The following is a 55,997-nucleotide window of genomic DNA, read 5'->3' as shown; positions in this document are numbered from 1 at the left end:
CGGCATTACCCAAACGGGCCTCTTTTTTATTGCGCCAGGTGTTACTCCGGCGTGCCGTCGACCACACCAGCGGTGTTATCGATCAGGCTTTTGGTTGCCGTCTGCAGGAAGGCTTCCAGTTTCTGCTTCATCTCGGCGGTGCCCGGGGCATCCGGCACGATCTCGGCACGTGGATTGGCGCCCAGTTGGTACTGGTACATTTTCGGCGCCATGTCCTTCTCCTTCGGCAACACCAGGATCTGGTCCTGGGTGATGATCGCCGTGGTCTGCTCGCTACCCGAAGGTTTGATCACACCGAAGCCGGTGTCGCCCTGCGGCAGGTTGAGCAGGTCACGCCCCCAGCACTGGTGACGCACTTCGCCACCCAGGCGACCCATGATGGTCGGCACGATGTCGACCTGAGTCCCCACGGTGTGGTTCAGGGTACCGAACTTCTCCTGGATACCTGGCGCGATCATCAGCATCGGCACGTTGAAGCGGCCCAGGTCCATTTCGGTGATCTGGCGCTCGTTGCCAAATCCATGGTCGCCAACGATGACAAACAGGGTTTCCTTGAAGTACGGCTCCTTGCGGGCCTTCTCGAAGAACTGCCCCAGCGCCCAGTCGGAGTAGCGCATGGCGGTCAAGTGTTCGTTGAGGCTGCCACGACCGGTGACCGGCTCCACCGGCAACGGGGTCGGCAAGGCGTACGGGGTGTGGTTGGACAGGGTTTGCAGCAAGGCATAGAACGGCTTGCCGTTTTCACGCGCCTTGAGCTCCACCAGGCCACGGTCGAACATGTCCTGGTCGGACACGCCCCAGGTCGGGTCGGAGAACACTGGGTTGACGAAGTCGTTGCGGCCGACAAAGTTGGTCATGCCCTGGTTGCTGAAGAAGCCCGACTGGTTATCCCAGGCAAAGTCACCGTTGTAGACATACACGTCATCGAACTTGCGCGCACTGAGCAACTGCGGCAGGCCCGACAGCTTGTGGCTGCCTTCCGGGGTCTGCATCAGGTATTCGAAGCCCGGCAGGTTGGGGAAGCACGCCATGGTGGCGAACATGCCTTGGTGGGTGTGGGTGCCGTTGGAGAAGAAGCGGTCGAACAGCAGGCCTTCCTGGGACAGTTTGTCCAGGTACGGCGTGATGTTGCCCGGCGCGCCCAGCGCACCGACCGAGTGACCGGCCATGCTTTCCATCAGGATCACGACGACGTTCTTGATCGGCAGGGTCTTGTCGGCAGGCGGCAGGAAATCCCGGCGCACGGCAGCGCTGTCGGCATCCACCAGCTTCTCGTCCGGCATTACCAGCATGTCGCGCACGATCTGCTGCGCCTCAGGCTGCGGCAGGGTGGCTTTCCAGATGTTGTCACGGTCTTCGGACATACGGCTTTTCGCCGCAGCGACCAGTTGCAGGGTGCCGTTGAGGCCCAACTGGTTGGCGAAGTTGGAGTCGGTGGTGTACACGTCGCCCCAGCGCATTGGCGGGCCCTGACGCAGAGTGCCACGGGCCGCCGCGACACAGATCAGCAGGCAGACCATGAACACCGCGGTGCGGGTGTACCACGGCGCCACCTGACGGGTGCCGACGTTGCCGCCGCTGAACGGGCCGCGCGGACGGGTGGCACGGTCAGCACCCTTGAACGCCAGGCTCAGCAGCCAGGTGCCGACAACCCACGCCAGCAGGTAGCGCACCACCGGGAACCCGTACCAGAGCATGCTCATCACGGTCTTCGGGTCTTCCTTCACGTACTGGAAGACCAGGCCGTTGAGGCGCTGGTGGAACTCGCGGTAGAAGTCCATCTCCATCAGGCCGAGGAACAGCGCGATGCTCGAGACCACCGTCAGCCACAACCGGAACAGGCCACGGGCCGCCATCGCCCGTACGCTGAACAGCGACAGCAACAGCGGGATGCTGAGGTAGATCACCAGACGCAGGTCGAAACGCAGGCCATTGGCGAAAGCTTCGAGGAACGTCGAAGCCGGTGTGTCAAGAATCATCTCCCGGTTGTACACCAGCAACGCCAGGCGCAGCAGGGAGAGCATCACCATCATGACCAGGGCGCAGAGTAGCGTGTACGCCAGATGGGATTTGACGGTCGGTTGCAGCAAGCGATTCGAAGCTCGCTGCTGATTCAGGGCGTCCGTGTTTGCCATGTCGTTTTAGGACCCATTGGAAGTTGAAGTTACAAGAAGTAGCGGCGCCCAGGTCTTCTTATTGCCATGCCTTGCGGAAAATGGCCGGGACCCTGCGCGGAGCACAAATGTTGCACGATCACCCACGGCATTGCCATTGATTACTCGCAAGCACAGGCGGGACGAGAGCCGGGGATGAAAATCAAGCGGGCGAATTGTCTTGGAGCGGTTGTGAAAATTTCGTGCAAAGCATATCTGGAAACACAAAATAGGTACTACGAGCTAACCTGGTCCTGCAGCAGCTGCCGAAGGCTGCGTTGGGTTGCGCAGCCTTCGGCGGTAGTGCCAAGTTGAATGAACGTCCTGCGGCCGTTGACGCCGCCTCGCGCTGCTCGACAGTTGCTACGGTCGTTGAGGGGGGCTATAGGCGCACGTTGCCCCGGGGGCCGGCGATGGCCCAGATGATCAGGCCCAGTACCGGCAGCAGCAGGATCAGCAGTATCCAGACGATTTTCATCCCGGTTTGCGCGCCGCTCTTGAGCACGTTGATGATCGCCCAGATATCCAGCGCCAGGATAATCAGGCCAACCAGGCCGTTAAAGGTGGAACCCATGGTGTTGCTCCCAATAGAAGGCATTCCCCCCTTAGGATAGCCGGCTCCCGGGAGGGTTCCGTTTTATTGCTGCGAGTTAGACGTGCACGGCTACCTTCAGTGCTTCCAGGGACGGCGCCGCATTGATCCCGACCTCGGCACACAACTCCAGGACCCGCGCCACGTCGTTGCCGTACACCAGCACGAGCTGGATCTCATCGTCGAGCAATTGGCTGAAGTTGAGCAGCGTGTAACCGCCGTTCTCCGGGTTCATGCTGCCCATCTGGATCTGGATCCGGTTGAGCGCGGTCAGCGCCTCGGTCTTGGCCAGTTGCTTGGGCTTGATGTTGAACGCCACGCCGGGGCCGAACGAGGCAACGATCTGCTCGAACAGGTCCATGTAAGTGTCGGCCTGGAACAGCACGGTGTCCGGCAGGCTGCCGACCACCACCCACTCACCCAACGCAATCGGGAACGTGTCGTCGTAGTTGATGTCCGGGTTGGCCGCCAGGAAGGCCTCGGGGTCGGCGTACGCCTGCGCCGCCTCATCGGCGATCTGCACGATTTGCGCGTCGCTCATGCAGCCGGAGCTGATTTTACTGATGAGTTCGATGAGTGCGGCTTTCATGGCAGATCCTGTAGCGAGGGAGATTTTCGGCCGCGAAGGATAGCGTATTTACCGGTAATTATTCAGCGAAGCTTGCGACCCCACCCCGTTATCAAGCGAGGATCTTCTCCAACTGCGCCGTAGTATCCGCCGCGCCCATGGTCTTGGCCGCGTCCAGCGCGGTGATGCCATTGGCGTCCTTGGCCTTGGGATCGGCGCCCTTGCCAATCAGGTAGTCGACGATGGCTGTGCGGTTGAACATCGCGGCCATCATCAACGCGGTCCGGCCATCAAAGGACGAACCTTCGATCTGCGCCCCGCCGTCGACCAGTGCCGTCACCACCGCCAGGTCACCCTTGAACGCCGCCCCGGCAATCGGGCTTTGGCCGTTGTCGTTGCGAATCTGCGGATCGGCCTTATGTTCCAGCAGCACTTTCACCGCATCGACATGCCCGTGGTAAGCCGCCAGCATCAACAGGGTATCGCCCTTGTGATTGCGCAGATTCGGCGGCAAGCCCTTGCTCAACAGCGCCGCGAGCATGGCTGCATCGCCTTCACGGGCCTTGTTGAAAACCTGCTCGGCAAAGTCCGCGGCTTCTTCCGGGGTCATCTGGCGGGGTTGGTCTGACATTGGTGACTCCACATTCGGTCAATCGATAAGCCGCTAGTGTCCGCAAGCGGCCTGCCCCCTGTCACCCCTTTTTTCTCTCACGCCACCATAGCCACAATCAATAACGGAACTTGCCGCCGTGGATATCCGCCAGTACCTGCTCGGTGATCTGCACGTAGGTGTCGGAACCCGGCAGCCAGGCGTAGATCGGATCGTCGCCGGTCTTGCCGGGGTCGAAGGCTTCGTCCTTGAGGCGGGTCTTCTGGTACTTGAAGGTCCCGGTGGTTTCCATTTTGACTTTTACCCGCAGGAACAGCGGCACCGCGTAGGCCGGCATCTGCTCGCGGGCAAAACTCAGCAGCTCAGTGAAATCCAGGGTCGCCAGGGATTCGGCCGGGGTGATCGCCGCCATGCCTGCACGCCCGTTGGTGTTGCTGATCTCCACGCCATAGGCCACCGCCTCGGCGATATGCGGGTGCTGCAGCAGGATGTTCTCGACCTCGGTGGTGGAGACGTTCTCGCCCTTCCAGCGATAGGTGTCGCCCAGCCGGTCAACGAACTGGGCGTGACCAAAACCGATATTGCGCAGCAAGTCACCGGTATTGAAGTAACGGTCACCCTTTTCGAACACATCGTGCAGCACCACTTTTTCGGTCTTTTGCGGGTCGGTGTAGCCGTCCAGCGGTGCCTTGTCGTCGATCTTCGCCAGTAACAGGCCTTGCCGGCCCTTGCCGACTTTCTGCATGAAGCCGGCGCTGTTGCGTAGCGGCGCTCCACTGTCATGGGCGTACTCGACCAGTTCCCAGGACATCAACGAAAAACCGATGGTGTTGTCGAAGTTGAGGATGTTGCTGAAACCTATGTTGCCGTCACTGGCGGCGTACAGCTCACAGATATGGTTGACCGCAAAACGCTCCTTGAACTCGCTCCACACGCCGGGACGCAAACCGTTGCCAATCATCTTCACGACCGCTTGATCCCGGTCGTTGGTGGCCGGCGGCTGGTCGATCAGGTAGCGGCACAACTCGCCCACGTAACCGATGGTCGTGGCCTGGTACTTGCGCACATCGTTCCAGAACTGGCTGGCGCTGAACTTGCGTCTGATGGCGAACCCCGAGGCACCGCAGATGGCTGAGCCCCAGCACACACACAGCCCCGTGGCGTGGTACAGCGGCAAGGTGCAATAGACGACGTCGTCCGGGCTCATATCCAGGGCGATCATGCCGAAGCTGGCGCTGCTGCGCATCCAGCGCCCGTGCTTGAAGACCCCGGCCTTGGGCAACCCGGTGGTGCCGGAGGTATAGATGTAAAAGCACGGGTCGTCGAGAAACACCTGCTGGCTGCTGGGCGGGTTGTCACTGGCGCAATCGACACACTCGGCCATCAGGTTGCGCAAGCCCTCTGGCGCCTCACCGCTTTGCCGCGAGCAATCCTGGTCGGCCACCCACCAGGTGCGGGTTTCGTCGATGGCCACCTGCTGGCGAATCGCCGAATAGGCCTGGACCAACTCCCCGCCGACGACGATGGCCGCCGGCTTCACCAGGTTGACACTGTGCAACAGCGCTTGCTGGGTTTGCGAAGTATTGAGCATGGCGCTGATGGCGCCGACCTTGGCCACCGCCAGCACCGTCACCAGCAGTTCCGGACGGTTCTCGATGAACACCCCGACCACGTCGCCCTTGCCGATGCCCTGGGCCAACAGGTGATGAGCGATACGGTTGGCCCACTGGTTGACCTGTGCATAAGTCAACGACACGCTGCCGTGCAGCAAGGCGGGGCCATCAGGGTTACGAACTGTCGCCTGTTCGAAGGTGAACGCCAGGCCACAAGGCTGGTCCGGCTGTTTGACATTGGCTAGCTTGAGGCCCTTGGCCACCCGGGGCAGGGCTTTGATGATCGACGGCAACTTACGGAGCATCATGCTCCAGGTAATCGTGTCGTGGTGCGTGCTGCTCATGGTTGCTCCCGTTCGGCCCTCTGCGGCGGGCCGGTATTGTTATTGTCGGGCGAACATGCAATCGAGGTGTTCGGGCAACTTCATCCCTGTATGAGACACAACGGAAAACCTCTGCTTAACGGCAAAAAAGTACGCCAGGGGTTCTGTCGCTGTACACGCGGTTTTTGAAATGTTTTGTATCCGGCCCTCGCCCACTGCCGGGGCCGCCCAGCGCGCTCGCCCACGGCGGCACACTCTCGCAAAATGCAGGATGCACGATGGCCATTCATGCAGAATGCACGAATCCGAAAAATTCACTTTATCGTATGTGCTTGATTTATAAGTGATTTTTAAAAAAACAATACTGGCACAATCGCTGCAACTACCCCTCCATGCTTGCCATTCATGTGCACACGGAGCTGATAGACATGAGCCTGATCCAAGAAAAATTCACTTCCTTGTTCTCCAACTTCGACGTCACCACCCAGGCACGCCCGGATGGCGGCATTCTGCTGACCTTGCGCAGCAGCGAAGGCAAAGTCTTCAAGCGCTCGATTTCCTACGCCCAATTGCATGCTGGCGATCAACTGTCCTGGGTGATCAGCGCAATTCGTCGCGACCTGGCAGAACAGGCCAGTGAGTTGCCACAAATTTCCATGCTGCAGAGCCAACAACGCTTTGCCCTGCCGACCTATCACTCAATGTGATCGAGCGGGTTCGTTGCCAGACATCCCTGGGCCACCTGACACACCGTCAGGTGGCCCTTTTTTTCAGCGCAACATGCCGCGTTTGGCCGCCTCCCCCACCGCTTGCGCACGATTGCTGACCTGCAGCTTGGCGTAGATATTGGCCAGGTGATATTTCACCGTGGCCTGGGAAATCGAGCGGATCACACTGATTTCCCACACGGTCTTGCCGCGCTTGGCCCAGTGCAGGATCTCCAACTCCTTCTCGCTCAGCGGCTTGCCTGCCCGATCCGGACGCCGGCGCTTGACTGGCTTGCTCCCCGGCCCGGCGTCGCCCGTTGCACTGTCCATTACCTTTCTCCTGGTGATCGTCCATGCCCTGCGCTCGGACGGCGATCGTCCGGGCCAGTGGTTGGGTGTCAGAAAGAAAGAGTTACATAGAGGGCGGATTAAACAAGCGCATCAACGCTGAATCAGTCTTCACTGACTCAGCAATAGGCAACGTCCTACGCACAGTGCAAGGAAGGCCCGGATGGCGCACTGCGCCAGCGTTTAATCGCCTGTAGCGCATCCGGTCGGCTGTTTAATCTTCCAGCCGTGGGAAGTGCCCGGCGATGCCACCTGGGGTGATGCGGGCCCGTGGTTCCAGGGCATTGCTGAACAGGCCGATGGCCACGAAGTGCGGTCGCTCGCCCCCATCGAACCAGTGCCGGGTACCGGCAGGCACCAGGATCAGGTCGTTTTTCTCGCAGAGTACGGCGTACACATAATCGTCGATGTGCAGATTGAACTGGCCGCGTCCGGCGACAAAGAACCGTACCAGGTCCTCGTCAAAGTGCTGTTCTTCGAAAAGCCCGGCATGGGGTTCGGCGTGGGGTGACTGTTCGCTGCTGACACTGGTGACTTGCACCCCCAGGTAACCGCGCGCGGTCATCAACTGGTCGATCGGCCCTTGATAGGCGGCCACCAACTCTTCATCGCTGGCGCCCGGTTGCAGCTTCGCCGTCGCTTGCCAACGGTCGAACCTGACCCCCTGTTCTGCCAGGGTCGCGGTGATGTCGTCGAAGTGGGTCAGGACCTTGTTCGGCAGGTCCGGGCTTGAAACGTGGTAAACCGACAGGCTGCTCATTTCGGCAACTCCTCTTGCATGCGTGAGGCAATGATAACGGCTGCAGCCAGCGCGGCGAGGCTTGCAATACTAAAGGTGAAGGTGGCGCCCAGGGCATTCCAGCTGTAGCCGGCGTACAACGCCCCCAGCGCCCCCCCGGTGCCGGCCAGTGCCGCGTAGAGCGCCTGGCCCTGACCCTGCTGGCGCGGGCCGAAACTGCGCTGGACAAAATGAATGGCCGCGGCGTGAAAACTGCCAAACGTGGCCGCGTGCAGGACCTGCGCGAACAGCAGCACCCAGAGAAACTCGGCGAACGAGCCCAGCAGCAGCCAGCGCAACGCGGCCAGCAGGAAGCTGGCCAGCAGCACCCGGCGCACCGAAAACCGCGCCAGGATCCGGCTCATGAACAGGAACATCAAGACTTCCGCGACCACGCCCACGGCCCAGAGCATGCCGATCACTCCACGGCTGTAGCCCAGGCGCTCCAGGTGCAGGGTCAGGAAGGTGTAGTACGGCCCGTGGCTGAGCTGCATCAGGCCCACGCAGGCATAAAATGCCAGTACCCCCGGGCTGCGCAATTGCTTGACGAAGCCCTCCCCCGCCAGCCGGCTGCCAGGCGCTGGCTGGGCGTTGGGCACCCACAGGCTGCTGATGATGATCCCGGCCATGATCACCACCAGGGTTACCGGGTAGATGTCCAGGCTCAACCATTCGAACAGCCGCCCCAGTGCAACCACCGCGATAATGAAGCCAATCGAACCCCACAAGCGGATCTGGCTGTAGCGCGACGCCTGGCCTTGCAGGTGCGCGAGGGTGATCACTTCGAACTGGGGCAGCACGGCGTGCCAGAAAAAAGCGTGCAGGGCCATGACCATGGCCAGCCAGGCGTAGCTTTTGCTGACGAAGATCAGGCAGAACGTCAGCAGCGTACAGACCGCGCCAAAACGCACGATGGCCAGCCGCCGGCCCGTGTAGTCACCCAGCCAGCCCCAGATATTGGGCGCGACGCAGCGCATCAGCATGGGGATCGCCACCAGCTCGCCGATGCGCGCAGGCGAAAACCCCAGGTGGTCGAAGTACAGCGCCAGGAAAGGCGCTGTCGAACCGAGCAAGGCGAAATAGAACAGATAAAAGCTGGAAAGCCGCCAGTACGGGAGCGCCGCCACGGCCATCAGACCGCGGCGACGTCAGGGCCGGGCTTCACAGCTGGCCCAACACCGGGGTACTGACGCGCACGTCGGCGTTTTGCCCGCGATGGCGCAGCAGATGGTCCATCAACACAATGGCCATCATCGCTTCGGCAATCGGCGTGGCACGGATGCCGACGCACGGGTCGTGGCGGCCCTTGGTGATCACGTCCACCGGGTTGCCGTGGACATCGATCGAACGGCCCGGGGTGGTGATGCTCGACGTTGGCTTGAGCGCCAGGTGGGCGACGATCGGCTGGCCGGAAGAAATGCCCCCGAGGATGCCGCCAGCGTTGTTGCTGAGGAAACCTTGTGGGGTCAGCTCGTCGCGGTGTTCGGTGCCGCGCTGGGCGACACTGGCGAACCCGGCGCCGATTTCCACGCCCTTGACCGCGTTGATGCTCATCAGCGCATGGGCCAGCTCGGCATCGAGGCGGTCGAAGATCGGCTCACCCAGGCCCGGCTTCACGCCTTCGGCGACCACGGTGATCTTGGCGCCGACCGAATCCTGGTCACGGCGCAGCTGATCCATGTAGGCCTCGAGCTCCGGCACCTTGTCCGGGTCGGCGCTGAAGAACGCGTTCTGCTCCACCGACTCCCAGCTCTTGAACGGGATTTCGATCGGGCCCAACTGGCTCATGTAGCCGCGAATCACGATGCCCTGGGTGGCCAGGTACTTTTTCGCAATCGCCCCGGCCGCCACGCGCATGGCGGTTTCGCGCGCGGAACTGCGACCGCCGCCGCGGTAATCGCGTTCGCCGTATTTGTGGTGGTAGGTGTAGTCGGCGTGGGCCGGGCGGAACAGATCCTTGATCGCCGAGTAGTCCTTGGACTTCTGGTCGGTATTGCGGATCAGCAGGCCAATGGCGCAGCCAGTGGTACGGCCTTCGAACACGCCGGAGAGGATTTCCACCTCGTCGGCTTCCTGGCGCTGGGTGGTGTGGCGGCTGGTGCCTGGCTTGCGTCGGTCGAGATCGCGCTGCAGGTCGTCCAGGGACAACTCAAGACCCGGCGGGCAGCCGTCGACAATGGCGACCAACGCCGGACCATGGCTTTCGCCCGCGGTGGTGACAGTGAACAGCTTGCCGTAGGTATTGCCGGACATGCAGGGCGCTCCGTGAAATCGCTGAACTAAGTGCGCGCCAGTATACGCAGGCTCACTCAGTAGTTCATCCTCGAACCTTATGGGTGCCTGCGAGTCCAACCGACACCTTGTGAATGATGGCGTGATGATGCTGCGAGTTATAGCCTTGAGCCTTACCCTGATGACCGGTCTGTTGTGCAACTTCGCGCAGGCCACGGTCCTGCAACGCCCGGTCAGCCTGGATACCGGCAGCGGCGAGCTGTTTGGCTCGATGCTGCTGCCCAAGTCCGACACCCCGGTACCGGTGGTCCTGATCATTTCCGGTTCAGGCCCCACCGACCGCAACGGCAATAACCCCGAGGGCGGCAACAACGATAGCCTCAAGCGCCTGGCCTGGGTGCTGGCCAAACACAATATCGCCAGCGTGCGCTATGACAAGCGCGGCGTGGCGGCGAGCCTGGCGGCCACCCCGGACGAGCGCAACCTGACCCTGGAGGCCTATGTGGCCGACGCCGTGGCCTGGGGCAAGCAACTCAAGAGCGACCCACGCCTGGGGCCACTGATTCTGCTGGGGCACAGCGAAGGGGCATTGGTGGCCACCCTCGCCGCCCCCCAGGTGGACGCCGCCGGCCTGATTTCCCTGTCCGGCAGCGCCCGTCCCGTGGACCAGGTGCTGCGCCAACAACTGAGCCATCGCCTGCCGCCCCAGTTGCTGCTGCGCAGCAATGAACTGCTGGACAGCCTCAAGGCCGGCCAAGTGGACACCGATGTGCCCCCTGCGCTGCAAGTGATCTTCCGCCCCAGTGTTCAGCCTTACCTGATCAGCCTGTTCCGCCAGGACCCGGCCGCCGCTTTCGCCCGCGTGAAAATCCCCGCGCTGATCGTCCAGGGCAGCAACGACATGCAGGTCGGTGTCGGGGACGCGCAAATGCTCAAGGCTGCCAAGCCCGACGCCCAGTTGGCCGTGATCGAGGGCATGAACCACGTGATGCGCATCGTGCCCAACGACATCAAGCGCCAGGTGGCGTCCTACAAGGATCCGCAACTGCCACTGGCGGCAGAACTCGGCACCCGGATCCTCGGCTTTATTGATGCCATTGCTCGAAGTTAGCCCGGTTTTACCCTCCAGTCCTGCGCAAATCGGCCGATAAGCCAATGTCGACAGCCCATTGTCTGTCGACACGCAGCTTGGACAGGATCTCGCCGTTATGACTGATACCCATAAATCACCCGACACCACGCCCGACACCACAACCCCGGAAGCGGCGGAACTGCCGTGGGCGGACGTTGCGGCCGAGCACCGGCGGATGCTGCGCCTGGCGCCACTGAAAACCGACCGCAGCACCGGGGGACGGCCGCTGCGCTTTGTCGAGTTCGGCTATGCCGAGCGTAACAACAAGGAGCGCAGCCTGTTGCGCATGAGCATCACGCTCCCGGGCCAGCGGGTGCGCAAGGAGCAGAACCACCTGGACGTCTGGGTTGACCACGAACAGCGTCGCGTGCACTTCGGCCCCGACAGCGGTGTACAGATAGAACCGATGAACCGTGGCATCGGGCGCTTTCTCGCGGCCCAGGGCATTACCTGGGCGAAGAAAAAGTGGGCGAGCTACAGCTTTGATGCCATGGATCTGAGCAACAAGGATGCCCTGGTCGAAGACACCCGCCTGCGCCGCGACCACTTTTTGCGCGTGCATGGTTTTGACGTGGTCTACGCCGACGCCCAGCATTTGAAAGGCAGCGTCAAGGCCGGCAAGGTCGCAGACCTGCTGGGCGACTGGAACACCGAGAAGCTGCAGTTCGTGGAAATCCTCGAAGCCGCGCAGATGTTGCAGCAGGCCGAGCAGAATCTGGCCGAACAGGAAGTCAAACTGCAGAAACAGGAAGAAACCGTCAGCAAATTCAAACGCGAAGAAACCGGACTGCGCTTCACCATTACTTGCCTGGTGGCGTTTTCAGTGTTCCAGGCCGGTTTGCTGATCTGGATTGCGACGCACCGCTGAGTACCGGAATGCCACTTGTCGGCGCCGGTCTGTAGGAGCAAGGCTTGCTCCTACAGGAATCGGACCGATACCTGGGAACGGGTCAGGTCCGCGAGGCAAACAGCGCCTGGTGCTCACGGCATTGCTCGGCACTGAGCATGAACACACCGTGGCCGCCGCGCTCGAACTCCAGCCAGGCGAAATCGACTTCCGGGTACAGCGCCTCGACGTGTACCTGGCTGTTGCCCACCTCGACAATCAGCAAGCCTTTCTCGTTCAGGTGATCGGCCGCCTGCGCCAGCATGCGCCGCACCAGGTTCAGACCGTCTTCGCCACAGGCCAGACCCAGTTCCGGCTCGTGCTGGAACTCGTCCGGCATATCGGCAAAGTCTTCGGCATCCACGTAAGGTGGATTGGACACGATCAGATCGAAACGCTGACCAGGCAACCCGTCGAAGCCATCGCCCTGGACCGTGTACACCCGCTCATCGACGCCATGTCGCTCGATGTTCTGGTTGGCCACCTCAAGGGCTTCGAACGACAAGTCCGCCAGCACCACTTCAGCGTCCTGGAACTCATAGGCACAGGCGATACCGATGCAACCGGAGCCCGTGCACAGGTCGAGAATGCGCGCCGGCTCGCTGTCCAGCCAGGGGGCGAAGCGTTTTTCGATCAGTTCGCCAATCGGTGAACGCGGGATCAACACGCGCTCATCGACGATGAACGACATGCCGCAGAACCAGGCCTCGCCCAGCAGGTAGGCGGTGGGGATGCGGTCTTCGATACGACGCTTGAGCAACCGCTGCAGGTTGACCAGTTCGTCGTCTTCGAGCGCGCAGTCCAGGTAGCTGTCGGCAATTTCCCACGGCAGGTGCAACGCCCCCAGCACCAGTTGACGGGCTTCATCCCAGGCGTTGTCGGTCCCATGGCCGAAAAACAGATCCTCCCCATGAAAACGGCTGACTGCCCAACGAATGTGGTCGCGCAAGGTGCGCAGACGGGAAGTGATCACGGGGTAAACTCCTGAAAAAACGACCGGGGATTCTAACAGCCTTAACCTGCCCCGACGATCAATGAAAAAAACCCCGGACGAATGTAGGATTTATCCGCTTTTTCAGCTTTTGGTTGAACATCCGGTCAGCTCTTGACAGGCTGCAGCCCAGCAACGACGGTGCCTACGATGGTAGCGATTCACAGAAGCGCTCAGCCAGAGGACAATGTCGCAAAAGCCCCACTCGAAGGAGCCCCAGAATGTCCGTTCCAAAGACGATGTTTCAACTCAGCGGTCGTGGTTACGCGCCAGCCAATCTGGCCCACGCGACACTGGTGATCATCGATGCACAAAAAGAATACCTCAGCGGCCCGCTGGCTCTGACCGGCATGGCCGAGGCTGTGGCCAACATCCAGCAATTGCTCACAGCGGCCCGGGCCGCGGGGCGGCCGATCGTCCATGTGCATCACCTGGGCACCGTCGGCGGCCTGTTCGACCCCCAGGGCGAGCGCGGTGAGTTCATTCCCGGCCTCGAACCCCTGAGCGACGAAACCATCATCGGTAAACTGCTGCCCAGCGCATTCCACGGCACGCCCCTGGAAAAACGCCTGCAGGACCTTGGCTCCCTGGACCTGATCGTCTGCGGCTTCATGAGTCACTCCAGCGTCAGCACCACCGTGCGTGCCGCCAAGAACCTGGGCTTTCGCTGCACCCTGGTCGAAGACGCCTGCGCCACCCGGGACCTGCCCTACAAAGGCGGCGTGCTCACTGCCGAGCATGTCCAGCAGACCGAAATGGCGATCATGGCCGACAACTTCGCCACCCTCGCCCAGACCCGGGACCTGATCTGATCGCCCGCCGATGAGCGGCGACTATCGCCGCTCATCCGCAAAAGACTCTCATTTCCTATAATTGCCTTAGCCTCAGGAACAACCCGGTCAACTCCCGGTCGAAGGGCCGATACCCATTGAGGAAGGTCGGAATGAAGATATCCGATGGATTTGACGCTCGCCGCTTGCGCCCCAAAGGACCACGCAACTGGCGTTATCGTTTCGGCGCTGCATTCGCCGCCCTGCTCGCCACCCTCGGTGTGCTGCTGGCAATGGCCGGTGCTGCCAGCCTGCTGGGCCGTCCGCCCGCGCTGGGCGAACTGAACGCCAGCCCGCTGGGCTCGACGATCATTCTGGCGATTGGCCTGTTAGTACTCTACCTGGGGGTCGCGTTCTGGCGTCGCTGCCGTCGCCGCATGCGTCAACCTCGCGAGCTGAACATGGCCCCGCATTTGATGAAAAAGCATGACTGAGTCGCGCGCGACGCGTTTTGCCGCGCCCGATTCACCTCGACTTGGGTAAACTGGCCGCCCTTCGCGGAGGCTGACATGCAAGACGACGATTTTTCCCTGTTCAAAAGTGCGATCCAAGGCGTCAAGCCGATCAAGCACGACCGCGCCGAAACCGGCAAGCCCAAGGCTGACCGCGCGCAGATTGCCAAGCTGCGCCAGGCAGCGACCATCCGTACCGACGTGGCGGCTGTGGACGGCCTGTCCGACCAGTTCGTGATCGATGTCGGCCCGGAAGACGAGTTGATGTGGGCACGTGACGGGGTCCAGGAAAGCCAGATGCGCAAGCTCAAGATCGGGCAGATCCCGTTCGAAGGCAGCCTCGACCTGCACGGCATGAACGTGGAAAAGGCCCGCGAGACGCTCTGGGCATTTCTCGCCGAAGCAACAAAATTCGAAATCCGCTGCGTGCGCGTGACCCACGGCAAGGCCGTGCGCCTGGACGGCAAGCGCCCGATGATCAAAAGCCACGTCAACACCTGGCTGCGCCAGCATTCACAGGTCCTGGGCTTCACCTCCTGCCAGGCCAGGCACGGCGGCGCCGGTGCGGTGTATGTGATGCTCAAACGAACCATGATGGAAGGCCGCGACGAGTAAAGCTGATGCATCACGCTTGCAGCGCCGTGTCCGCCACCGTACCCTTGCCCTTTGCGTAAAATCCCACAGGTAGTTTCATGTCCCTGGAACAGAATTACACCGCGATTCTCGGCCAACTGGGCGAGGACGTGTCCCGCGAGGGCCTGCTCGACACGCCAAAGCGTGCCGCCAAAGCCATGCAGTACCTTTGCCGCGGTTATGAACAGACACTTGAAGAAGTCACCAACGGTGCCTTGTTCAGCTCCGACAACAGCGAAATGGTACTGGTCAAGGACATCGAGCTTTACTCGTTGTGCGAACACCACCTGCTGCCTTTCATCGGCAAGGCGCACGTCGCCTATATTCCGAGTGGCAAGGTACTGGGCCTGTCGAAAGTCGCGCGGATCGTCGATATGTACGCCCGTCGCCTGCAGATCCAGGAAAACCTCAGCCGCCAGATCGCCGATGCGGTGCAGCAAGTCACCGGCGCCCTGGGCGTTGCGGTGGTGATCGAGGCCAAGCACATGTGCATGATGATGCGCGGTGTGGAGAAACAGAATTCGTCGATGATCACTTCGGTGATGCTGGGTGAGTTCCGCGAAAATGCGGCCACCCGCAGCGAGTTTCTCAGCCTGATCAAGTAATACGCGGCCCCTGGAAAACCGGCGTTCATCGCCGGTTTTTTTTCGTCGGTGAAAAATCAGGTAAGCTGCGCGCCATTCCCATTTGCCCCGTGAGGCTTACATCGTGTTCGTCAAAGCGCTTCGTGTCGGCCTCGGCCAGTTGATCATCTTCATCGACTTCATCACCCGTCCTGGTAAAAAGCAGCGCCCTGCCCCTGCCCAGGCCCAGGTTGAAGCCGCCGCCAAGGGCCTGACCCTGTACCAGTTCCACGCTTGCCCGTTCTGCGTGAAAACCCGCCGCACCCTGCGCCGCCTGAACGTGCCAGTCGCCCTGCGCGATGCCAAGAACAACGAGCAGGACCGCCAGACCCTGCTGGAGCAAGGCGGCAAGATCAAGGTGCCGTGCCTGCGCATCGAAGAGAACGGCCAGACCACCTGGATGTACGAGTCCAAGGTGATCATCGATTACCTGGACCAGCGTTTCGCCGCCGCCTGATCGTTGGGCGCTGGAAACACAAACCCCAGACAACAATAAACCGGCCGATTGGCCGGTTTATTGTTGTCTAGCCTCCCCTCATGCCGCCTGCCGCGCCTGTCCCTCACGCACCACCGCCGCCAACCGCTTGAGCCCTTCATCCAGGCGCGCTGGGTCAATGTGGCTGAAATTCAGCCGCAGGTGACCCAGGTTGCGATCCGGGTCGGGAAAGAACGGCTCACCCGGCATGAACGCCACATCATTGGCCAATGCCGCCTTGAGCAGGGTCCGGGTGTCGAGCGGCTGCTTGAGGGTCAGCCAGAAAAACAGACCGCCCTGGGGCAGCTCCCAGTCCGCCAGCTCGCTGAAATGCCTGTGCAGCGCCGCCTGGAATCCATCGCGCCGGCCCCGGTAGAAGTCCCGCAGCTCGCTCAGGTGATCACGCAGGCGCTCGGTGCCGATCCACTGCAAGGCCTGCCACTGGCCGACACGGTTGGTGTGCAGGTCCGCCGACTGCTTGAGCCGCAGCAAGTGCGGGAACAGGTCCGGACTGGCAATCAGGTAGCCGACACGCAGGCCCGGCAGCAAGGTCTTGGACACGGTGCCGGTGTAGATCCAGCTCGCCCGCTGCAAGCGGCTGACAATCGGCGTGGCGCTGGCGCCATCGAATGTCAGCTCGCGGTACGGCTCGTCCTCGATCAGGGTCACGCCGAACTCGTCGAGCAACGCCGCCACACCATCACGCTTGGCCTCGCTGTAGCGCACCGCCGAGGGGTTCTGGAAGGTTGGGATCAGGTAGATGAACGCCGGACGGTGTTGCTCCAGGCGCGCCCGCAGCTCCACCAGGTCGGGGCCGTCGGCCTCCAGCGGCACGCTCAGGCAATCAGCACCAAACAGCTGGAAAATTTGTAGCGCGGCCAGGTAGGTCGGCGCTTCGAGCAGGATTTCGGTACCCTGATCGATGTACAGCTTGGCCGCCAGGTCGAGGGTCTGTTGCGAACCACTGACCACCAGGACCTGGCTCGCCTCACAGGGCACACCGAGGGCTCGCGCCTCTGCCGCCAAGGCTTCACGCAGCGCCGGCTCGCCTTCGCTCATGCCGTATTGGCCCATGGACACCGGCATATCGGCCCACTCCACCTTCGGCAGCATGGCTTCGGCCGGCAGGCCGCCGGCAAACGACATCACTTCCGGGCGCTGGGCCGCGGCGAGGATTTCACGGATCAAGGAACTCTTGAGGCGCGCAACACGTTCGGAAAAAGCCATGGGGGTCACCGGTAGCAAAGGCCAAGGGAATTAAGTCAAACTGGTTGACCGAAATTACGCCAGCCCGGACAGATACGTCAATATGCTTGACCTTAAATCCCAAAGCACCCAGCAAGCCGCCATGGAAGCGTTTTTTTTCGGCTACCAGGCCTTCACCGCCAAAGCCGACGAAATGCTCGAACGCCGCGGCCTCAGCCGGGTACACCAGCGCATCGTGTTTTTCATCGCCCGCTATCCGAGCTTGAGCGTCAAGCAATTGCTTGCGCTGCTGGGCGTGAGCAAGCAGGCACTGAACATGCCCCTGCGCCAATTGCTGGAAATGCACCTGGTGGACAGCGTCGCGGCTGAGGACGACAAACGTAAGCGCTTGCTGCAACTGACCAGCGAAGGTGTGCGCTTCGAAGCCGCGCTGCGCCGTGAACAGGTGAAACTGCTCGAGCGCGTGTTTGCCGAGGCGGGTGAAGCCGCAGTGGATGGCTGGCTGGCGGTCAACAAGGCCCTGGGGCAAACCCAAGCGCTCGCAGACTGAGCCCTCAGCCTGGATCCATTGGCGATATATCCCTATCGCCAGATTTTTCGTCGACAAAACAGAAAACATTATTTGCTTTATTTGTATACAAAAGCATAATTCGCTTCGTGCGAGTTCCTGACCAAGCGGTCAACAAATTCGCAAGTGCCTCAAAGAGCCGCTACCCACCTCTGTGTCCGGCTCTGGAAATAACAATAAAACTCTTGAGGAGTACTCGCTGTGGAAAGCCGCAAATCCGAAGCATCGCCGCTGGATCTCTCGCCGCCCCTACGCACCGGCTGGCTGGAACGCCTGTTTAAACTCAGCGTGCATGGCACCACGGTGAAGACCGAGTTGATCGCCGGCCTGACCACCTTCATCACCATGGCCTACATCATCTTCGTCAACCCGAACATCATGGCCGATGCCGGCATCGATCACGGTGCGGCCTTTGTCGCCACCTGCATCGCTGCAGCACTGGGCTGCCTGCTGATGGGGCTGTATGCCAACTGGCCTGTGGGCCTGGCGCCGGGCATGGGCTTGAACGCGTTCTTTACCTACACCGTGGTCGGGACCATGGGCTACAACTGGGAAACCGCACTGGGCGCGGTGTTCGTCTCCGGTGTGTTGTTCATGATCCTGACCTTCTCGCGAATCCGCGAATGGCTGCTCAATAGCATTCCCGTGAGCCTGCGCTATGCCATGGGTGCCGGTGTCGGCCTGTTCCTCGGGCTGATCGGCCTGAAGACCGCCGGCATCGTGGTCGACAGCCCGGCCACCCTGATCAAGCTCGGTTCCCTGCGCGAGCCGGGCCCGCTGCTGGCCGCCATCTGCTTCCTGATGATCGCCATCCTGAGCTATCACCGGGTCTTCGGCGCCATCCTCATCAGTATCATCACCGTGACCCTGGCCGGTTGGGGCCTGGGCCTGGTGCACTACGAGGGCATCATGTCCGCCCCGCCGAGCCTGGCGCCGACCTGGATGGCCATGAACGTCGCTGGCGTGTTCAATGTCAGCATGATCAGCGTGGTGCTGGCGTTCCTCTTCGTACACATGTTCGACACCGCCGGGACCCTGATGGGTGTCGCGCAGCGGGCCAACCTGGTGGGTCAGGACGGCAAGATCGAAAACCTCTCCCGCGCCATGAAGGCCGACAGTGCCTCCAGCGTGTTTGGCGCGGTGGTCGGCGTCCCTCCAGTCACCAGCTATGTGGAAAGTGCCGCGGGTGTGGCAGCAGGTGGTCGCACCGGTCTTACCGCCGTGACCGTCGGCGTGCTGTTTATTGCCGCGATGTTTTTCGCTCCGCTGGCGGGCATGATTCCTGCCTATGCCACCGCCGGTGCATTGATCTATGTGGCGATGCTGATGATGGGCGGCATGGCTCACATCGAGTGGGACGAAGCCACCGACAGTATTCCAGCGATCGTCACCGCGATCATGATGCCCCTGACCTTTTCGGTCGCCGACGGCATCGCGCTGGGCTTTATCACGTACGTGGCCCTGAAGGCCGGTACTGGCAAGTACAAGGAAATTTCCGTCAGCCTGTGGGTACTTTGCGCGATCTTCATCGCCAAGTTCATTTTCTTGTAAGCGTTTCAAGCGTGACCCAGCCTCACCCCGTCGGGTGGGGCTTTTGCACATATGGAGGAAAGTGATGAGTCTGGAAACCTGGCTGCTGTTCAGCGGCGCCGCCCTGGTCGTGATCCTGATCCCGGGCCCCTTGTCGTTACTGATGATCAGCAACAGCCTGAACTATGGTTTGCGCCGCTCTTACCCGGCGTTTCTCGGCGGGGTGTTCGCCTCGATCTGCCTGCTGAGCGCCTCGGCCCTGGGCCTTGGCGCGTTGCTGCTGGCCTCGGAGCAGCTGTTCAGCGCGCTGAAGATCGTCGGTGCCCTGTACCTGTTCTACCTTGCCTGGCAGAGCTGGCAGCAGTCCCGGCAACCGGCCCACGCCACTGAAGTGCCCCAGGCGACAGCCGTGCCGCGCTTTCGTGCACTGTTCGGGCGCGCCTTTGTACTGGGAGCGAGCAATCCCAAGGACATCCTGTTCTTTGCCGCCTTCCTGCCCCAGTTCCTCAGCGCACAGCAGCCGTTCTTGCCGCAGTTGCTGATCATGATCGTCACCTGGACCCTGCTTGACCTGTGCTGCAAGCTGGCCTACGGCCTGGGCGCCCACGGGGCCGCGCGCTACCTGCGCAGCGGCAAGGGGCAAAGCTGGTTCAACCGGATCAGCGCCGGCTTGTTCAGTGGCGCCGGCGCGGCCTCCCTGTTGAGCCGCTAACAGCAAAGAGCATCGCTAGCAGGCTAGCTCCCACATTGGGTTTTCGGCATTCATAAATCCAGTGTGGGAGCTAGCCTGCTAGCGATGGCGTCAGCACAGGCACCACATTTTTCCAGGGCGAAAAAAAGCCCGCAGTGTGAGCGGGCGAAAGACCAAAGAAGCTTTTTGCGCAGATTCTTGGGGGATCTAGCTTCCTCTGTAGGTCGAATAGCTGTATGGCGAAATCAGCAGCGGCACATGGTAGTGATCCTGCTCGGCCGAGATACCGAAGCGCAGTACCACCACATCCAGGAACGCCGGCTCCGGCAGCTGGACACCGCGGGCGCGGTAGTAGTCGCCGGCATGAAACTGCAGCTGATAGACCCCGGAACGGTAGTCATCGCCTTGCAACAAGGGCGCATCACAACGGCCATCGCTGTTGGTCAGTGCGCTGGCGACCAATTCCAGCTGCGAACCCTCAACGCGGTACAACTCGACCTTGATCGAGCTGCCCGGGCAACCGTGTGCTGCATCCAAAACGTGTGTAGTCAAACGTCCCATTGATTCTGCGCGCCTGCCCCCGTGTACGGCAGTCAGGCCTCGCGCCTCCCGAAGTCAGTTGAAAGGAGACCGCACCCTTTCGGAGCACGAAAAGTTGCGGCGAGCAGCTGATTAAGACACTTTCAATAAAAATTGTACACAATAATAATCACTTTTTCTCCCAAGCTTCCTGACCTACCCGCCTCGCCCCGTTTATCCGCAGAACCACAGCCAATAACGACCTCCTGTCCATAAGCTGACCATTCAGGCAGATTTCTTGCAGTCGCACTGGAAGATGACAGCGGATGAAAAATGGAAAAAATCAGGCTTACAAAGCGCACATAAAGTTGTATACAATCACTCCATCGCTGTGACGCCAGCCTGCCACCTCACCACCAGGCCGCCACACCACCCCTTATCGCGAATAAGCAAACTCGAATAAGAAGGAAGACTGCAGTGAGCGCTGACTACCCACGCGACCTGATCGGTTACGGCAGTAACCCTCCCCACCCACACTGGCCGGGCAATGCCCGCATCGCCTTGTCCTTCGTGCTCAACTACGAAGAAGGCGGCGAGCGCAACATTCTGCACGGCGACAAAGAATCGGAAGCCTTCCTCTCGGAAATGGTCTCGGCGCAACCGCTGCAGGGCGAGCGCAACATGAGCATGGAGTCCTTGTACGAGTATGGCAGCCGTGTCGGCGTCTGGCGGATTCTCAAACTGTTCAAGGAATTCGACATTCCGCTGACCGTCTTCGCCGTAGCCATGGCCGCCCAGCGCCATCCGGACGTGATCCGCGCGATGGTCGAGGCCGGTCACGAGATCTGCAGCCACGGCTACCGCTGGATCGACTACCAGTACATGGACGAAGCGCAAGAGCGCGAGCACATGCTCGAAGCGATCCGCATCCTCACCGAAATCACTGGCGAACGCCCGCTAGGCTGGTACACCGGCCGCACCGGCCCGAACACCCGACGCCTGGTGATGGAAGAAGGCGGTTTCCTCTACGACTGCGACACCTACGACGATGACCTGCCCTACTGGGAACCGAACAACCCTACCGGCAAGCCGCACCTGGTGATCCCCTACACCCTGGACACCAACGACATGCGCTTCACCCAGGTCCAGGGTTTCAACAAGGGCGACGACTTCTTCGAATACCTCAAGGATGCGTTTGACGTGCTCTACGCCGAAGGTGCCGAAGCGCCGAAGATGCTGTCGATCGGCCTGCACTGCCGCCTGATCGGCCGCCCGGCGCGCCTGGCGTCGCTCAAGCGCTTTATCGAATACGCTAAAAGTCATGAACAGGTGTGGTTCAGCCGCCGCGTCGACATCGCTCGCCACTGGCAACAAACCCACCCGTACCAAGGGGCGTCGAAATGACCACCTTCCAAACGCTGAAACCCTCGACCCTGAGCCGTGACGCCTTCGTCAACGCTTTCGCCGATATCTACGAACATTCGCCATGGGTGGCCGAAAAGGCCTTCGACCTGGGCCAGGACCCAACGATCGATGAGATCGAGACCCTGCACCAGCGCATGAGCGACATCCTGTTGAGCGCCGATCACGCAAGCCAGCTTGCGCTGATCAACGCTCACCCGGACCTGGCCGGCAAAGCTGCCGTCCAGGGCCAACTGACCGAAGCCAGCACCCATGAACAAGCCGGCGCCGGTATTCACCAATGCACGGCCGAAGAGTTTTCTCGCTTCACCGAGCTGAACGACGCCTACAAAGCCAAGTTCAAGTTTCCCTTCATCATGGCGGTAAAAGGCAGCAACCGGCATCAGATCCTCGCAGCGTTCGAAACGCGCATCCACAACCCGGTCGACACCGAGTTCAAGTGCGCGTTAGCGCAGATCAACAAGATCGCCCTGTTCCGCTTACTGACCCTATAGCGATCCCGGCCCAGGCTGAATCATGAACGCCGAGACAGCCCCGGGGCCTGGCAAGCATCCCAAGCCAACTAATTAAAGGCAGACAAGAAGAATGAAAGCTTACGCCGTACCTTTCGAGAAGTTCGTCAACCTGGCCGACGCCCGCCTGGGCACCAAAATCATCTCAGTCACCGATGACTGGTTTGCCGACGCCAACCGTCTGTTCCAGCCGACCCCGGCCGTATGGAAGGAGGGCGTTTTCGATGACAACGGCAAGTGGATGGACGGCTGGGAGTCGCGCCGCAAGCGCTTCGAAGGCTACGACAGCGCTGTGATCCGCCTGGGTGTACCGGGTTCGATCAAAGGTGTGGACATCGACACTTCATTCTTCACCGGCAACTTCCCACCTTCGGCCTCCCTGGAAGCCTGCTTCCTGACCGAAGGTGAGCCGGACGAAAACACCCAGTGGACCGAAGTCCTGTCGGCTGTCGAGCTGCAGGGCAACAGCCACCACTTCCACGAAATCAACAACGACCAGTCGTTCAGCCACCTGCGTTTCAACATCTACCCTGATGGCGGCGTAGCCCGTCTGCGCGTATACGGCATTCCGTTCCGCGACTGGTCGGCCGTTGGCGACAACGAGCAGGTTGACCTGGCCGCAGCCCTCAACGGTGGCCGCGCCCTGGCCTGCTCCGATGAACACTTCGGCCGCATGAGCAACATCCTCAACCCGGGCCGCGGGATCAACATGGGGGATGGCTGGGAAACTGCCCGTCGTCGCACACCTGGCAATGACTGGGTGATCGTCGCCCTGGGCCACCCGGGCGAGATCGAGAAAATCGTCGTCGACACCCTGCACTTCAAAGGCAACTACCCGGACACCTGCTCGATCCAGGGCGCGTTCGTCAAGGGCGGTACCGACAGCCAGATCGAGACCCAGTCGTTGTTCTGGCGCGAACTGTTGCCGGCACAGAAACTGGAAATGCACGCCGAACACACCTTCGCCGAGCAGATCAAGGCCCTGGGCCCGATCACCCACATCCGCCTGAACGTATTCCCGGACGGCGGTGTGAGCCGCCTGCGTGTTCTCGGCAAGGTCGCTAAATAAGGGTGGACCCAATCGCCAGCAGGCTGGCTCCCACAAGGGAATGCATTCCAAATGTGGGAGCTGGCTTGCCAGCGAAGGCAATAGAACCAACAACACAGAATCCGGATAAGAAGAACAGCATGCGCACATTGACGATTGAACCGCTGACCAAAGAAGCCTTCGCCCCTTTCGGTGACGTGATCGAAACCGACGGCAGCGATCACTTCATGATCAACAACGGTTCGACCATGCGCTTTCACAAACTGGCGACGGTGGAAACCGCCACGCCAGAGGACAAGGCGATCATCAGCATCTTTCGCGCCGACGCGCAGGACATGCCGCTGACCGTTTGCATGCTGGAGCGCCATCCGCTGGGCAGCCAGGCTTTCATTCCGCTGCTCGGCAACCCCTTTCTGATCGTGGTCGCGCCCATTGGCGATGAACCTGTATCAGGCTTGGTCCGCGCCTTCGTCACCAACGGCAGGCAGGGCATTAATTACCATCGCGGCGTCTGGCACCACCCGGTGCTGACGATCGAAAAGCGGGATGACTTCCTGGTGGTTGATCGCAGTGGCACAGGCAATAACTGCGATGAGCATTTTTTCAAAGAGGATCAACGCTTGATCCTTGCCCCCCACCAATAAGAGAAGGTCTGATCACTCGACAACAGAGTGACAGGCGAGAGGTAAAGACTGTGGAAGCACATCTGTTCGAATGGCTGAACCTGAGCGTGCGCTGGGTTCACATGATCACTGGCGTAGCCTGGATCGGCGCGTCGTTCTATTTTGTCTGGCTGGAAAACAACCTCAATCGGGTCAACCCGAAGAGCGGTCTGGCGGGCGATCTCTGGGCGATTCACGGTGGCGGGATCTACCACCTGGAGAAATACAAACTGGCTCCACCGACCATGCCGGACAACCTGCACTGGTTCAAGTGGGAAGCCTACTTCACCTGGCTGTCAGGGATCGCGCTACTGTGCGTGGTGTTCTACTCCAACCCGACCCTCTACCTGCTGGCACCTGGCAGCAGCCTGAGCGGTCCTGAAGGGGTCCTGCTGGGTATCGGCTCGCTGTTCGCCGGCTGGTTCATTTACTCCTTCCTGTGCGACTCGGCCCTGGGAAAACGCCCTGCCCTGCTGGGTTTCATCCTGTTCGTGCTGATCATCGGCGCGGCCTACGGCTTCAGCAAAGTGTTCAGCGGCCGGGGTGCGTACCTGCACGTGGGCGCCATCATCGGCACCATCATGGTCGGTAACGTGTTTCGCATCATCATGCCGGCACAACGGGCACTGGTGGCGGCGATCGCCGAGAACCGCACGCCGGATCCGGCCTTGCCGGCCAAGGGCCTGCTGCGTTCGCGACACAACAACTACTTCACCTTGCCGGTGCTGTTCATCATGATCAGCAACCACTTCCCGAGCACCTATGGCAGCCAGTACAACTGGTTGATCCTGGCCGGGATCGCGGTGCTGGCGGTGTTGGTGCGTCACTACTTCAACACCCGCCACGATAGCCACAAGTTCGCCTGGACCCTGCCCGTTGCGGCCGTGGGCATGATCAGCCTGGCGTACGTGACCGGTCCTGCGCCGATGACCAGCCCGGACGTGGCCAAGGCTCCCGCGCAGATCGAGTACCAGCCGCTGCCGGAAACCGCCGTCGGTGGTGGTGCGAAACCGGCTCAAGCCACGCCAGCCGCTGCTCCGACAGCAGCCCCGGCCCAGGCATCCAATGCCGGTCCTGGCTTTGACAAGGTACACAGCGTGATCCAGGAACGGTGCGCGGTCTGTCACTCGGCCAAGCCCTCCAGCCCGCTGTTCAGTGCCGCGCCGGCCGGCGTGATGCTCGACACCCCCGAGCAGATCCGCCAGAACGCCCCGCGCATTCAAGCCCAGGCGGTCACCACGCAGATCATGCCACTGGGCAACATCACCCAGATGACCCAGCAGGAACGTGATTTGATCGGCGCCTGGATCGTGCAGGGAGCCCAGACCAATTAAGTAGCGCAAAGCATCGCTGGCAAGCCGGCTCCCACAAGGATCACCTAAATCCTGTGGGAGCTGGCTTGCCAGCGATTGGCCGCGCCGCGGTCCTCCCTGCTGCACAAAATCACAAGAATAAAAAAGATCCGAGGTGTTGCATGTCCGTGTCATCCGAAGCGCGCATCCCCGACGCACCCGCTATTGCGCGCCTGCCGTTATTGCAACTGATCCTGGTAGGTCTGCAACACGTTCTGCTGATGTACGGCGGCGCCATCGCGGTGCCGTTGATCATCGGACAGGCCGCTGGCCTGAGTCGTGATGAAATCGCCTTTCTGATCAATGCCGACCTGCTGGTCGCCGGGATCGCCACCATCGTCCAGTCGCTGGGCATCGGCCCCATGGGCATTCGCATGCCGGTGATGATGGGCGCCAGCTTCGCGGCGGTCGGCAGTATGGTGGCCATGGCCGGCATGCCCGGCATCGGCCTGCAAGGCATCTTTGGTGCAACCATTGCCGCAGGGTTCTTCGGCATGCTGATCGCACCGTTCATGTCCAAGGTGGTGCGCTTCTTCCCGCCGTTGGTGACCGGTACCGTCATCACCTCGATCGGTTTGTCGCTGTTCCCCGTTGCGGTGAACTGGGCAGGCGGCGGCAGTTCCGCCGCACAATTCGGTTCCCCCATCTACCTGAGCATCGCCGCCCTGGTGCTGGGCACCATCCTGTTGGTGCACCGCTTCATGCGCGGGTTCTGGGTCAACATTTCGGTGCTGATCGGCATGGCCCTGGGCTACATCCTCTGCGGCCTGCTGGGCATGGTCGACCTCAGCGGCATGACCCAGGCACCCTGGCTGCAGATCGTCACGCCCCTGCACTTCGGCATGCCGAAGTTTGAATTGGCGCCGATCCTGTCGATGTGCCTGGTGGTGGTGATCATCTTCGTCGAGTCCACCGGGATGTTCCTGGCGCTGGGCAAGATCACCGGCCAGGAAGTCTGCCCGCGCATGCTGCGCCGCGGTTTGCTGTGTGATGCCGGCGCCTCGTTTTTCGCCGGTTTCCTCAACACCTTCACCCACTCCTCGTTCGCCCAGAACATCGGCCTGGTGCAGATGACCGGCGTGCGCTGCCGCTCGGTCACCATCGTTGCCGGCGGCTTGCTGATCCTCCTGAGCCTGCTGCCCAAGGCCGCGTTCCTGGTGGCCTCGATTCCGCCGGCAGTGCTGGGCGGGGCAGCCATCGCCATGTTCGGCATGGTCGCCGCCACCGGGATCAAGATTCTCCAGGAAGCCGACATCGCCGACCGCCGCAATCAATTGCTGGTCGCGGTGAGTATCGGCATGGGCCTGATCCCGGTGGTTCGTCCGGAGTTCTTCGCCCACCTGCCGCTGTGGATGAGCCCGATCACCCACAGCGGCATTGCCATGGCCACCCTCAGCGCGCTGACGCTGAACCTGTTGTTCAACATCCTGGGTGGCAGCGAACGGGCTGCCATCAATGATTGCGCCGCTCACCCGCACTGATGCCAACGCAACATCCCCTCTAGGCGCTGGCCTTCCAGCGTCTTCAGGGTTGGCGGCTGCCTGCAAGACAAAAAATAAAAACAAAAAGGGAGCAACAGATGATTCGTACACAAACATGCCTGCTGTTGGGGTCAAGCCTCTTGGCTGCGAGCCAGGCCATGGCCGGCGATCTGCTGCTGTGGCAAACCAACAGCCTGAGCTACCTGTACGGCAAGAATTTTGCGATCAACCCATCGATCCAGCAGACCGTGACCTTCGAGCACGCCGACCGCTGGAAGTACGGCGACACCTTTCTGTTCGTCGACAAGATTTTCTACAACGGCAAGGAAGACCCCAACAAAGGCCCCCACAGTTTTTACGGCGAGTTCAGCCCACGCCTGTCGGCCGGCAAGATCTTCGACCAGAAACTGCAACTGGGTCCGATCAAGGACGTGTTGCTGGCCATGACCTATGAGTACGGCGAAGGCGAAAGCGAAGCCTACCTGATCGGCCCCGGCTTCGACCTGGCGGTACCCGGGTTCAACTACGTGACCCTGAATTTCTACCGCCGCCAGACCGAAGGGCCGCGCCCCGGTGATGGGGTCTGGCAGATCACCCCAACCTGGTCCTACACCATTCCCGCGGGCCGCTCCGACGTGCTGATCGACGGCTACCTCGACTGGGTCGTGGACAACGACCAGAACTCGCGCGGCACCTATCACGCCAACCTGCACCTCAACCCGCAGATCAAGTACGACCTGGGCAAGGCCCTCAATGGCCCGGCCAAACAGATCTACGTCGGGGCCGAATACAGTTACTGGAAAAACAAATACGGCATCCAGGACAACGCCAACCTGGACACCAACCAGAACACCGCCAGCCTGCTGATCAAGGTGCACTTCTAAAATGGCCCGCAACAGTGCCCCAGGTTTGCGACCGGTGCGCTGTTGCGGGGCGCTTGAGCCGTGGCGCGGGAGCCAGTATTCTCCGCGGCCGTCTGAATCCGGTATAAAAAAAAGCCCGGATTTAATTCCTGACCAGAAAGCCAACTTATCCCGGCCCTGGACGGTCACGAGGCTAGTCAAACAAAAGCCCAATGGACGCTTGATCGACTGTTTTCGAACAGCCGAACAGGCGTTTTTTGCCTTTTTAAATGCCTTGGCCCAGCTCTTGCTAAGAGCTGTAAAGCTGACCGATTGGATGGTTTTTGCAGCACTGAAAAAAGGCGCCACACCAGAGCGCCGTCAAAAAAACGTGGAACACCTACTTTGGGAGCAACCGAATGAAACGTACGTGCACTAGCCTGATGCTCGCCGGATCCTTGCTGGCAGGGGGCCAGGCCATGGCCGGCGATCTGCTGCTGTGGCAGAACAACAGCCTGACTTACCTCTACGGCAAAGACTTTCAAGTCAACCCGCGCATCCAGCAGACCGTGACCTTCGAGCACGCCGACGCTTGGAAGTACGGCGACAACTTCTTCTTCATCGACAAGATCTTCTACAACGGCAAAGAAGATGCCTTCGCCGGCGAGAACACCCACTACGGTGAGTTCCAGCCGCGCCTGTCGCTGGGCAAGATCTTCGACCAGAAGTTCGAGTTTGGCCCGATCAAGGACGTGCTGCTGGCCATGACCTACGAGTTTGGCGAAAACGACACCGAGTCCTACCTGATCGGTCCGGGTTTCGACCTGGCCATTCCAGGCTTCGACTACTTCCAGCTGAACTTCTACAACCGCCACACCGAAGGCGACCGCCCGGGTGACGATGTCTGGCAGATCACCCCAGTGTGGTCCTACACCATCCCTGTGGGCCGCTCCGACGTGCTGATCGACGGTTACATGGACTGGGTCGTCGACAACGACGTCAACAGCAAAGGCGAATACCACGCCAACCTGCACTTCAACCCACAGGTCAAATACGACCTGGGCAAGGCCCTGAACCTGGGCGAGAAGCAGTTGTACGTCGGTGTGGAGTACGACTACTGGAAAGACAAGTACGGCATCGCCGACAGCCAGGGCTTCAAAACCGATCAGAGCGTGACCAGCTTCCTGGTCAAGGTGCACTTCTGATCCTGATCTGACAGCAAGGCGCCCCTTTACCCGCCTTCGCGCATCGAAGGCGGGTAAAGGGGCATGCCTGTCAGGCCAGAGCCAGCGGCTCCTGCACCCCAAGAAACCGACACAGCTCCTCGCGCTTGGCCAAGGCATCGCTGCGACCAAGCTCGATCAGTCTCGCTGCAATATCCCGCCTCGAACAGCAAGTAACTCAACACCCCTGCCCCACTGGTCTTGGTTGCCCCCGGGCCACGCAGGAACAAGCGCAGTGCAGCCGGCAATTCATGGCGATGCCGCGCAGCGATCTCATCGATCGGTTGGCTCGGGGCAATCACCAACACCTCTACCGGTGCCACGCCCAGGGCGCGGGTTGGCGTACCGTCGGGCAGCAAGCGACTGAACTGGTTCAGGCGTTGCAGCAACTCAATGTCGCTTTCCAGGCTGTCAATAAAGGTGCTGTTGAGCATGTGCCCGCCGATCTGCGCCAAGGACGGCTGCTGGCCGGTGTAGGTGCGCTGGAGGTTGTCGGGGTCGACGCCACGCGGGTTGCCGCTGACACCCACCACCAGCACCCGGCTCGCCCCCAGGTGCAACGCCGGGCTGATCGGGGCCGACTGGCGTACCGCGCCGTCGCCGAAGTACTCATTGCCGATCTTCACTGGCGCAAACAACAGGGGAATGGCCGAACTGGCCAGCAAGTGCTCGACACTCAACTGGGTTGGCACGCCGATGCGCCGGTGCCGCAACCAGGGGTCGATGCTGCGACCGCCCTGATAAAAGGTGACCGCCTGTCCGGATTCATAGCCAAAGGCAGTCACCGCCACGGCGTGCAACTGTTTTTGCGCAATGGCCTGATTGATGCCCGACAGGTCCAGCCTGGCGTGCAACAACTCACTCAAGGGTGAGCTGTTGAGCAGCGCCACCGGCACCTTGGCGCCAATCCCCAGCAGACTGTGGCTGACAAAACGACTGGCCTGGCGGATCACGCCCGGCCAGTCGCTGCGCAGCACCTGATGGCTGCGAAAGCCCTGCCAGAATGCGGTCAGGTGTTCGATGGCGGACCTGAAGTCCATGGCCCCGGCGGCCAGGCTGACCGCATTGACGGCTCCAGCCGAGGTGCCGACGATCACCGGGAAAGGATTGGCCGCGCCGGCCGGCAACAGTTGCGCGATGGCCGCCAGCACGCCCACCTGGTAAGCCGCCCGAGCCCCGCCGCCGGAAAGAATCAAGCCTGTCACCGGTTCAGCCGAACTCATCGCCACACTCCCTGGTGCTGGTTATTGACGGTAGGCCGTCGCGGGCTCAACCACGCTTGTCGTAGAGTTTCGGCTCGCCTGGCGGCCGGCTCTTGAAGCGCCGGTGCGCCCACAGGTACTGCTCGGGGCAGGCACTGACGGCGCTTTCGATCCACTGGTTGATGCGGATGCAGTCGGCTTCGTCGCTGGCCCCCGGGAAATCGCTGAACGGCGGGTGGATCACCAGACGGTAACCGCTGCCATCGGCCAGGCGCTCCTGGGTAAACGGCACCACCAGCGCCTTGCCCAGCTTGGCGAACTTGCTGGTGGCCGGCACCGTGGCCGCGAGAATGCCAAACAACGGCACAAAGATACTTTGCTTGGCGCCGTAGTCCTGGTCCGGTGCGTACCAGATCGCCCGGCCCGCGCGCAGCAGCTTGAACATGCCGCGCACGTCCTCGCGCTCGATGGCCAGGGAATCCAGGTTATGCCGCTCACGGCCACGACGCTGGATGAAATCGAACAGCGGGTTCTTGTGCTCGCGGTACATGCCATCAATGGTGTGTTGCTGGCCCAGCAGCGCCGCGCCGACTTCCAGGGTGGTGAAGTGCAAGGCCATCAGGATCACGCCCTGGCCATCGCGCTGGGCCTGCTTGAGGTGCTCCAGGCCTTCGACATGGGACAGGCGCGCCAGGCGCTCGCGCGGCCACCACCAACTCATGGCCATTTCAAAGAAGGCAATGCCGGTGGAGGCGAAGTTTTCCTTGAGCAGACGTTTGCGTTCGTCGGGAGTTTTATCGGGAAAACACAGTTCAAGGTTACGTTTGGCAATGCGCCGGCGGTCGCTGGCGACCCGATACATGCCGGCACCCAGCACGCGACCAATGCGCAACAGCCACGAATACGGCAACTGGACAACCAGCCACAGCAGCCCTAGACCGCACCATAGCGGCCAAAAACGTGGCGAAAGAAATGCAGCTCGAAATTGCGGGCGATCCATTAACGATTCCGGACGGACAACAAGGTCGCGCATTCTACATCGGTTCGACCCTGCTTGCGGGCTGCGGGCGTTCTCGTTATAAGTCTCGGCACTTTTAGTGACAAGCCGTTGTATGCCAACCATGAGCCAAACCGAACTGCTAGACCAAGATCCCGTGTTCCAGTTGAAGGGCAGCATGCTCGCCATTACGGTGCTGGAGCTGGCCCGCAATGACCTGGAAACCCTCGACCGGCAGCTGGCTGCAAAGGTAGCTCTGGCACCCAACTTTTTCAGCAATGCCCCGCTGGTGCTGGCCCTGGACAAATTGCCGGCCAGCGAAGGCTCGGTGGACCTGCCGGCCCTGATGCGCATGTGCCGCCACCACGGGCTGCGCACCCTGGCCATCCGCGCCAGCCGTATCGAAGACATTGCCGCGGCCATTGCCGTCGACCTGCCGGTGTTGCCACCCTCGGGTGCCCGCGAGCGCGCCCTTGAGCCGCTGGAAGGTGAAGTGCGCAAAAAGCCGGAAAAACCACCGGAGCCGAGCATCAAGCCGACGCGCATCATCACTTCGCCAGTACGCGGCGGCCAGCAGATCTACGCCCAGGGCAGCGACCTGGTGGTGGTGTCCTCGGTCAGCCCGGGGGCGGAACTTCTGGCCGATGGCAACATCCATGTATACGGGCCAATGCGCGGTCGTGCGCTGGCCGGCGTCAAAGGCGACACCAAGGCACGGATTTTCTGTCAGCAAATGAGCGCTGAACTGCTGTCCATCGCCGGTCATTACAAGGTTTCCGAAGATCTTCGTCGCGACCCGCTCTGGGGGGCCGGCGTACAAGTCAGCCTGTCGGGCGACGTGTTGAACATCATTCGGCTTTAACGGATACTGCCGCATTTTCCAAGCATCTCTAAAACGTAGTGAAAACGGCTCAAACGAAGTAGGAAATTGGCATAGAGCGGTGTTTACCGGAGGTAAACCCTGCCCCAGGCCTGATTCCAGCCAAGGCTGTCCGACTGCAGTAGTTTTCAAGAGATGTTTTTCGGGGCTAAAAGTCCTTTTTCCTTAGGGGTGAAACACCTTGGCCAAGATTCTCGTGGTTACATCCGGCAAGGGTGGTGTGGGTAAGACCACCACCAGCGCCGCTATCGGTACCGGCCTCGCTCTGCGTGGTCACAAAACAGTCATCGTCGACTTCGACGTCGGCCTGCGTAACCTCGACCTGATCATGGGTTGCGAGCGTCGCGTGGTGTATGACTTCGTCAATGTGGTCAATGGCGAAGCCAACCTGCAGCAGGCCCTGATCAAGGACAAGCGCCTTGAGAACCTCTACGTCCTGGCCGCCAGTCAGACCCGCGACAAAGACGCGCTGACCGTCGAAGGCGTGGAAAAAGTGCTGATGGCACTCAAGGAAGATTTCGAATTCGTGGTCTGCGATTCCCCGGCAGGCATCGAGAAAGGCGCCCACCTGGCCATGTACTTCGCTGATGAAGCGATTGTCGTGACCAACCCGGAAGTGTCCTCGGTACGTGACTCGGACCGCATGCTGGGCCTGTTGGCCAGCAAATCGCGACGCGCCGAAAAAGGCGAAGACCCGATCAAGGAACACCTGCTGTTGACCCGCTACAACCCTGAGCGCGTCAGCAACGGCGAAATGCTTGGCGTCGAAGACGTCAAGGAGATTCTGGCAGTGACCCTGCTCGGCGTGATTCCAGAATCGCAAGCCGTACTCAAGGCTTCCAACCAAGGCGTGCCAGTGATTCTCGACGACCAGAGCGACGCCGGTAAGGCGTACAGCGATGCCGTCGATCGTCTGTTGGGCAAAACCGTGGAACACCGGTTCCTTGATGTTGAGAAGAAGGGATTCTTCGAGCGCCTTTTTGGAGGTAGATAATGAATCTTTTTGACTTCTTTCGCGCCAGCAAAAAAACCAGCACCGCGTCGGTAGCGAAAGAGCGTCTGCAGATCATCGTGGCGCATGAACGCGGCCAGCGCAGTACTCCTGACTACCTGCCAGCCTTGCAAAAGGAACTGGTCGAGGTGATCCGCAAGTACGTCAATATCGGGTCCGACGACGTGCATGTCGCACTGGAAAACCAGGGCAGCTGCTCGATTCTGGAACTCAATATCACCCTGCCAGATCGCTGAGTCGATCCGGCTGGAGCCACGGCGGCTCAGGTCCCCCAGGTTAGCTGGAGGGGCCTGAGCCGCCGTTGGCGTTTGTTACGAGGCTGTTTTAATGCCGTTGTCCAATATCCACATCCTCCACCAGGACGCCGCCGTCCTGGTGGTGAACAAGCCGACCCTGCTGCTCTCGGTGCCTGGCCGCGCCGATGACAATAAGGACTGCCTGATTACCCGCCTGCAGGAAAACGGCTACCCGGAAGCCCGAATCGTCCATCGCCTGGACTGGGAAACCTCGGGGATCATCCTGCTGGCCCGGGACCCGGACACCCATCGTGAACTGTCTCGGCAGTTTCACGACCGTGAAACCGAAAAAGCCTACACCGCACTCTGCTGGGGCCAACCGGAACTGGACAGTGGCAGTATCGATCTGCCGCTGCGCTACGACCCACCGACCAAACCACGGCACGTGGTCGACCACGAGTTCGGCAAACATGCGCTGACCTTCTGGCGCGTGCTGGAGCGCTGTGGCGACTGGTGCCGGGTTGAGTTGACGCCGATTACCGGTCGCTCGCACCAATTGCGCGTGCACATGCTCTCCATCGGCCATCCGCTGCTGGGCGACGGGCTGTATGCCCATCCCCAAGCCCTGGCGGCGTATCCTCGGCTGTGCCTGCACGCCAGCATGCTGAGCTTTACCCACCCGCAAAGCGGTGAACGCCTGCGCTTCGAGTGCCCGGCACCCTTTTGAGCGCCTTGAAGCCCTTTCAAGCAACCCGTCGAAACCTGAAGGACGCCCGGACCGATGACGCCTGACTCCCCACAACCGTCGACGCCCCTCGAGAAAGCGCCGCAGCAATTGCTCTATCTGGTCTACGGCGACAAGGACGTGTACCGGCGCGAAGCCAAGTTCAGCATCCTCACGGCGCTGGCCCAGCTAAAAAAGTCCGAGCCGCTGTGCATCCGGGTCCTGACCGATCGCCCGCAGGACTACGCCGGCTGGCCCGTCGAAACCATCGCCCTGAGCGATGAGATCATGACCGCCTGGCAGGGCACCAACGGCTATCACCACCGGCGCAAGGCCTGCGCCATTGCCTACGGCCTGACCCTGGCGCACAAGACCCTGTTCGTCGACACCGACACCCTGTTCCTCGAAAACCCCCAGCGGGTGTTCGAGCACATTGGCCCCGGCCAGTACGTGATGGACCGCTTCGAGTACGACTGGCGCACCGTCTGTGAACGTGCGGACTACCTCAAGCTGGGCATTTGCCTGCAAGCCCACGGAGTCACGCCTGACAACGGTTTCAAGCTGTACAACAGCGGCCTGTGTGGCGTCACCGACGGCGATAGTCCCTTGCTTGAACGCAGCATTGAGCTGATCGACGAGTGGACCCGCGATGCGTTCGACATCCACACCATCGAACAGATCGCCCTGTCCTTCGCCATGCGCGACAAACCAGTGCATGAAGCGAACCGCTACATCTACCACTACTTCGCCGAGAAGGGCTTTTTCCATGCCATGCAAAAGCACTTCTTCAGCCTCCATGGCGAACGCTTCCGCGCCGAACTGCCCGCGCTGTGCACCGAGGTGCCGCGCTGCAAGCCGATCCCTTCGCCGTGGCAGCGCCTGCGCATCAAGTGGAAGCTGCGCAACAAGCGTGGCGCGGTGAAAAAGGTCGGGCGCGCATTGCTCTATGGCAGCGCCGCCCCCGAGCACCCGTACTACGAAGTGTGTCGCCACGAGTGGTGGGAATCGGCGTCGCGGGAAATTCTGCGCTGGGACGAAGGTGCGCAGAAAAAGTTCTTCGGCCCCGACCGGGGACGCTGGCCCAAACACCTGCCCAAGCCGGCAAAATCGGCAGACGAACAAACCATCATTGCCTACCTGCGCAAGCGTTTGGCACATTGATCCCGTGTCGCGAGTCGATTGCCGTGCGCCACACGCACATGCCCAATGCGTCGGGCCAATACGTTAAACTCGCGGCACTGCTGTCTGGAGCTACTTATGCGCGAAGAGTTGAACCAAGGCCTGATCGACTTCCTCAAGGCCTCCCCTACCCCCTTTCATGCCACTGCCAGCCTGGTCCAGCGCCTGGAAGCGGCGGGCTATCAGCGCCTTGACGAGCGCGAGCCCTGGACGACCGAAGCCAACGGTCGTTACTACGTAACCCGTAACGACTCCTCGATCGTGGCCATCAAGCTGGGGCGCAACTCGCCACTGTACGACGGTATTCGCATGGTCGGTGCCCATACCGACAGCCCGTGCCTGCGGGTCAAGCCGCAACCTGAATTGCAACGCCAGGGGTTCTGGCAACTGGGCGTCGAAGTCTATGGCGGCGCGTTGCTCGCCCCCTGGTTCGACCGCGACCTGTCGCTGGCCGGACGCGTGACCTTCCGCCGCGACGGCAAGGTCGAAAGCCAACTGATCGACTTCAAGGCACCGATCGCCACCATTCCCAACCTGGCCATTCACCTCAACCGTGAGGCCAACCAGGGCTGGGCGATCAACCCGCAGACCGAACTGCCACCGATCCTCGCGCAATTTGCCGGTGACGAGCGCGTCGACTTCCGCGCCGTGCTCACCAACCAATTGGCCCTGGAGCACGGCCTGAACGCCGACGTGGTGCTGGACTACGAGCTGAGCTTCTACGACACCCAGAGCGCCGCGGTGATTGGCCTGCATGGCGACTTCATTGCCGGTGCGCGCCTGGATAACCTGCTGTCGTGCTACGCCGGTCTGCAAGCGCTGCTGAACGCCGAGACCGACGAGACCTGCGTGTTTGTCGCCAACGACCACGAAGAAGTCGGTTCCTGCTCGGCCTGCGGTGCCGATGGCCCGATGCTGGAGCAGACCCTGCGCCGCCTGCTGCCTGAAGGTGAAGAGTTCGTACGCACCATCCAGAAATCCCTGCTGGTCTCGGCCGACAATGCCCACGGCGTTCATCCCAACTACGCCGACAAGCACGACGCCAACCATGGCCCGAAACTCAATGCCGGCCCGGTGATCAAGGTCAACAGCAACCAGCGCTATGCCACCAACAGTGAAACCGCCGGTTTCTTCCGCCACCTGTGCATGGCCGAGGAAGTGCCCGTGCAGAGCTTCGTGGTGCGCAGCGACATGGGTTGCGGCTCCACCATCGGCCCGATCACCGCCAGCCACCTGGGTGTACGCACCGTGGACATCGGCCTGCCGACGTTCGCCATGCACTCGATCCGCGAACTGTGTGGCAGCCACGACCTGGTGCACCTGGTCAAAGTGCTCAGCGCGTTCTACGCCTCCCGCGAATTGCCATGACCGGTCGCGGCGAGGCTGCTGCCCTCGCCGCGGATTGCCCTGGCGTTGACATTCATCACGCCAGTTGACGCAAAAGCCACCTAAACTTAAATCTGTTCCTTTCTAAGGCTGTCGCCATGATCTCGATGTCTTTGTTCAACTCCATGCTCATTCCGATTCTGTCGGGGATGATCCTGCTGGCCATCGGCTTCAACTTTCGCGACAAGAACGCCGGCGTGTTCTCGATGTGGATCGGCATGGTGGTGATTCTCGCCACCGTGGTCATCAAGATCCTCGCCAAGCTCAACGAATAAAAGCACCCACCGCGCTCGCATTGGGTTTGCCCCCCTCGTACACTCGGTCAACCTGCACCTGTTGAGGTTGACCGCCTAGTGTTTGCTCGCCTGTTCGCCCTGCCGTCCACGTTGTTCATTTGCTTGCTGCTGTTGCTGCCCATGGCGTCGGCCCAGGCGGTCGGTTTGCCGAGCCTGCTGGGCAGCTCCAGCAAGACCCAGCCGGAAGCGACCGAGCCCTTGGGGCAGTCGCTGGACGAAGTAATCAAGTCACTGGAAAACGACCAGCAACGGACCAAGCTGCTGGCCGACCTGAAAAAACTGCGCGACGCCACGAAAAAAGCCCAGCCCCCCGTGGAAGAAGGCGTGCTGGGCTTGATTGGCGGCACCCTGTCGACCCTGGAAAAACAGTTCAGTGGCGCCGACAGCCCGATCACCCGCTGGAGCGACGAATTTGACCTGGCCAAGGAAGAATTCAGCAGCCTGATGCTGCCGGCCAGCGAGTGGCTGCCAATTATCTTTGGCTTTGCCGTGGTGCTGATGCTCTGGAGCCTGCTCGCCGCAGCCCTGATCTGGCTCAGCCACCGCTTGCGCATGCGCTTCGGCCTGACCGAAGAACTGCCACAACACCCCCGGACCTGGGACCTGGTGCGTTTCGCCCTGCGCAAACTCGGGCCCTGGTTGATCGCCCTGGTGATCACCGTCTACATGAGCTACGCCCTGCCGCCGTCCCTGGGCAAGTACCTGGCGATGGTGCTGGCCTACGCCTTGGTGGTGGGGACCTGTTTCTCGGCCGTCTGCGTCATCGCCTTTTCCCTGCTCGATGGTCCGCACCGTCACCGCGCGCTGTACATCCTGCGGCACCAGGCCTTCCGCCCACTGTGGCTGATCGGCAGCTTTGCCGCGTTCGGCGAAGCCTTGAACGATCCAAGGCTGGTGGCCAGCCTGGGGATTCACCTGGCCCACGCCACCGCCACCGTGGCCAATGTCCTGGCCGCCCTGTTTACCGGCCTGTTCATCCTGCGTTTCCGCCGCCCCATCGCGCACCTGATTCGCAACCAGCCGCTATCGCGACGCCTGACCCGCCGCGCCCTCAGCGACACGATCGAGATCCTCGGCACCTTTTGGTACCTGCCCGCCCTGGTGCTGGTGGGGATCTCGCTGTTTGCCACCTTCGTCTCGGCTGGCGACACCAGCACCGCCCTGCGCCAGGCGCTGATCTGCACCGTGCTGCTGGTGGTGTGCATGGTCATCAACGGCCTGGTCCGCCGGCATTCCCTCAAACCGCAACGCGGGGCCAAGCGCCACGCGCTGTACTCCGAACGCCTCAAGAGTTTCTGCTACACCCTGGTGCACTTGGCGATCTGGCTGGCATTCATCGAACTGGGCCTGCGGGTCTGGGGCATGTCGCTGATCCGCTTCACCGAAGGCGAAGGCCATGACGTCAGCGTCAAATTGTTCAGCCTGGCCGGCACCCTGATTTTCGCCTGGTTGATCTGGATCCTCAGCGACACCGCCGTGCACCACGCCCTCACTCGCTCGCGCAAAGGCCTGGCCAATGCCCGCGCGCAGACCATGATGCCGCTGATTCGCAACGTGCTGTTCGTGGCGATTTTCATCATCGCGCTGATTGTCGCCCTGGCCAACATGGGCATGAACGTCACCCCACTGCTGGCCGGTGCCGGTGTCATCGGCCTGGCCATCGGTTTTGGTGCGCAGTCGCTGGTGGCCGACCTGATCACCGGGCTGTTCATCATCATCGAGGACTCCCTGGCCATCGACGACTACGTCGACGTCGGCGGCCACCTGGGCACCGTCGAGGGCCTGACCATCCGCACCGTGCGCCTGCGGGACATCGACGGCATCGTCCACACCATCCCGTTCAGCGAAATCAAAAGCATCAAGAACTACTCGCGGGAGTTCGGCTACGCCATCTTCCGCGTGGCGGTGCCGTACAACATGGAGATCGACGAGGCGATCAAGCTGATGCGCGACGTCGGCCAGAAAATCCGTAACGATCCGCTGCAACGCCGCAACATCTGGTCGCCGCTGGAGATCCAGGGGGTCGAGAGCTTCGAGTCCGGCAGTGCGATCCTGCGCGCCCGGTTCAAGACCGCGCCGATCAAGCAGTGGGAAGTGTCACGGGCGTTCAACCTGTTGCTCAAGCGCCATATGGATGAGGCCGGCCTGGACCTGGCGACGCCACGCATGAGCGTCCAGGTGATTACCCCAGGAGGGGGCACCGAGAAGGATTGATCACCCGCCTGGCCCCTATCGCGAGCAAGCTTGCTCGCGATAGGGGCCGGAACATTCAACAGAGTGGTGGCCGTTAAACCACATCCACCCCGACATGAATCGCATCATGCCGCCAGAACTCCAGGTCACAATCGATCAGCCGCTGATGCTGATCGTAGTTGACCCGGGCGATGCGCAACCCCGGGCTGCCCAGCGACACCCGCAAGGCCGCCGCCGCGTTCATCGGCAGTGAGGTCGGCACGATCTCGAAGCGCACCCGCCCATAGTGCAAATCGTAATGCCGGGCATACAACTCGGTAATCGACTGATTCAGGTCCAGCTCGAGAATCCCCGGGAAATACTGCGGGTTCAGGTAGTGCTCCACATACAACACCAGCCGCCCGTCAATGCGCCGCGCCCGGCAGATCTGGATCACGCTCGACAGCGCCGGCAGCTGCAACCACGCACACACGGCCGCCGACGCCGGTTGCAGGCGCGCCGAGATCACCTCGGTCGACGGCTCCCGCCCCTGGGCACTGACCATGGCGTGAAAGTGGCTACGCTGCATCAGGTTGTACGCCAGCCGGGGCGGCGAGACGAACCAGCCACGGCGTTCCTCCCGATAAATCTGGCCTTGGGCCTCGAGTTGCAACAGCGCTTCACGCACGGTAATGCGCGTGGTGCCGAACAGCTCACTGAGCTTGCGCTCGGCCGGCAGCTTGCTGGCAGGCGCCAACAGACCGTGGTCGATCTGCTCTTGCAGGACTTGGCCAATGGCTGTCACCGCACGGGTTGCCTCTTCACGCATCAAGGTTACCTTTCTGGACTAGACCAGCACTGTTTCGGGGCCGGAGTGCGCCAAAAAGCGCCTCCTCTAAGCTAGTGCAAGCCTAGGCACAACATGTGACTGATCGATGACAAAGCCGCCCAACGGCAGCAGCCAAGCACTGCAATTCTACGGCCAAGTCCCCGTAAACCGGCCTTCTCCCGATGGTCTACGCTTAGCTCGTTGTCACCCCTAGTGCGCAAAAAAAAGCCGAGGGCCGGGGTCACCGACATCAAAGTGTCATCCAGCCCACCTAAATTGGCTCAGGTATTGCTGACCTAGACCAACCCAACCGCAAACGTTCGATAAAAACGCAGCGTTGAATACGCCCAAAGGAGCTTTCGATGAAACAGCTTTTCCTGGCATCCCTGTTAGGCTCGACCATTGCCATGTGCACCGCCGCCATGGCCGCTGATACCGATCTGAAAACCCTGGAAGCCGCTGCGCGAGCGGAAGGCGCGGTCAACAGTGTCGGCATGCCCGATGACTGGGCCAACTGGAAAGGCACCTGGGAAGACCTGGCCAAGACCTACGGCCTCAAGCACATCGACACCGACATGAGCTCGGCGCAGGAAATCGCCAAGTTCGCCGCCGAAAAAGACAACGCCAGCGCCGACATCGGCGACGTCGGCGCGGCCTTCGGCCCGATCGCGGTCAAGCAGGGCGTGGTACAACCCTACAAGCCTTCGACCTGGGACCAGGTACCCGACTGGGCCAAGGATAAAGACGGCAACTGGGCCCTGGCCTACACCGGCACCATCGCGTTTATCGTCAACAAGAAGCTGCTGCACGGCTCCCCGGCACCGACCAAATGGGCCGACCTCAAGACCGGCAAATACAAAGTCTCCATCGGTGACGTGAGCACCGCCGCCCAGGCTGCCAACGGCGTGCTGGCAGCGGCCCTGGCCAACGGTGGTGACGAGAAGAACCTGCAACCGGCGCTGTTGATGTTTGCCGAAATCGCCAAGCAGGGTCGCCTGTCGATGGCCAACCCGACTATTGCCACCATGGAGAAAGGTGAGGTCGAAGTGGGTGTGGTCTGGGACTTCAACGGCTTGAGCTACAAGGCCAAGATGGCCAACCCGGATGACTACACCGTGCTGATCCCCTCCGATGGCTCGGTAATTTCCGGCTACACCACGATCATCAACAAATACGCGAAGAACCCCAACGCCGCCAAGCTGACCCGCGAGTACATCTTCAGCGATGCGGGCCAGATCAACCTGGCCAAAGGCAACGCTCGGCCAATCCGCGCCGAACACCTGACCCTGCCCGCCGAGATCCAGGCCAAGTTGCTGCCTAACGAGCAGTACAAAGGCGTGACCCCGATCAAGGACGCCGACGCCTGGGAAAAAACCTCCAAGGCGCTGCCACAGAAGTGGAACGAAGAAGTCATCGTAGAGATGAAGTAACCCCTGTAAGAGCGAGCCTGCTCGCGATGGCGGCCTGACATTCGAAGATCCTCTCGGGTGTCAGACCGCTCTCGCGAGCAGGCTCGTTCACACAACGAATTACGATGTTTCGAGTTACTGATGTACGGAGTTTCAGTGCCATGAGTCACAACGTCATCCTTGTCGTCCTCGACGGTCTCAACTACGAAGTCGCGCGGCACGCCATGGGGCATTTGCAGGCCTATGTGCAGGCGAAAAAAGCCGCCCTGTACAAACTCAACTGCGAGCTGCCTTCGCTGTCGCGCCCGCTCTACGAAACGATCCTGACCGGGGTCACGCCGATCGACAGCGGCATCGTCCACAACAACGTCGCGCGCCTGTCCAACCAGCGCAGCATTTACCACTACGCCCGTGACGCCGGCCTGACTACCGCCGCCGCGGCCTATCACTGGGTCAGCGAGCTGTACAACCGCTCCCCCTTCGTCCCGGCCCGGGATCGCCACACCGCCGAGCCCGAGTTGCCGATCCAGTACGGCCACTTCTATTGGTCCGACCACTACCCGGATTCGCACCTGTTCGCCGACGCCGAGCACCTGCGCCTGCAACATGCCCCGCACTTTCTGCTGGTGCACCCGATGAACATCGACGACGCCGGGCACAAGCACGGCCTCGACACCCCGCAGTACCGCAACAGCGCCCGCTCGGCCGACATCATCCTGGCCGACTACCTGCAAGGCTGGCTCGACGCCGGCTACCAGGTGCTGGTGACCGCCGACCACGGCATGAACAACGACCGCTCCCACAACGGCCTGCTGGCCGAGGAACGGGAGGTCCCGCTGTTTGTGATCGGCAATGCCTTCAGCTTCGACCCCGATGCCGCTCCCGCACAGCTCGAACTGTGCGGCACGGTGTGCCAGTTGCTCGGCATACCCCACGACAAACCTGTATGCCGGGAGTTGCTCAAGTGAACGCCATCACGCGCGGTAAATGGCTGGCAGCCTTGTGCCTGGTGCCTTTTGCGATCTTCTTTTTCGTGTTCCAGATCGCCCCGCTGTGCTGGGTGCTGATCAACAGCCTGCAATCGGAAGAGTTTGGCTGGGGCCTGGCCAACTTCGATAAAATCTTCAGCTCCAGGTTCTATCTGCAAGCGATCCAGCACAGCCTGGAAATCAGTTTCTATTCCAGCCTGTTCGGCATTGTCATCGCCATCCTCGGCGCCTACTCGCTGCGCCGGGTCGACTCCAGGCTGCGCAACTTCGTCAACGCCTTCGCCAACATGACCAGCAACTTTTCCGGTGTGCCCCTGGCCTTCGCCTTCATCATCCTGCTGGGCTTCAACGGCAGCATCACCATCATGCTCAAGCAGGCCGGGATCATTGAGGACTTCAACCTGTACTCAAAAACCGGGTTGATCATCCTCTACACCTACTTCCAGATCCCCCTGGGCGTATTGCTGCTGTACCCGGCGTTCGACGCCCTGCGCGAAGACTGGCGCGAATCCGCCGAGTTGCTGGGGGCCAACGGCTGGCAGTTCTGGCGCCACATCGGCCTGCCGGTGCTGACCCCGGCCCTGCTCGGCACTTTCGTGATCCTGCTGGCCAACGCCCTGGGCGCCTACGCCACGGTGTACGCCCTGACCACCGGCAACTTCAACGTCTTGCCGATCCGCATCGCGGCGATGGTTTCAGGTGACATTTCCCTCGACCCGAACATGGCCAGCGCCCTGGCCGTGGTGCTGGTGGCCTTGATGACCCTGGTGACCGTGGTCCATCAGTTACTGTTGAAGAGGAGCTACCATGTCTCGCGCTGAACCCGGCTCTGCAGCCCTTTATCACCGTGTGGTGGTCTACCTGCTGTTTGCCATCTTGCTGTTGCCGCTAGTTGGCACGCTGATCTACTCGATTTCCAGCAGTTGGTCGGCGACCATCCTGCCCTCCGGCTTCACCTTCAAGTGGTACCTGCAACTGTGGAGTGACCCGCGTTTTCTCAATGCCTTCGGCCAGTCGCTGCTGGTCTGCGTCGGGGCACTGATCCTGTCGGTGGTGCTGATCCTGCCGCTGCTGTTCGTGGTGCACTACCACTTCCCGAAACTCGATGCGCTGATGAACATCCTGATCCTGCTGCCGTTCGCGGTGCCGCCGGTGGTGTCCTCGGTGGGCCTGTTGCAGCTCTACGGTTCCGGACCGTTCGCCATGGTCGGTACGCCCTGGATCCTGGTGGGCTGCTACTTCACCGTGGCGCTGCCGTTCATGTACCGGGCAATCACCAACAACCTGCAGGCGATCAACCTGCGCGACCTGATGGACGCTGCCCAGTTGCTCGGCGCCAGCACCTTCCAGGCAGCGTTCCTGGTGGTGCTGCCGAACCTGCGCAAGGGCCTGATGGTGGCGTTGCTGCTGTCGTTCTCGTTCCTGTTCGGCGAGTTCGTGTTTGCCAACATCCTGGTCGGCACCCGCTACGAAACCCTGCAGGTGTACCTCAACAACATGCGTAACAGCAGTGGCCACTTCACCAGCGCACTGGTGATCTCCTACTTCCTCTTTGTGCTGGTTCTGACCTGGGCTGCCAATATCTTGAACAAGGACAAAAGCCAATGAGCTATGTCAGCGTCCAACACCTGCAAAAAAACTATTCCGGCACCACGGTGTTCAGTGACATCAATTGCGAAATCCACAAGGGCGAGTTCGTCACCCTGCTCGGCCCATCGGGTTGCGGCAAGTCCACCCTGCTGCGCTGCATTGCCGGGCTGACCGCGGTGGATGGCGGCAAGATCCTGCTCGAGGGGCAGGACCTGGTGCCCATGAGCCCACAAAAACGCGGGATCGGCATGGTGTTCCAGAGCTATGCGCTGTTCCCCAACATGACCGTGGAGCAGAACGTCGCCTTCGGCTTGCGCATGCAGAAGGTCAATGCCGACGACAGCCACAAGCGCGTGCAGGAAGTGCTGCAACTGGTGGAGCTGACGGACTTTGCCGCGCGTTATCCGCACCAGTTGTCCGGCGGCCAATGCCAGCGCGTGGCCCTGGCCCGCTCCCTGGTCACCCGTCCACGCCTGCTGCTGCTCGATGAGCCGCTGTCGGCGCTGGATGCGCGGATTCGCAAGCACCTGCGCGAGCAGATCCGACAGATCCAGCGTGAATTGGGGCTGACCACTATTTTCGTCACTCACGATCAGGAGGAAGCCCTGACCATGTCTGATCGGATATTCCTCATGAACCAGGGAAAAATCGTACAAAGTGGCGACGCAGAGACCCTCTACACTGCGCCAGTGGACGTGTTTGCCGCCGGATTCATCGGCAACTACAACCTGCTTGATGCCGCCAGTGCCAGTAAACTGCTGCAACGTCCCGTCAACAGCCGCATCGCGATTCGCCCCGAGGCCATCGTACTGAGCCGCACGGGCGAACCCGATACCCTGATCCGCAGTCACAGCCTGCTGGGCAACGTGATTCGCTATCGGGTCGAGTCACGCGGCGTGGAGTTGGTGGTGGATGTCCTGAACCGTTCGGCGGCTGACTTGCATGCCGACGGTCAGCGCCTGGCACTGTCCATCGATCCGAGCGCCCTGTGTGAGGTCGCCTGATGATGTCAACGAATGAGCTGAAGAGAGAGCACTGATGGCCCTGGCAATTTTTGATCTGGACGAAACCCTGATTCACGGCGACTGTGCCACCCTCTGGAGTGAACAGATGGCCCGCCTGGGTTGGGTCGACGGCGAGTCGTTCATGCGCCGCAACAACGAACTGATGGACGCCTACAGCCACGGCAAGCTGGCCATGGAAGAGTTCATGGCCTTCAGCCTGGAACCCTTGATCGGGCGCACCCCGCAAGAGGTCGAGCACCTTGTGGGGCCCTGGGTCGAAGACTTTATCGAGCCGATCATTTTCAGCGATGCCACCAAGACCATCGCCGCCCACCGCAAGGCAGGCGACCGGATCCTGGTGATTTCCGCCTCGGGCACCCACCTGGTCACGCCCATCGCCGAGCGCCTGGGTATCGATGAGGTGCTGGGTATCGAGCTGGAGGTGGTCAATGGTTTCTACAGCGGCCAAACCGTCGGCACCCTGACCTACCGCGAAGGCAAAATCACCCGCCTGCTGGAATGGCTGGACGCCGAAGAAGAAAATCTCGAAGGCGCGAGTTTCTATTCCGACTCCCGCAACGACCTGCCCTTGCTGCTCAAGGTCGACTTCCCCCGCGTGGTCAACCCGGACCCGGTGTTGCACGCGCACGCGCAACAGGCCGGCTGGCCGATTCATCACTGGAAGTAATCGAGAAACTGTGTGGGAGCGCCGTCCGGCAGCTCCCACAGGTTCGATGCAATCGCCTCAGGTCAGGCTCTCGTCAATCACCAACACCAGCTTGCCCGACACCTGATTGGTCGCCAGTTCGGCAAACGCCGCCTCGGCATCCTTGATCGGGAAGGTCTTGGCCAGTTGCGGGCTCAAGCGGCCTTCGGCGAACAATGGCCAGACGTGCTGGCTGAGATCGCTGAACAGATCGGCCTTGAACTGCTCGTCGCGACTGCGCAGGGTCGACCCCAACAATTGGATACGCTTGGCCAGCACCTGCGCCAGATCGAGCTTGGCATCACGCCCGCCCATCAGGCCAATCAACACCCAGCGTCCGTCCCGGGCCAACACCTTCAGGTTCAACGCCGCGTAGTTGGCGCCGACCGGGTCGAGGATCACATCGAACGGCCCCAGGTCGCTCAACCCCTCCAGACCCTCGGTGCGCACCACCCCGCCCTGGGCGCCCAGCGCTTCGCAATAGGCCAGCCGATCGGCCGAGCCGACACTGACCCAGCACGGGTTGCCAAAGGCCTTGCACAGCTGGATGGCCGCCGAACCCACGCCACTGGCACCGGCATGCAGCAAGACTTTTTCCCCGGGTTTGAGCGCCGCCAGTTGAAACAGGTTCAGCCAGGCGGTGCTGTACACCTCCGGAAGCGCCGCCGCTTCGGCCAACGACAGGCCCTCCGGCACCGGCAGGACGTGGCGACCATCGACCACCACCTCCTCGGCCATCCCTCCTCCGGCCAGCAGCGCACACACCCGGTCACCGATCTGCCAGGATGAGCCCGGGCCGACCTCGCTGATGACCCCGGAGCACTCCAGCCCCAGCACCTGGCTGGCACCCGGAGGCGCAGGATAGAGCCCCGCTCGCTGCAGCAGATCGGCCCGATTCAACCCCGCGGCCGCGACACGGATGCGAACTTGCCCCACATCACAGACCGGAGCCGGCTCTTCAACCCACTCCACATGTCCCTCAACGCCTTGCAATGCCTTCACAGTGCCTCCATAGTGAGTCTGGACTGAGCCCGATGCTATAGCGCCGGGCTTTTTGCATTATGCGACCGGTCCTTGTGGAACCGGCGACTTCAAAGACGGCCTAATATGCGTTATCAATTGTCCCCGCGTCGAATCGGCATGAAGCATTTGTTCCCCAGCACCGCACTCGCCCTCCTCATCGGCCTGGGCAGCTTGTCGCTCGCGCCCGATACGTTCGCAGCCAATAGCTGGGACAAGCTTCAGCCCGACCGTGACGAGGTGATCGCCAGCCTGAACGTCGTCGAGCTGCTCAAGCGCCACCACTACAGTAAGCCGCCCCTCGATGATGCGCGCTCGGTGATCATCTACGACAGCTACCTCAAGCTGCTGGATCCATCGCGCAGCTACTTCATGGCCAGCGACATTGCAGAATTCGACAAATGGAAAACCCAGTTTGACGACTTCCTCAAGAGTGGCGACCTGAAACCCGGGTTCACCATCTACAAACGCTACCTGGACCGGGTCAAATCCCGCCTGGAGTTCGCCCTGGCAGAACTCGACAAAGGCGTGGACAAGATCGACTTCAACGCCAAGGAAACCTTGCTGATCGATCGCAAGGACGCCCCGTGGCTCAAGTCCAATGCCGAACTCGACGACCTGTGGCGCAAACGCGTCAAGGACGAAGTGCTGCGCATGAAAATCGCCGGCAAGGACTCCAAGCAGATTCAGGAAACCCTGACCAAGCGCTACAAGAACCAATTGTCGCGCCTGGACCAGACCCGCGCCGAGGACATCTTCCAGGCGTACATCAACACCTTCGCCATGTCCTACGATCCGCATACCAACTATCTGTCACCGGATAACGCGGAAAACTTCGACATCAACATGAGCCTGTCCCTGGAGGGCATCGGCGCCGTGTTGCAGAGCGATAACGACCAGGTCAAGGTCGTGCGCCTGGTGCCTGCAGGTCCAGCCGACAAGACCAAGATGGTCGCGCCGGCCGACAAGATCATCGGTGTCGCCCAGGGCAACAAGGAAATGGTCGACGTGGTCGGCTGGCGCCTGGACGAAGTGGTCAAGCTGATCCGCGGACCGAAAGGCACCGTGGTCCGCCTGGAAGTGATTCCGGCCAGCAATGCACCCAACGACCAGACCAGCAAGATCGTGCCGATCACCCGCGAAGCGGTGAAGCTTGAAGACCAGGCGGTGAAAAAGTCCGTGCTCAACCTCAAGCAGGATGGCAAGGACTACAAACTCGGCGTCATCGAGATCCCGGCCTTCTACCTCGACTTCAAGGCGTTCCGTGCCGGTGATCCGGACTACAAGAGCACCACCCGCGACGTCAAGAAACTGCTGACCGAACTGCAGAAGGAAAAAGTCGACGGCGTGGTCATCGACCTGCGCAACAACGGCGGCGGCTCCCTGCAGGAAGCCACCGAACTGACCAGCCTGTTCATCGACAAGGGCCCGACCGTCCTGGTGCGCAATGCCGATGGCCGGGTCGATGTACTCGAAGACGAAAACCCAGGGGCGTTCTACAAAGGCCCGATGGCGTTGCTGGTCAATCGCCTGTCGGCCTCGGCCTCGGAGATTTTTGCCGGCGCCATGCAGGACTACCACCGCGCGCTGATCATCGGCGGCCAGACCTTCGGCAAAGGCACGGTACAGACCATTCAGCCGCTCAACCATGGCGAACTGAAACTGACCCTGGCCAAGTTCTACCGGGTTTCCGGGCAGAGCACCCAACACCAGGGCGTACTGCCGGACATCGATTACCCGTCGATCATCGACACCAAGGAAATCGGCGAAAGCGCACTGCCTGAAGCCATGCCGTGGGACACCATCCGCCCGGCCATCAAACCGGCCGTCGACCCATTCAAACCCTTCATCGCCCAGCTCAAGTCCGAGCATGACGAGCGTACCGCCAGGGACGCCGAGTTTGTCTTCATCCGCGACAAACTGGCCCTGGCCCAGAAGCTGATGGCAGAAAAAACCGTCAGCCTCAACGAAGCCGAACGCCGCGCGCAACACACCGATATCGAAGCCCAACAGCTGGCGATGGAAAACATCCGCCGCAAAGCCAAAGGCGAAGAGCCGCTCAAGGAACTGAAAAAAGAAGACGAAGACGCCATCGCGGCCGAGCCAGACAAGACCAAGCCGGAAGACGACGCCTACCTGAGCGAAACCGGGCGGATCCTGCTGGACTACCTGAAACTCAACACCGCGGTCGCCAGCAACAAGAAGTAATGGCCATCCCAGCAACACGCTGACCAGAAAAGACCGGGCTTGCCCGGTCTTTTTTTGCCCACGAGATTCTTGCCGCATCAGGGCATGGTCAGATCCTCGCGAAATCGACCCTGCCAGTTAAAAACTGTTACCTATGTGCGTGAACCAATTTGTAACCCATGTGGGTGAGTCATACCCCGGCAAGTCCTTTTGGGGCGTTTGCCAAAAGTGCCTGGCCGTAAGGGCGAAACCCTCAGCCGCCGTGACCGCTGCAATGGATATGCCCACAAAATCCAAGATCAACCAGACCGCACAGCCAATTCCCGCAACTTGATCGCCGCCAACGGATGCCCAGCCTTTTCCGCCAGCCCCCACCAGCGAGCCGCCTCCACCGGATCCGGAGCCTTGCTCGGAGTCCCGGCCAGACTGATCACGCCAACTTGATAGGCCGCCTTGCCATCGCCCGCCAACGCTGCCAGGCGCAGCAAACGCACCCCCTCCTCGCGAGCCCCCAGGCCAACCCCGCGAAACGCCAGGATGTGACCATAGAAGCTCTGGGCCCCCACGTCCCCCAGGTTGGCCATCCGCGCAAACTGCCCCTCCAGCCAAGCCCAGCCTCGCGGCTGACGGACAAACCAGGACCAGTGAAACAGCCGGCGGGCCAGCCAGTAGCTGACATGCGCCTTGAGTCGTAGCAACACTCAGGCCTCCGCAGATTCAGGGTATTGGTACTCGAACACACGAACCACTTCCGAAGCATGCCAGGACGCCGCTGCCACGCCGTCGGAGGGCCCGGAGAAACGCCCCAGACGCTCCACACACTCGAAGAACCCAGTGCGCGGCAATCGGCTCGCGCCCTGGCTGATCACCAGCGAACTGCGCAGCGGTTGTTCGGCCCGGGCGTCCAGTGCCGCCAAGTGCTCGAGGGCGGCCGTCAGGGTTTGCATGGCCGGGCTCGGCAACTGCAGCCGCTCCAGCAGCGCACGATAAGTCAGCAAGTGGCGCTGGCGGCGCGCCTGATCCAGCTCACCGAGCAAACCGTCCCAATGTTGACGACTGATCCGTACACTCACGATTCATCCCTCCAACCCTGCACCTTCAACTCCCAGGCCAGGCTGCGGCGAATCGCGGCGTCGGGCTGGCGCTCGCCACTTTCGATCAAGGCCAGGTAGGAAGGGCTGATGCCTACGGTGCGGGCCAGCGCCTCAATGGCAATGCCCTGTTCTTCACGTAGATGACGCAGTTGATCGAGGCCCGGAAGAACCGGGTCCGAGGTGGCCGCGTGCGGGACTGTGGCTGCACGCGGTGGTTGTTCCTTGACGCCTGCAGCTTTCAACAATGCTTGATACTGCGCCCATGGCAACACCGCGTATTCGGGCTCACCATCACGTGTGATTATCTGAATATCCATGACTACCCCGTAGGACAACAACACTTAGCGAGTCGGCACTTTTCCCTTGAAGTGTAATCCTAACAGTCGCCAAGGTCGCTGGGGCGTATCAATCTCTGGATGAATCTGATTCGATTCAGGTTTTTTTCGGGCCCTGAAGCAACAACTGCTCGGGCGAATCAGGCAGGCGCTCGAGACTCACCAGTTTTTCCGGGTGCTGGCGGTTGCGCCAGAGACGGAAAGCCGTCAGCTCGTCATCCAGGGTTTTCATCAGCCACGCCAGCACAGCGATGTCATCCAGCATGCCAAACATCGGGATGAAATCGGGAACGGCATCCAAGGGGCTGAGGAAGTACATCAGGCCGGCCACCACCGATACCAGTGCCTTGGGACTGATGGCCCGGTACTCGCCGCGCCAGTAAGCCAGGCACAGCGCCTGCAGCAAGCGCAGGTCGTCCTTGAGCTTGCCCAGGCGGAAACCCTGACTGGCGCCCTTGCTGGCCACTGCGAAAAGCAGGGTCGGCAAACGGCCTCGACTGATCAAGCGACCGGCCAAGGGCAGGAACCGAGCAAAATTCCAGGGTGTTTTCATCATGCCTCCACTGAAATGTTATCCACACAAATTGTGGATAACCTTGTGAACAGAGCCGCTTTTCAGGCCTCAAAGCCCCGTTTTACAAGGGCTCAAGTCAGATCGGGCGTTTTTTACTCACATGAAAAAACCCCAACATTTCATTGACTTGGCGGCCTGGTGCGGCTAACGGCGGCGCCTTCAATGCTATGACTGCTACGACCGGTGTCGGTTCGACTGGATTTTCCACCACCGGCCGCCAGATGCAACAACGCCCCGGATAAACGGGGCGTTGTATTTCAATCCGACGCAGCTTACTTGGCGTCGTCTTGCTTGGCTGGATCTTTGATCGCCAGCAGCTCCAGGTCGAATACCAGCACCGAGTTGGCCGGAATTGCCGGGCTAGGGCTTTGTGCGCCGTAGGCCAGTTCGCTAGGAATGTACAGCTTGTACTTCTCGCCTACGTGCATCAGTTGCAGGCCTTCGACCCAACCCGGGATCACGCCGCTGACTGGCAGATCGATCGGGCTGCCACGCTCGACCGAACTGTCGAACACGGTGCCGTTGGTCAGGGTGCCGGTATAGTGCACAGTCACGACGTCGGTAGGCTTAGGCTGGGCGCCGTCGGCCTTCTTCACGACTTCGTACTGCAGGCCGGAAGCCGTGGTGGTCACACCGGCTTTCTTGGCGTTGTCTTCGAGGAATTTCTTGCCGGCTGCGGCCGACTCTTCGCTCATCTTGGCCATGCGCTCTTCAGCACGCTTTTGCAGCGCTGCGAAGGCTTCGACCAACTCTTCATCCTTGAGCTTCTGTTCTTTCTTGCCGACAGCATCTTCGATGCCTTGGGCTACGGCTTTGGAGTCCAGGTCATCCATGCCTTCCTGAGCCAGGCTCTTGCCCATGTTCAGGCCGATACCGTAGGAAGCTTTTTGCGCCGGGGTTTTCAGCTCTACGCTGGTCTGCGAGTCACAACCCGCAAGTACCAGGCTAACCAGGGCCACCGCCGCCGCCAACCGATGCTGTTTCATGCTATTTCCTTGTTCATGCGCCTAAAGGGCAATCGAATAAAGCCGCGAGCTTATCAGGCCGCCACGACCAATGGCTACCGGCATGAGAGCAGGAAAGCTCCGATAAGTTCAGGTCTTTTAACGCGTTTTGCCCAGGAACCGGGTGAAGTTTCTGTCAGCTTCGGCCGAGGGCAGATGCAGCCTGTTCTCACAGGCTATGGCGTAATGGCCTCTTGCTGCCAAACTTGAGCTCAGGCATAACACCCCGATCACTCTACAAGGACGTTTATCGTGCGCCTGCTGCTCCGTTTTCTACTGCTGATTCTGCTCCTGCTGGGGGTCGCGCTGGCCGTTGTGCTGTATTACGTGGCCAACCCCAAGCTGCCGGTCTATACGCCTGTCACCCAGGTGAATTACCTCGACCAGTGGAGCGACGCCGATCGCCAGACCTATTACTTCACCCCCCAGGGCACCCAGGTAAAGGGTTTGCGGTACGACTGGTTCAAGGCCCTTGAGCTGCCGTTTTCCGAGCAGCGCTTTGCCGCGCCGCAGTACCTGGCGCGCTTCGGCTTTCTGGTGGACCCGACGCAAACGGCCACCCCCAGCAACCCGGGCAACCTGCCGGTGGGCTTCGCCAGGCACCAGAATCCTGGCAGTAAAGAAGAGTATCTGGATATTACCTGCGCCGCCTGCCACACCGGTGAGCTGCGCTACCAGGGCCAGGCCCTGCGCATCGATGGCGGTACGGCGCAGCACGTGCTGCCCTCCAGCGTACCCACCTTGCGCGGCGGCAGCTTCGGCCAGGCGCTGGTGGCCAGTCTTGCCTCGACCTATTACAACCCGTGGAAATTCGAACGTTTCGCCCGCAACGTGCTGGGTCAGGACTACGACACCGGGCACGAACAACTGCGCAAGGATTTCAAGGCCTCGCTGGACACCTTCCTGCGGGTGGCCTGGAACGACACCCATCGCGGCCTCTACCCCACCGAGGAAGGTCCCGGGCGCACCGACGCCTTCGGCCGTATCGCCAATGCCACCTTCGGCGACGCCATCTCCCCGGACAATTACCGGGTAGCCAATGCGCCAGTGGACTATCCACAACTGTGGGACATCTGGACCTTCGACTGGGTGCAGTGGAACGGTTCCGCCCAGCAGCCCATGGCGCGCAATGTCGGCGAGGCGTTGGGGGTGGGTGCCACCCTGAATTTCTTCGATGCCAATGGCCAACCGCTCAAGGGCGATGCGCGCTACCCCTCCAGCGTGCGCGTGCGGGACTTGCACCTGATCGAAGAAACCCTCAAGCGCCTCAAGCCGCCGGCCTGGCCCGAAGCACTGCTGGGCCCCATCGACAAGCCCCTGGCCGCCCAGGGCCGTGCGCTGTTCGCCGAGAACTGCGCCGGTTGCCACGTGCCCAAGGTGATCCAGGCCAACGGTCGCCCCGAGCAGCAGTTGAAGATGCTGCCGGTGGCAGTGATCGGCACCGATCCCTCCAGCGCCCACAACATCGCGCAGCACCGCTTCGACGTCACCCCTCTGCAATGGGACCCGGCGGAATTGGCCAACCTCGACGTCAAGCTGCAACCCACGCCCACCGAGCCTCTGGACCTGAGCCAGCTGTCAGTCGCCAAGGGCCTGGCCTACGTTACCGCCTTCGTCGAGAGCCGCGCCTACCGCGAGGCCAACGTCACCCCAGAAGAGCGGCCGGACATGGATGGATTCGCCCTGCCGATCGGCGTGCGCGAGCGCGTGGCCTACAAAGCCCGGCCGCTGGCCGGCGTCTGGGCCACGGCGCCTTTCCTGCATAACGGTTCGGTGCCGAGCCTCTACCAACTGCTGTCACCGCAAAGTGAACGAGCGAGCACCTTCTATAAAGGCACCTTCGAGTACGACCCCAAACACCTGGGCTATCGCACCGAAGCCTTCGACAACGGGTTTGTGTTCGATACGCGGGTGACCGGCAACCATAACAGCGGCCACGAATTCCGCGCCGGCGAACGGGGTAACGGGGTCATCGGGCGCTTGTTGCTGCCCCAGGAGCGCTGGGCGCTGCTGGAGTACCTGAAGGTACTGGGCGGCCCCCTGGAGGCGCAATTGCCATGAGCCACGGACAGCCAGGAAGGAGTTTTACATGTTGATGAGCTTATGGCTGCGCCTCGCGGCGTTCTTGGCTAAATCCCTGCTGTGGCTGCTCGGGCTCGGCCTGCTCGGCTGGGCCCTGGCCAGCGCCTGGTGGGCCTGGCAACACAGCGGGCCGGTGTCCGCCCAGGAGCAGATACCCGCCGGCGAAACCGCGATGACCCAGGAGGTGATCCAGACCGCCGTGCGCATCGTCGACCAGCACCGCGACAACACCCGTTACCTGCGTGATGCCCACGCCAAGGCGCACGGCTGCCTGAAGGCCGAGGTCCAGGTGCTGACCGACCTGGCTCCCGACCTGCGCCAGGGCGTATTCAGCGAAGCCGGCAAGACCTGGCAAGCCACCCTGCGACTGTCCAACGGCAATGCCTACCCGCAGTTCGACAGCATGCGCGACGCCCGGGGCATGGCCCTGAAGTTGCTCGATGTACCCGGAACGCAGTTGCTCAAGGACCGCCAAGGCCGTGGCGAACAGGACTTTGTCATGTTCAACCACCCGAACTTTTTCGTCAGTGACGTCGCCGAGTACCGACAGAACGTCGCGGCCCAGGCTGACGGCAAAAAGGTCCTGGCGTTCTTTCCCGGCTGGGACCCGCGCAGCTGGCAGGTGCGCCACCTGTTCATCGCCCTGGCGACGCTGGCGCCGGCGCCGACAAGCCCGACCCAGAGCACTTACTTTTCCGTCTCGCCCTATAAGTTCGGCAACGCCAACGCCAAATTCCGCGTGGCCCCCGACCCCGACAGTTGCCCGAGCTACACCCTGCCCGCGCAGAACCAGGCATTGCCGAACTTCCTGCGCAGCGCATTGAACCAGCAACTGTCGACGGACCGGGTCCCGGCCTGCTTTGTCCTGCAGATCCAGCGTCAGGATCCGCGCGCATACATGCCGATCGAAGACACCAGTATTGAATGGCAGGAAAGCGACGCGCCGTTCGAAACCGTGGCGCGCATCCGGATTCCCGCCCAGGACTTCGACACCCCGGCACTGAACCTGCAATGCGACAACCAGTCGTTCAATCCCTGGTTCGGGTTGGAGGCCCATCGCCCCATCGGCGGGATCAATCGGCTGCGCAAAGCGGTGTACGAAGCGGTCAGCGATTACCGACACGCCCGTAACGCCGAACAGTAGGCCCCAGCCGCACGCGCGTCAGGTGACTGGCGTGCGGCCCATCAGGGCTCAGTACCGGGCATCCTGTGGCTTGCCGCCTTTTGGCCAGTCCTTGTGCTTGTCCGGGAAGTCCGGACGGGGTTGGTGGGAGAAGTACTCGGCGACGTCTACCGCCTCCTGATCGGAAAGCCCACCCTGCCCCAGCGGGAACTGTTCGTGAAAGCCGATCGGCATGTTGCGTTTGACGAACGCCGCAGCGGTATAGGTGCGCGCCATGCCAGCGCCGATGTTGAACGACTCCTCGCCCCACAGCGGCGGGAACACCCACTCGCCCTTGGCACTCTTCAGCCCTTCGCCCTCAGTGCCATGGCACACCGCGCATTGCTTGGCGTAGACCCGCTCGCCGTTGGCGCGGTCAGGCTTGATCGCCGGATCGATCTTGCCGACGCCACGCCCGGCCACCTTGTCCCCGGCCTGGGTGTTGCGCTTCATCCAGTCGAAATAGGCAATCATCGCCTGCATGTCCGCCGACTCGACGGGCAGCGGCTTGCCATCCATCGAACGACGGAAACACCCATTGATGCGCTCGGCCAGAGTGATTTCCCGTCCCACACGCGGCGCATAGCTCGGGAAGAACGCCGAGACCCCGACAAACGGCGAGCCATCGGCCACGGTGCCGGCATTGAGGTGGCAACTGGTGCAGTTCAAGGCGTTGCCGACGTTGTCCGGCAACAGGGCCTTGGTCTGCAGGTGCAGGCGCATGCCCCGCACGACCTGCGGGGCATTGGGCGCCACCAGCATATCGGCCAGGCGTGGGGTTTCGAAGGTGACGGGCCCGTCCACCGGCTTGAGCTGGCCGCGCAGCTGTTTGACCTGGGCGGCAGTGATCGTTGAGCCCTCATTGCCCCAACTGGTGCGCACGAAGCTGAGGATCTCAGCGATCTCGTCATCGGCCAGCCGGGCAA

At 61.3% G+C, this 55,997-nt stretch carries 58 protein-coding genes and 1 pseudogene (1 of these 59 cut by a window edge); 37 read left to right on the top strand and 22 right to left on the bottom strand.

All coding sequences use genetic code 11. The features are described from left to right. Positions 1 to 41: 41 nt before the first annotated feature. From Q1W70_RS17740 to Q1W70_RS17720, 5 genes are all read right to left on the bottom strand, one after another. Complete coding sequence (locus Q1W70_RS17740) at positions 42 to 2,135, bottom strand: LTA synthase family protein (RefSeq protein ID WP_166593170.1); 2,094 nt, start codon at positions 2,133 to 2,135, stop codon at positions 42 to 44. A 400-nt stretch (positions 2,136 to 2,535) separates the two neighbouring features. Further along, positions 2,536 to 2,727: a PLDc N-terminal domain-containing protein gene (locus Q1W70_RS17735; RefSeq protein ID WP_095167976.1), complete on the bottom strand. Its 192-nt coding sequence runs from the start codon at positions 2,725 to 2,727 to the stop codon at positions 2,536 to 2,538. 76 nt (positions 2,728 to 2,803) lie between these two features. Then, on the bottom strand, positions 2,804 to 3,334 hold the full coding sequence (locus Q1W70_RS17730; protein WP_095167974.1) for a hypothetical protein: 531 nt from the start codon (positions 3,332 to 3,334) through the stop codon (positions 2,804 to 2,806). 91 nt (positions 3,335 to 3,425) lie between these two features. Then, positions 3,426 to 3,944 (bottom strand): ankyrin repeat domain-containing protein, encoded by a 519-nt coding sequence (locus Q1W70_RS17725; protein ID WP_166593169.1) that lies wholly within the window; start codon positions 3,942 to 3,944, stop codon positions 3,426 to 3,428. Positions 3,945 to 4,041: 97 nt separating this feature from the next. Beyond that, positions 4,042 to 5,880 (bottom strand): long-chain-acyl-CoA synthetase, encoded by a 1,839-nt coding sequence (locus tag Q1W70_RS17720; protein ID WP_166591614.1) that lies wholly within the window; start codon positions 5,878 to 5,880, stop codon positions 4,042 to 4,044. 407 nt (positions 5,881 to 6,287) lie between these two features. On the opposite strand from Q1W70_RS17720, the gene Q1W70_RS17715 reads away from it, so the two are divergent. Continuing rightward, positions 6,288 to 6,566: a DUF3509 domain-containing protein gene (locus tag Q1W70_RS17715; RefSeq protein WP_095167968.1), complete on the top strand. Its 279-nt coding sequence runs from the start codon at positions 6,288 to 6,290 to the stop codon at positions 6,564 to 6,566. A 63-nt stretch (positions 6,567 to 6,629) separates the two neighbouring features. Here Q1W70_RS17715 and Q1W70_RS17710 read toward each other — a convergent pair whose 3' ends face one another. The 4 genes from Q1W70_RS17710 to aroC all read right to left on the bottom strand — a co-directional run bounded on the left by Q1W70_RS17710 (position 6,630) and on the right by aroC (position 9,945). Next, positions 6,630 to 6,896, bottom strand: coding sequence for a helix-turn-helix domain-containing protein (locus Q1W70_RS17710; RefSeq protein WP_166591615.1), 267 nt, complete (start codon positions 6,894 to 6,896; stop codon positions 6,630 to 6,632). Between the two features lie 232 nt (positions 6,897 to 7,128). Beyond that, entirely contained in the window at positions 7,129 to 7,674 is a 546-nt protein-coding gene (locus Q1W70_RS17705) for an acireductone dioxygenase (RefSeq protein ID WP_166591616.1), read from the bottom strand. Continuing rightward, positions 7,671 to 8,825, bottom strand: coding sequence for an MFS transporter (locus Q1W70_RS17700; RefSeq protein ID WP_166591617.1), 1,155 nt, complete (start codon positions 8,823 to 8,825; stop codon positions 7,671 to 7,673). Before Q1W70_RS17700 ends, Q1W70_RS17705 begins: the two co-directional genes overlap by 4 nt. Positions 8,826 to 8,853: 28 nt before the next feature. After that, the gene (aroC, locus tag Q1W70_RS17695; RefSeq protein ID WP_166591618.1) at positions 8,854 to 9,945 is read right to left on the bottom strand and encodes a chorismate synthase; all 1,092 of its coding nucleotides are present in this window, start codon (positions 9,943 to 9,945) and stop codon (positions 8,854 to 8,856) included. Positions 9,946 to 10,024: 79 nt separating this feature from the next. Here aroC and Q1W70_RS17690 point away from each other — a divergent pair, with 79 nt between their 5' ends. After that, positions 10,025 to 11,035 (top strand): alpha/beta hydrolase, encoded by a 1,011-nt coding sequence (locus tag Q1W70_RS17690; protein WP_166591619.1) that lies wholly within the window; start codon positions 10,025 to 10,027, stop codon positions 11,033 to 11,035. A 97-nt stretch (positions 11,036 to 11,132) separates the two neighbouring features. Then, complete coding sequence (locus Q1W70_RS17685) at positions 11,133 to 11,924, top strand: hypothetical protein (protein ID WP_166591620.1); 792 nt, start codon at positions 11,133 to 11,135, stop codon at positions 11,922 to 11,924. Positions 11,925 to 12,006: 82 nt separating this feature from the next. Here Q1W70_RS17685 and prmB read toward each other — a convergent pair whose 3' ends face one another. Further along, positions 12,007 to 12,915 carry a 50S ribosomal protein L3 N(5)-glutamine methyltransferase gene (gene prmB / locus Q1W70_RS17680; RefSeq protein ID WP_166591621.1) on the bottom strand — a complete coding sequence of 303 codons (909 nt, stop codon included), beginning with the start codon at positions 12,913 to 12,915 and terminating at the stop codon, positions 12,007 to 12,009. A gap of 239 nt (positions 12,916 to 13,154) precedes the next feature. On the opposite strand from prmB, the gene Q1W70_RS17675 reads away from it, so the two are divergent. The 5 genes from Q1W70_RS17675 to Q1W70_RS17655 all read left to right on the top strand — a co-directional run bounded on the left by Q1W70_RS17675 (position 13,155) and on the right by Q1W70_RS17655 (position 15,928). Then, positions 13,155 to 13,745: a cysteine hydrolase family protein gene (locus Q1W70_RS17675; RefSeq protein WP_166591622.1), complete on the top strand. Its 591-nt coding sequence runs from the start codon at positions 13,155 to 13,157 to the stop codon at positions 13,743 to 13,745. Between the two features lie 131 nt (positions 13,746 to 13,876). Then, positions 13,877 to 14,197 carry a hypothetical protein gene (locus Q1W70_RS17670; protein WP_166591623.1) on the top strand — a complete coding sequence of 107 codons (321 nt, stop codon included), beginning with the start codon at positions 13,877 to 13,879 and terminating at the stop codon, positions 14,195 to 14,197. Positions 14,198 to 14,272: 75 nt separating this feature from the next. Then, positions 14,273 to 14,830 carry a Smr/MutS family protein gene (locus tag Q1W70_RS17665; protein WP_166591624.1) on the top strand — a complete coding sequence of 186 codons (558 nt, stop codon included), beginning with the start codon at positions 14,273 to 14,275 and terminating at the stop codon, positions 14,828 to 14,830. Between the two features lie 77 nt (positions 14,831 to 14,907). Beyond that, positions 14,908 to 15,453: a GTP cyclohydrolase I FolE gene (gene folE / locus Q1W70_RS17660; protein WP_003204506.1), complete on the top strand. Its 546-nt coding sequence runs from the start codon at positions 14,908 to 14,910 to the stop codon at positions 15,451 to 15,453. Between the two features lie 103 nt (positions 15,454 to 15,556). Continuing rightward, positions 15,557 to 15,928: a glutathione S-transferase N-terminal domain-containing protein gene (locus tag Q1W70_RS17655; protein ID WP_166591625.1), complete on the top strand. Its 372-nt coding sequence runs from the start codon at positions 15,557 to 15,559 to the stop codon at positions 15,926 to 15,928. 78 nt (positions 15,929 to 16,006) lie between these two features. On the opposite strand, the gene Q1W70_RS17650 is transcribed toward Q1W70_RS17655, so the two are convergent. After that, positions 16,007 to 17,173: an aminotransferase-like domain-containing protein gene (locus Q1W70_RS17650; protein WP_185818765.1), complete on the bottom strand. Its 1,167-nt coding sequence runs from the start codon at positions 17,171 to 17,173 to the stop codon at positions 16,007 to 16,009. 82 nt (positions 17,174 to 17,255) lie between these two features. Between Q1W70_RS17650 and Q1W70_RS17645 the strand changes: the two genes are divergently transcribed. From Q1W70_RS17645 to Q1W70_RS17635, 3 genes are all read left to right on the top strand, one after another. Next, complete coding sequence (locus Q1W70_RS17645; protein ID WP_166591627.1) at positions 17,256 to 17,702, top strand: MarR family winged helix-turn-helix transcriptional regulator; 447 nt, start codon at positions 17,256 to 17,258, stop codon at positions 17,700 to 17,702. 219 nt (positions 17,703 to 17,921) lie between these two features. Beyond that, positions 17,922 to 19,271 (top strand): NCS2 family permease, encoded by a 1,350-nt coding sequence (locus Q1W70_RS17640; protein WP_166591628.1) that lies wholly within the window; start codon positions 17,922 to 17,924, stop codon positions 19,269 to 19,271. Positions 19,272 to 19,335: 64 nt separating this feature from the next. Further along, positions 19,336 to 19,962 (top strand): LysE family translocator, encoded by a 627-nt coding sequence (locus tag Q1W70_RS17635; RefSeq protein WP_166591629.1) that lies wholly within the window; start codon positions 19,336 to 19,338, stop codon positions 19,960 to 19,962. Between the two features lie 186 nt (positions 19,963 to 20,148). On the opposite strand, the gene uraH is transcribed toward Q1W70_RS17635, so the two are convergent. Then, positions 20,149 to 20,502 (bottom strand): hydroxyisourate hydrolase, encoded by a 354-nt coding sequence (gene uraH, locus Q1W70_RS17630; RefSeq protein WP_095078352.1) that lies wholly within the window; start codon positions 20,500 to 20,502, stop codon positions 20,149 to 20,151. Positions 20,503 to 20,937: 435 nt separating this feature from the next. On the opposite strand from uraH, the gene puuE reads away from it, so the two are divergent. The 9 genes from puuE (at position 20,938) to Q1W70_RS17585 (ending at position 28,984) form a co-directional block, all read left to right on the top strand. Next, the gene (puuE, locus tag Q1W70_RS17625) at positions 20,938 to 21,864 is read left to right on the top strand and encodes an allantoinase PuuE (RefSeq protein WP_095167940.1); all 927 of its coding nucleotides are present in this window, start codon (positions 20,938 to 20,940) and stop codon (positions 21,862 to 21,864) included. Continuing rightward, positions 21,861 to 22,376, top strand: a complete 516-nt coding sequence (gene uraD / locus Q1W70_RS17620) for a 2-oxo-4-hydroxy-4-carboxy-5-ureidoimidazoline decarboxylase (RefSeq protein WP_166591630.1) — start codon at positions 21,861 to 21,863, stop codon at positions 22,374 to 22,376. The genes puuE and uraD overlap by 4 nt, the downstream gene beginning before the upstream one ends. Positions 22,377 to 22,467: 91 nt before the next feature. Then, positions 22,468 to 23,463 carry an allantoicase gene (gene alc / locus Q1W70_RS17615; RefSeq protein WP_166591631.1) on the top strand — a complete coding sequence of 332 codons (996 nt, stop codon included), beginning with the start codon at positions 22,468 to 22,470 and terminating at the stop codon, positions 23,461 to 23,463. A gap of 119 nt (positions 23,464 to 23,582) precedes the next feature. Next, positions 23,583 to 24,086 (top strand): ureidoglycolate lyase, encoded by a 504-nt coding sequence (locus Q1W70_RS17610; RefSeq protein WP_166591660.1) that lies wholly within the window; start codon positions 23,583 to 23,585, stop codon positions 24,084 to 24,086. A 50-nt stretch (positions 24,087 to 24,136) separates the two neighbouring features. Next, entirely contained in the window at positions 24,137 to 25,438 is a 1,302-nt protein-coding gene (locus Q1W70_RS17605) for a urate hydroxylase PuuD (protein WP_166591632.1), read from the top strand. A gap of 140 nt (positions 25,439 to 25,578) precedes the next feature. Then, positions 25,579 to 26,937, top strand: a complete 1,359-nt coding sequence (locus Q1W70_RS17600; protein ID WP_166591633.1) for a nucleobase:cation symporter-2 family protein — start codon at positions 25,579 to 25,581, stop codon at positions 26,935 to 26,937. A 98-nt stretch (positions 26,938 to 27,035) separates the two neighbouring features. Next, positions 27,036 to 27,821: an outer membrane protein OmpK gene (locus Q1W70_RS17595; RefSeq protein ID WP_166591634.1), complete on the top strand. Its 786-nt coding sequence runs from the start codon at positions 27,036 to 27,038 to the stop codon at positions 27,819 to 27,821. 1 nt (position 27,822) lies between these two features. Next, positions 27,823 to 28,218 (top strand): hypothetical protein, encoded by a 396-nt coding sequence (locus tag Q1W70_RS17590; RefSeq protein ID WP_166591635.1) that lies wholly within the window; start codon positions 27,823 to 27,825, stop codon positions 28,216 to 28,218. Next, on the top strand, positions 28,199 to 28,984 hold the full coding sequence (locus tag Q1W70_RS17585) for an outer membrane protein OmpK (RefSeq protein ID WP_166591636.1): 786 nt from the start codon (positions 28,199 to 28,201) through the stop codon (positions 28,982 to 28,984). Before Q1W70_RS17590 ends, Q1W70_RS17585 begins: the two co-directional genes overlap by 20 nt. A 70-nt stretch (positions 28,985 to 29,054) precedes the next feature. Here the strand turns inward: Q1W70_RS17585 and Q1W70_RS17580 are convergent. Next, positions 29,055 to 30,225, bottom strand: a pseudogene (locus Q1W70_RS17580) (patatin-like phospholipase family protein). A 46-nt stretch (positions 30,226 to 30,271) separates the two neighbouring features. After that, the gene (locus tag Q1W70_RS17575; protein ID WP_166591638.1) at positions 30,272 to 31,204 is read right to left on the bottom strand and encodes a lipid A biosynthesis lauroyl acyltransferase; all 933 of its coding nucleotides are present in this window, start codon (positions 31,202 to 31,204) and stop codon (positions 30,272 to 30,274) included. A gap of 121 nt (positions 31,205 to 31,325) precedes the next feature. Between Q1W70_RS17575 and minC the strand changes: the two genes are divergently transcribed. From minC to Q1W70_RS17535, 8 genes are all read left to right on the top strand, one after another. After that, positions 31,326 to 32,063, top strand: a complete 738-nt coding sequence (gene minC / locus Q1W70_RS17570; RefSeq protein WP_302097668.1) for a septum site-determining protein MinC — start codon at positions 31,326 to 31,328, stop codon at positions 32,061 to 32,063. 199 nt (positions 32,064 to 32,262) lie between these two features. After that, positions 32,263 to 33,075, top strand: a complete 813-nt coding sequence (minD, locus tag Q1W70_RS17565) for a septum site-determining protein MinD (RefSeq protein WP_166591640.1) — start codon at positions 32,263 to 32,265, stop codon at positions 33,073 to 33,075. Next, positions 33,075 to 33,329, top strand: coding sequence for a cell division topological specificity factor MinE (gene minE, locus Q1W70_RS17560; RefSeq protein WP_095167919.1), 255 nt, complete (start codon positions 33,075 to 33,077; stop codon positions 33,327 to 33,329). The genes minD and minE overlap by 1 nt, the downstream gene beginning before the upstream one ends. Positions 33,330 to 33,420: 91 nt before the next feature. Continuing rightward, positions 33,421 to 34,056, top strand: a complete 636-nt coding sequence (locus Q1W70_RS17555) for an RluA family pseudouridine synthase (protein WP_027620023.1) — start codon at positions 33,421 to 33,423, stop codon at positions 34,054 to 34,056. Positions 34,057 to 34,110: 54 nt separating this feature from the next. Continuing rightward, on the top strand, positions 34,111 to 35,214 hold the full coding sequence (locus Q1W70_RS17550) for a hypothetical protein (protein WP_302097665.1): 1,104 nt from the start codon (positions 34,111 to 34,113) through the stop codon (positions 35,212 to 35,214). 96 nt (positions 35,215 to 35,310) lie between these two features. Next, on the top strand, positions 35,311 to 36,600 hold the full coding sequence (locus Q1W70_RS17545; RefSeq protein ID WP_166591642.1) for a M18 family aminopeptidase: 1,290 nt from the start codon (positions 35,311 to 35,313) through the stop codon (positions 36,598 to 36,600). A 116-nt stretch (positions 36,601 to 36,716) separates the two neighbouring features. Then, positions 36,717 to 36,893, top strand: a complete 177-nt coding sequence (locus tag Q1W70_RS17540; protein ID WP_166591643.1) for a hypothetical protein — start codon at positions 36,717 to 36,719, stop codon at positions 36,891 to 36,893. Positions 36,894 to 36,971: 78 nt separating this feature from the next. Then, positions 36,972 to 39,128, top strand: a complete 2,157-nt coding sequence (locus Q1W70_RS17535) for a mechanosensitive ion channel family protein (RefSeq protein WP_182341820.1) — start codon at positions 36,972 to 36,974, stop codon at positions 39,126 to 39,128. A gap of 73 nt (positions 39,129 to 39,201) precedes the next feature. Here the strand turns inward: Q1W70_RS17535 and Q1W70_RS17530 are convergent, their stop codons facing one another. Further along, entirely contained in the window at positions 39,202 to 39,915 is a 714-nt protein-coding gene (locus Q1W70_RS17530; RefSeq protein WP_166591645.1) for a UTRA domain-containing protein, read from the bottom strand. Positions 39,916 to 40,277: 362 nt separating this feature from the next. On the opposite strand from Q1W70_RS17530, the gene Q1W70_RS17525 reads away from it, so the two are divergent. The 6 genes from Q1W70_RS17525 to Q1W70_RS17500 all read left to right on the top strand — a co-directional run bounded on the left by Q1W70_RS17525 (position 40,278) and on the right by Q1W70_RS17500 (position 45,595). Continuing rightward, positions 40,278 to 41,345: an ABC transporter substrate-binding protein gene (locus Q1W70_RS17525; RefSeq protein ID WP_166591646.1), complete on the top strand. Its 1,068-nt coding sequence runs from the start codon at positions 40,278 to 40,280 to the stop codon at positions 41,343 to 41,345. A 140-nt stretch (positions 41,346 to 41,485) separates the two neighbouring features. Beyond that, positions 41,486 to 42,292 (top strand): alkaline phosphatase family protein, encoded by an 807-nt coding sequence (locus Q1W70_RS17520; protein ID WP_166591647.1) that lies wholly within the window; start codon positions 41,486 to 41,488, stop codon positions 42,290 to 42,292. Next, a complete protein-coding gene (locus tag Q1W70_RS17515) occupies positions 42,289 to 43,134 on the top strand; it encodes an ABC transporter permease (protein ID WP_302097663.1) in 846 nt (281 codons plus the stop codon). Before Q1W70_RS17520 ends, Q1W70_RS17515 begins: the two co-directional genes overlap by 4 nt. Further along, complete coding sequence (locus Q1W70_RS17510; protein ID WP_159997430.1) at positions 43,121 to 43,921, top strand: ABC transporter permease; 801 nt, start codon at positions 43,121 to 43,123, stop codon at positions 43,919 to 43,921. Before Q1W70_RS17515 ends, Q1W70_RS17510 begins: the two co-directional genes overlap by 14 nt. Beyond that, positions 43,918 to 44,907 carry an ABC transporter ATP-binding protein gene (locus tag Q1W70_RS17505; RefSeq protein ID WP_166591649.1) on the top strand — a complete coding sequence of 330 codons (990 nt, stop codon included), beginning with the start codon at positions 43,918 to 43,920 and terminating at the stop codon, positions 44,905 to 44,907. Before Q1W70_RS17510 ends, Q1W70_RS17505 begins: the two co-directional genes overlap by 4 nt. A gap of 34 nt (positions 44,908 to 44,941) precedes the next feature. Beyond that, the gene (locus tag Q1W70_RS17500; RefSeq protein ID WP_166591650.1) at positions 44,942 to 45,595 is read left to right on the top strand and encodes an HAD family hydrolase; all 654 of its coding nucleotides are present in this window, start codon (positions 44,942 to 44,944) and stop codon (positions 45,593 to 45,595) included. 57 nt (positions 45,596 to 45,652) lie between these two features. Here the strand turns inward: Q1W70_RS17500 and Q1W70_RS17495 are convergent, their stop codons facing one another. After that, positions 45,653 to 46,615, bottom strand: a complete 963-nt coding sequence (locus tag Q1W70_RS17495; RefSeq protein ID WP_166591651.1) for a zinc-binding dehydrogenase — start codon at positions 46,613 to 46,615, stop codon at positions 45,653 to 45,655. Between the two features lie 138 nt (positions 46,616 to 46,753). On the opposite strand from Q1W70_RS17495, the gene Q1W70_RS17490 reads away from it, so the two are divergent. After that, the gene (locus Q1W70_RS17490) at positions 46,754 to 48,841 is read left to right on the top strand and encodes a carboxy terminal-processing peptidase (protein WP_166591652.1); all 2,088 of its coding nucleotides are present in this window, start codon (positions 46,754 to 46,756) and stop codon (positions 48,839 to 48,841) included. Positions 48,842 to 49,119: 278 nt separating this feature from the next. Here Q1W70_RS17490 and Q1W70_RS17485 read toward each other — a convergent pair whose 3' ends face one another. From Q1W70_RS17485 to bamJ, 5 genes are all read right to left on the bottom strand, one after another. Then, positions 49,120 to 49,521: an SEL1-like repeat protein gene (locus tag Q1W70_RS17485; protein WP_166591653.1), complete on the bottom strand. Its 402-nt coding sequence runs from the start codon at positions 49,519 to 49,521 to the stop codon at positions 49,120 to 49,122. Continuing rightward, positions 49,522 to 49,893: a hypothetical protein gene (locus tag Q1W70_RS17480; RefSeq protein ID WP_166591654.1), complete on the bottom strand. Its 372-nt coding sequence runs from the start codon at positions 49,891 to 49,893 to the stop codon at positions 49,522 to 49,524. After that, the gene (locus tag Q1W70_RS17475; RefSeq protein ID WP_166591655.1) at positions 49,890 to 50,231 is read right to left on the bottom strand and encodes a helix-turn-helix domain-containing protein; all 342 of its coding nucleotides are present in this window, start codon (positions 50,229 to 50,231) and stop codon (positions 49,890 to 49,892) included. The genes Q1W70_RS17480 and Q1W70_RS17475 overlap by 4 nt, the downstream gene beginning before the upstream one ends. A gap of 115 nt (positions 50,232 to 50,346) precedes the next feature. Continuing rightward, complete coding sequence (locus Q1W70_RS17470; protein ID WP_166591656.1) at positions 50,347 to 50,802, bottom strand: YkvA family protein; 456 nt, start codon at positions 50,800 to 50,802, stop codon at positions 50,347 to 50,349. 293 nt (positions 50,803 to 51,095) lie between these two features. Continuing rightward, entirely contained in the window at positions 51,096 to 51,809 is a 714-nt protein-coding gene (gene bamJ / locus Q1W70_RS17465) for a BamJ family beta-barrel-assembly machinery protein (protein ID WP_095170311.1), read from the bottom strand. Between the two features lie 270 nt (positions 51,810 to 52,079). On the opposite strand from bamJ, the gene Q1W70_RS17460 reads away from it, so the two are divergent. Both Q1W70_RS17460 and Q1W70_RS17455 read left to right on the top strand, forming a co-directional pair. Then, complete coding sequence (locus Q1W70_RS17460; protein ID WP_166591657.1) at positions 52,080 to 53,888, top strand: di-heme-cytochrome C peroxidase; 1,809 nt, start codon at positions 52,080 to 52,082, stop codon at positions 53,886 to 53,888. A 28-nt stretch (positions 53,889 to 53,916) separates the two neighbouring features. Next, the gene (locus Q1W70_RS17455) at positions 53,917 to 55,053 is read left to right on the top strand and encodes a catalase family protein (RefSeq protein ID WP_166591658.1); all 1,137 of its coding nucleotides are present in this window, start codon (positions 53,917 to 53,919) and stop codon (positions 55,051 to 55,053) included. 48 nt (positions 55,054 to 55,101) lie between these two features. Here the strand turns inward: Q1W70_RS17455 and Q1W70_RS17450 are convergent, their stop codons facing one another. Further along, on the bottom strand, positions 55,102 to 55,997 hold the 3' portion of the coding sequence (locus Q1W70_RS17450; protein WP_166591659.1) for a c-type cytochrome. It continues 1,147 nt past the right edge of the window; the window shows 896 of its 2,043 coding nt (coding positions 1,148-2,043); the start codon falls outside the window, past its right edge — the gene reads right to left on this strand; the stop codon is at positions 55,102 to 55,104.

Source organism: Pseudomonas kielensis, assembly GCF_030505375.1.
In the GTDB taxonomy this organism is placed as follows: domain Bacteria; phylum Pseudomonadota; class Gammaproteobacteria; order Pseudomonadales; family Pseudomonadaceae; genus Aquipseudomonas; species Aquipseudomonas kielensis.
This window is presented reverse-complemented; position numbering and strand designations above follow the sequence as displayed.

Coding starts and splice junctions, on each gene's coding strand:
- Q1W70_RS17740 (WP_166593170.1), bottom strand. CDS start 2,135: ATGGCAAACACGGACGCCCTGAATCAGCAGCGAGCTTCGAATCGCTTG.
- Q1W70_RS17735 (WP_095167976.1), bottom strand. CDS start 2,727: ATGGGTTCCACCTTTAACGGCCTGGTTGGCCTGATTATCCTGGCGCTG.
- Q1W70_RS17730 (WP_095167974.1), bottom strand. CDS start 3,334: ATGAAAGCCGCACTCATCGAACTCATCAGTAAAATCAGCTCCGGCTGC.
- Q1W70_RS17725 (WP_166593169.1), bottom strand. CDS start 3,944: ATGTCAGACCAACCCCGCCAGATGACCCCGGAAGAAGCCGCGGACTTT.
- Q1W70_RS17720 (WP_166591614.1), bottom strand. CDS start 5,880: ATGAGCAGCACGCACCACGACACGATTACCTGGAGCATGATGCTCCGT.
- Q1W70_RS17715 (WP_095167968.1), top strand. CDS start 6,288: ATGAGCCTGATCCAAGAAAAATTCACTTCCTTGTTCTCCAACTTCGAC.
- Q1W70_RS17710 (WP_166591615.1), bottom strand. CDS start 6,896: ATGGACAGTGCAACGGGCGACGCCGGGCCGGGGAGCAAGCCAGTCAAG.
- Q1W70_RS17705 (WP_166591616.1), bottom strand. CDS start 7,674: ATGAGCAGCCTGTCGGTTTACCACGTTTCAAGCCCGGACCTGCCGAAC.
- Q1W70_RS17700 (WP_166591617.1), bottom strand. CDS start 8,825: ATGGCCGTGGCGGCGCTCCCGTACTGGCGGCTTTCCAGCTTTTATCTG.
- aroC (WP_166591618.1), bottom strand. CDS start 9,945: ATGTCCGGCAATACCTACGGCAAGCTGTTCACTGTCACCACCGCGGGC.
- Q1W70_RS17690 (WP_166591619.1), top strand. CDS start 10,025: ATGGGTGCCTGCGAGTCCAACCGACACCTTGTGAATGATGGCGTGATG.
- Q1W70_RS17685 (WP_166591620.1), top strand. CDS start 11,133: ATGACTGATACCCATAAATCACCCGACACCACGCCCGACACCACAACC.
- Q1W70_RS17675 (WP_166591622.1), top strand. CDS start 13,155: ATGTCCGTTCCAAAGACGATGTTTCAACTCAGCGGTCGTGGTTACGCG.
- Q1W70_RS17670 (WP_166591623.1), top strand. CDS start 13,877: ATGAAGATATCCGATGGATTTGACGCTCGCCGCTTGCGCCCCAAAGGA.
- Q1W70_RS17665 (WP_166591624.1), top strand. CDS start 14,273: ATGCAAGACGACGATTTTTCCCTGTTCAAAAGTGCGATCCAAGGCGTC.
- folE (WP_003204506.1), top strand. CDS start 14,908: ATGTCCCTGGAACAGAATTACACCGCGATTCTCGGCCAACTGGGCGAG.
- Q1W70_RS17650 (WP_185818765.1), bottom strand. CDS start 17,173: ATGGCTTTTTCCGAACGTGTTGCGCGCCTCAAGAGTTCCTTGATCCGT.
- Q1W70_RS17645 (WP_166591627.1), top strand. CDS start 17,256: ATGCTTGACCTTAAATCCCAAAGCACCCAGCAAGCCGCCATGGAAGCG.
- Q1W70_RS17635 (WP_166591629.1), top strand. CDS start 19,336: ATGAGTCTGGAAACCTGGCTGCTGTTCAGCGGCGCCGCCCTGGTCGTG.
- uraH (WP_095078352.1), bottom strand. CDS start 20,502: ATGGGACGTTTGACTACACACGTTTTGGATGCAGCACACGGTTGCCCG.
- uraD (WP_166591630.1), top strand. CDS start 21,861: ATGACCACCTTCCAAACGCTGAAACCCTCGACCCTGAGCCGTGACGCC.
- alc (WP_166591631.1), top strand. CDS start 22,468: ATGAAAGCTTACGCCGTACCTTTCGAGAAGTTCGTCAACCTGGCCGAC.
- Q1W70_RS17610 (WP_166591660.1), top strand. CDS start 23,583: ATGCGCACATTGACGATTGAACCGCTGACCAAAGAAGCCTTCGCCCCT.
- Q1W70_RS17600 (WP_166591633.1), top strand. CDS start 25,579: ATGTCCGTGTCATCCGAAGCGCGCATCCCCGACGCACCCGCTATTGCG.
- Q1W70_RS17595 (WP_166591634.1), top strand. CDS start 27,036: ATGATTCGTACACAAACATGCCTGCTGTTGGGGTCAAGCCTCTTGGCT.
- Q1W70_RS17590 (WP_166591635.1), top strand. CDS start 27,823: ATGGCCCGCAACAGTGCCCCAGGTTTGCGACCGGTGCGCTGTTGCGGG.
- Q1W70_RS17585 (WP_166591636.1), top strand. CDS start 28,199: ATGAAACGTACGTGCACTAGCCTGATGCTCGCCGGATCCTTGCTGGCA.
- Q1W70_RS17575 (WP_166591638.1), bottom strand. CDS start 31,204: ATGGATCGCCCGCAATTTCGAGCTGCATTTCTTTCGCCACGTTTTTGG.
- minC (WP_302097668.1), top strand. CDS start 31,326: ATGAGCCAAACCGAACTGCTAGACCAAGATCCCGTGTTCCAGTTGAAG.
- minE (WP_095167919.1), top strand. CDS start 33,075: ATGAATCTTTTTGACTTCTTTCGCGCCAGCAAAAAAACCAGCACCGCG.
- Q1W70_RS17555 (WP_027620023.1), top strand. CDS start 33,421: ATGCCGTTGTCCAATATCCACATCCTCCACCAGGACGCCGCCGTCCTG.
- Q1W70_RS17550 (WP_302097665.1), top strand. CDS start 34,111: ATGACGCCTGACTCCCCACAACCGTCGACGCCCCTCGAGAAAGCGCCG.
- Q1W70_RS17545 (WP_166591642.1), top strand. CDS start 35,311: ATGCGCGAAGAGTTGAACCAAGGCCTGATCGACTTCCTCAAGGCCTCC.
- Q1W70_RS17540 (WP_166591643.1), top strand. CDS start 36,717: ATGATCTCGATGTCTTTGTTCAACTCCATGCTCATTCCGATTCTGTCG.
- Q1W70_RS17530 (WP_166591645.1), bottom strand. CDS start 39,915: ATGCGTGAAGAGGCAACCCGTGCGGTGACAGCCATTGGCCAAGTCCTG.
- Q1W70_RS17525 (WP_166591646.1), top strand. CDS start 40,278: ATGAAACAGCTTTTCCTGGCATCCCTGTTAGGCTCGACCATTGCCATG.
- Q1W70_RS17520 (WP_166591647.1), top strand. CDS start 41,486: ATGAGTCACAACGTCATCCTTGTCGTCCTCGACGGTCTCAACTACGAA.
- Q1W70_RS17510 (WP_159997430.1), top strand. CDS start 43,121: ATGTCTCGCGCTGAACCCGGCTCTGCAGCCCTTTATCACCGTGTGGTG.
- Q1W70_RS17505 (WP_166591649.1), top strand. CDS start 43,918: ATGAGCTATGTCAGCGTCCAACACCTGCAAAAAAACTATTCCGGCACC.
- Q1W70_RS17500 (WP_166591650.1), top strand. CDS start 44,942: ATGGCCCTGGCAATTTTTGATCTGGACGAAACCCTGATTCACGGCGAC.
- Q1W70_RS17490 (WP_166591652.1), top strand. CDS start 46,754: ATGAAGCATTTGTTCCCCAGCACCGCACTCGCCCTCCTCATCGGCCTG.
- Q1W70_RS17475 (WP_166591655.1), bottom strand. CDS start 50,231: ATGGATATTCAGATAATCACACGTGATGGTGAGCCCGAATACGCGGTG.
- Q1W70_RS17470 (WP_166591656.1), bottom strand. CDS start 50,802: ATGAAAACACCCTGGAATTTTGCTCGGTTCCTGCCCTTGGCCGGTCGC.
- bamJ (WP_095170311.1), bottom strand. CDS start 51,809: ATGAAACAGCATCGGTTGGCGGCGGCGGTGGCCCTGGTTAGCCTGGTA.
- Q1W70_RS17455 (WP_166591658.1), top strand. CDS start 53,917: ATGTTGATGAGCTTATGGCTGCGCCTCGCGGCGTTCTTGGCTAAATCC.